This is a genomic window from Curtobacterium guangdongense (assembly GCF_049341845.1).
Classification (GTDB): Bacteria; Actinomycetota; Actinomycetes; order Actinomycetales; family Microbacteriaceae; genus Curtobacterium; species Curtobacterium guangdongense.
In genome coordinates this window covers 115344-173014 of record NZ_JBMPIT010000006.1, presented here as the reverse complement: position 1 = coordinate 173014, position 57671 = coordinate 115344, and the positions used below count along the sequence as shown (strand labels likewise).

The 57671-nt window shown below is 70.7% G+C and carries 46 protein-coding genes, 2 tRNA genes, 1 other RNA gene and 1 pseudogene (2 of these 50 cut by a window edge); 33 read left to right on the top strand and 17 right to left on the bottom strand.

All coding sequences use genetic code 11. The annotated features are described in order from the left end of the window. Both ACO0E1_RS11020 and ACO0E1_RS11015 read left to right on the top strand, forming a co-directional pair. Nucleotides 1-286: the 3' end of a carbohydrate ABC transporter permease gene (locus tag ACO0E1_RS11020; RefSeq protein WP_422874224.1), read on the top strand. It extends 554 nt beyond the left edge of the window; only the last 286 of its 840 coding nucleotides appear in the window; the start codon falls outside the window, past its left edge; its stop codon occupies nt 284-286. A 131-nt stretch (nt 287-417) separates the two neighbouring features. Next, the gene (locus ACO0E1_RS11015; RefSeq protein WP_422874223.1) at nt 418-1362 is read left to right on the top strand and encodes a TolB family protein; all 945 of its coding nucleotides are present in this window, start codon (nt 418-420) and stop codon (nt 1360-1362) included. A 97-nt stretch (nt 1363-1459) separates the two neighbouring features. Here the strand turns inward: ACO0E1_RS11015 and ACO0E1_RS11010 are convergent, their stop codons facing one another. From ACO0E1_RS11010 to ACO0E1_RS10990, 5 genes are all read right to left on the bottom strand, one after another. Continuing rightward, on the bottom strand, nt 1460-2134 hold the full coding sequence (locus ACO0E1_RS11010; RefSeq protein WP_422874399.1) for an ABC transporter ATP-binding protein: 675 nt from the start codon (nt 2132-2134) through the stop codon (nt 1460-1462). Nucleotides 2135-2268: 134 nt separating this feature from the next. Beyond that, nucleotides 2269-3801, bottom strand: a complete 1533-nt coding sequence (locus ACO0E1_RS11005) for an ABC transporter permease (RefSeq protein WP_422874222.1) — start codon at nt 3799-3801, stop codon at nt 2269-2271. 107 nt (nt 3802-3908) lie between these two features. Next, nucleotides 3909-4607 carry a glycosyltransferase family 2 protein gene (locus tag ACO0E1_RS11000; protein ID WP_422874221.1) on the bottom strand — a complete coding sequence of 233 codons (699 nt, stop codon included), beginning with the start codon at nt 4605-4607 and terminating at the stop codon, nt 3909-3911. Continuing rightward, a complete protein-coding gene (locus ACO0E1_RS10995) occupies nt 4604-5956 on the bottom strand; it encodes a PIG-L family deacetylase (protein WP_422874220.1) in 1353 nt (450 codons plus the stop codon). The genes ACO0E1_RS11000 and ACO0E1_RS10995 overlap by 4 nt, the downstream gene beginning before the upstream one ends. Then, complete coding sequence (locus ACO0E1_RS10990) at nt 5950-6960, bottom strand: acyl-CoA dehydrogenase (protein WP_422874219.1); 1011 nt, start codon at nt 6958-6960, stop codon at nt 5950-5952. The genes ACO0E1_RS10995 and ACO0E1_RS10990 overlap by 7 nt, the downstream gene beginning before the upstream one ends. Nucleotides 6961-7065: 105 nt before the next feature. Here ACO0E1_RS10990 and ACO0E1_RS10985 point away from each other — a divergent pair, with 105 nt between their 5' ends. From ACO0E1_RS10985 to rplL, 4 genes are all read left to right on the top strand, one after another. Further along, nucleotides 7066-7806: a response regulator transcription factor gene (locus ACO0E1_RS10985; protein WP_422874218.1), complete on the top strand. Its 741-nt coding sequence runs from the start codon at nt 7066-7068 to the stop codon at nt 7804-7806. A gap of 7 nt (nt 7807-7813) precedes the next feature. Further along, complete coding sequence (locus tag ACO0E1_RS10980; protein ID WP_422874217.1) at nt 7814-9316, top strand: sensor histidine kinase; 1503 nt, start codon at nt 7814-7816, stop codon at nt 9314-9316. A gap of 384 nt (nt 9317-9700) precedes the next feature. Then, nucleotides 9701-10216 (top strand): 50S ribosomal protein L10, encoded by a 516-nt coding sequence (rplJ, locus tag ACO0E1_RS10975; RefSeq protein WP_123655473.1) that lies wholly within the window; start codon nt 9701-9703, stop codon nt 10214-10216. Between the two features lie 54 nt (nt 10217-10270). Further along, on the top strand, nt 10271-10654 hold the full coding sequence (gene rplL / locus ACO0E1_RS10970) for a 50S ribosomal protein L7/L12 (RefSeq protein WP_281265111.1): 384 nt from the start codon (nt 10271-10273) through the stop codon (nt 10652-10654). Nucleotides 10655-10805: 151 nt separating this feature from the next. Here rplL and ACO0E1_RS10965 read toward each other — a convergent pair whose 3' ends face one another. Next, nucleotides 10806-11732, bottom strand: coding sequence for a hypothetical protein (locus tag ACO0E1_RS10965; protein WP_422874216.1), 927 nt, complete (start codon nt 11730-11732; stop codon nt 10806-10808). Nucleotides 11733-11918: 186 nt separating this feature from the next. Then, a complete protein-coding gene (locus tag ACO0E1_RS10960; RefSeq protein ID WP_422874215.1) occupies nt 11919-13346 on the bottom strand; it encodes an amino acid permease in 1428 nt (475 codons plus the stop codon). Nucleotides 13347-13515: 169 nt separating this feature from the next. Here ACO0E1_RS10960 and ACO0E1_RS10955 point away from each other — a divergent pair, with 169 nt between their 5' ends. The 7 genes from ACO0E1_RS10955 to ACO0E1_RS10925 all read left to right on the top strand — a co-directional run bounded on the left by ACO0E1_RS10955 (nt 13516) and on the right by ACO0E1_RS10925 (nt 23926). Further along, nucleotides 13516-15402 (top strand): ABC transporter ATP-binding protein, encoded by a 1887-nt coding sequence (locus ACO0E1_RS10955; RefSeq protein WP_422874398.1) that lies wholly within the window; start codon nt 13516-13518, stop codon nt 15400-15402. A 143-nt stretch (nt 15403-15545) separates the two neighbouring features. Then, a complete protein-coding gene (locus ACO0E1_RS10950) occupies nt 15546-17777 on the top strand; it encodes an adenylate/guanylate cyclase domain-containing protein (protein WP_422874214.1) in 2232 nt (743 codons plus the stop codon). Continuing rightward, nucleotides 17774-19201: a mechanosensitive ion channel domain-containing protein gene (locus tag ACO0E1_RS10945; RefSeq protein ID WP_422874213.1), complete on the top strand. Its 1428-nt coding sequence runs from the start codon at nt 17774-17776 to the stop codon at nt 19199-19201. The genes ACO0E1_RS10950 and ACO0E1_RS10945 overlap by 4 nt, the downstream gene beginning before the upstream one ends. Before the next feature lie 112 nt (nt 19202-19313). Next, nucleotides 19314-20678 carry a cystathionine beta-synthase gene (locus ACO0E1_RS10940; protein ID WP_422874212.1) on the top strand — a complete coding sequence of 455 codons (1365 nt, stop codon included), beginning with the start codon at nt 19314-19316 and terminating at the stop codon, nt 20676-20678. A 74-nt stretch (nt 20679-20752) separates the two neighbouring features. After that, nucleotides 20753-21898 (top strand): cystathionine gamma-synthase, encoded by a 1146-nt coding sequence (locus ACO0E1_RS10935; protein ID WP_422874211.1) that lies wholly within the window; start codon nt 20753-20755, stop codon nt 21896-21898. A gap of 47 nt (nt 21899-21945) precedes the next feature. Next, complete coding sequence (locus tag ACO0E1_RS10930; RefSeq protein ID WP_422874210.1) at nt 21946-23334, top strand: MFS transporter; 1389 nt, start codon at nt 21946-21948, stop codon at nt 23332-23334. A gap of 28 nt (nt 23335-23362) precedes the next feature. Then, a complete protein-coding gene (locus ACO0E1_RS10925) occupies nt 23363-23926 on the top strand; it encodes a substrate-binding domain-containing protein (RefSeq protein ID WP_422874209.1) in 564 nt (187 codons plus the stop codon). Between the two features lie 210 nt (nt 23927-24136). Here the strand turns inward: ACO0E1_RS10925 and ACO0E1_RS10920 are convergent, their stop codons facing one another. Continuing rightward, nucleotides 24137-24718 (bottom strand): TetR/AcrR family transcriptional regulator, encoded by a 582-nt coding sequence (locus tag ACO0E1_RS10920; protein ID WP_422874208.1) that lies wholly within the window; start codon nt 24716-24718, stop codon nt 24137-24139. Between the two features lie 230 nt (nt 24719-24948). Between ACO0E1_RS10920 and ACO0E1_RS10915 the strand changes: the two genes are divergently transcribed. Beyond that, nucleotides 24949-26205 carry a multidrug effflux MFS transporter gene (locus ACO0E1_RS10915; protein WP_422874207.1) on the top strand — a complete coding sequence of 419 codons (1257 nt, stop codon included), beginning with the start codon at nt 24949-24951 and terminating at the stop codon, nt 26203-26205. A gap of 59 nt (nt 26206-26264) precedes the next feature. Beyond that, nucleotides 26265-28256, top strand: a complete 1992-nt coding sequence (locus ACO0E1_RS10910) for a helicase HerA-like domain-containing protein (RefSeq protein WP_422874206.1) — start codon at nt 26265-26267, stop codon at nt 28254-28256. A 13-nt stretch (nt 28257-28269) separates the two neighbouring features. Here the strand turns inward: ACO0E1_RS10910 and ACO0E1_RS10905 are convergent, their stop codons facing one another. Together ACO0E1_RS10905 and ACO0E1_RS10900 are read right to left on the bottom strand one after the other, a co-directional pair. Then, nucleotides 28270-28824, bottom strand: a complete 555-nt coding sequence (locus ACO0E1_RS10905) for a hypothetical protein (RefSeq protein ID WP_422874205.1) — start codon at nt 28822-28824, stop codon at nt 28270-28272. A 269-nt stretch (nt 28825-29093) separates the two neighbouring features. Then, nucleotides 29094-29178: transfer RNA gene (locus ACO0E1_RS10900), tRNA-Ser, on the bottom strand. A gap of 122 nt (nt 29179-29300) precedes the next feature. Here ACO0E1_RS10900 and pta point away from each other — a divergent pair. Both pta and ACO0E1_RS10890 read left to right on the top strand, forming a co-directional pair. Next, complete coding sequence (gene pta / locus ACO0E1_RS10895; RefSeq protein WP_422874204.1) at nt 29301-31427, top strand: phosphate acetyltransferase; 2127 nt, start codon at nt 29301-29303, stop codon at nt 31425-31427. A gap of 64 nt (nt 31428-31491) precedes the next feature. Continuing rightward, the gene (locus ACO0E1_RS10890) at nt 31492-32688 is read left to right on the top strand and encodes an acetate/propionate family kinase (protein WP_422874203.1); all 1197 of its coding nucleotides are present in this window, start codon (nt 31492-31494) and stop codon (nt 32686-32688) included. Between the two features lie 13 nt (nt 32689-32701). Here the strand turns inward: ACO0E1_RS10890 and ACO0E1_RS10885 are convergent, their stop codons facing one another. Beyond that, the gene (locus ACO0E1_RS10885) at nt 32702-33376 is read right to left on the bottom strand and encodes an NAD(P)H-binding protein (RefSeq protein WP_422874202.1); all 675 of its coding nucleotides are present in this window, start codon (nt 33374-33376) and stop codon (nt 32702-32704) included. Nucleotides 33377-33412: 36 nt separating this feature from the next. Here ACO0E1_RS10885 and ffs point away from each other — a divergent pair. From ffs to ACO0E1_RS10825, 12 genes are all read left to right on the top strand, one after another. After that, nucleotides 33413-33509: signal recognition particle sRNA small type (ffs, locus tag ACO0E1_RS10880), an RNA gene on the top strand. Between the two features lie 143 nt (nt 33510-33652). Then, nucleotides 33653-36397, top strand: a complete 2745-nt coding sequence (locus ACO0E1_RS10875) for a DNA polymerase III subunit gamma and tau (RefSeq protein WP_422874201.1) — start codon at nt 33653-33655, stop codon at nt 36395-36397. Then, nucleotides 36397-36996, top strand: a complete 600-nt coding sequence (gene recR, locus ACO0E1_RS10870; RefSeq protein WP_422874200.1) for a recombination mediator RecR — start codon at nt 36397-36399, stop codon at nt 36994-36996. The genes ACO0E1_RS10875 and recR overlap by 1 nt, the downstream gene beginning before the upstream one ends. A 141-nt stretch (nt 36997-37137) precedes the next feature. Beyond that, entirely contained in the window at nt 37138-38400 is a 1263-nt protein-coding gene (locus tag ACO0E1_RS10865) for an aspartate kinase (RefSeq protein WP_422874199.1), read from the top strand. Between the two features lie 11 nt (nt 38401-38411). Beyond that, complete coding sequence (locus ACO0E1_RS10860) at nt 38412-39467, top strand: aspartate-semialdehyde dehydrogenase (RefSeq protein WP_422874198.1); 1056 nt, start codon at nt 38412-38414, stop codon at nt 39465-39467. 155 nt (nt 39468-39622) lie between these two features. Then, on the top strand, nt 39623-41110 hold the full coding sequence (locus ACO0E1_RS10855; RefSeq protein ID WP_422874197.1) for a malate:quinone oxidoreductase: 1488 nt from the start codon (nt 39623-39625) through the stop codon (nt 41108-41110). Between the two features lie 37 nt (nt 41111-41147). Beyond that, on the top strand, nt 41148-42284 hold the full coding sequence (locus ACO0E1_RS10850) for an Rv2578c family radical SAM protein (RefSeq protein ID WP_422874196.1): 1137 nt from the start codon (nt 41148-41150) through the stop codon (nt 42282-42284). 157 nt (nt 42285-42441) lie between these two features. Beyond that, nucleotides 42442-43671, top strand: a complete 1230-nt coding sequence (locus tag ACO0E1_RS10845; RefSeq protein WP_422874195.1) for a sensor histidine kinase — start codon at nt 42442-42444, stop codon at nt 43669-43671. Then, the gene (locus ACO0E1_RS10840) at nt 43668-44798 is read left to right on the top strand and encodes a hypothetical protein (RefSeq protein ID WP_422874194.1); all 1131 of its coding nucleotides are present in this window, start codon (nt 43668-43670) and stop codon (nt 44796-44798) included. Before ACO0E1_RS10845 ends, ACO0E1_RS10840 begins: the two co-directional genes overlap by 4 nt. After that, nucleotides 44785-45486, top strand: a complete 702-nt coding sequence (locus ACO0E1_RS10835) for a DNA-binding response regulator (protein WP_281265086.1) — start codon at nt 44785-44787, stop codon at nt 45484-45486. The genes ACO0E1_RS10840 and ACO0E1_RS10835 overlap by 14 nt, the downstream gene beginning before the upstream one ends. Beyond that, on the top strand, nt 45486-46112 hold the full coding sequence (locus tag ACO0E1_RS10830; RefSeq protein WP_422874193.1) for a thymidine kinase: 627 nt from the start codon (nt 45486-45488) through the stop codon (nt 46110-46112). The genes ACO0E1_RS10835 and ACO0E1_RS10830 overlap by 1 nt, the downstream gene beginning before the upstream one ends. Nucleotides 46113-46214: 102 nt before the next feature. Further along, the gene (locus tag ACO0E1_RS10825; protein ID WP_422874192.1) at nt 46215-47255 is read left to right on the top strand and encodes an LLM class flavin-dependent oxidoreductase; all 1041 of its coding nucleotides are present in this window, start codon (nt 46215-46217) and stop codon (nt 47253-47255) included. Between the two features lie 156 nt (nt 47256-47411). Here ACO0E1_RS10825 and ACO0E1_RS10820 read toward each other — a convergent pair whose 3' ends face one another. The 3 genes from ACO0E1_RS10820 to ACO0E1_RS10810 form a co-directional block, all read right to left on the bottom strand. After that, complete coding sequence (locus ACO0E1_RS10820; RefSeq protein WP_422874191.1) at nt 47412-48035, bottom strand: response regulator transcription factor; 624 nt, start codon at nt 48033-48035, stop codon at nt 47412-47414. Then, on the bottom strand, nt 48032-49057 hold the full coding sequence (locus ACO0E1_RS10815; RefSeq protein WP_422874190.1) for a sensor histidine kinase: 1026 nt from the start codon (nt 49055-49057) through the stop codon (nt 48032-48034). The genes ACO0E1_RS10820 and ACO0E1_RS10815 overlap by 4 nt, the downstream gene beginning before the upstream one ends. A 127-nt stretch (nt 49058-49184) precedes the next feature. Beyond that, nucleotides 49185-49258 (bottom strand) — tRNA-Pro (locus tag ACO0E1_RS10810). Nucleotides 49259-49386: 128 nt separating this feature from the next. Between ACO0E1_RS10810 and ACO0E1_RS10805 the strand changes: the two genes are divergently transcribed. After that, entirely contained in the window at nt 49387-49776 is a 390-nt protein-coding gene (locus tag ACO0E1_RS10805) for a peptidoglycan-binding domain-containing protein (protein ID WP_422874189.1), read from the top strand. Nucleotides 49777-49794: 18 nt separating this feature from the next. Here ACO0E1_RS10805 and ACO0E1_RS10800 read toward each other — a convergent pair whose 3' ends face one another. Both ACO0E1_RS10800 and ACO0E1_RS10795 read right to left on the bottom strand, forming a co-directional pair. Further along, nucleotides 49795-50748, bottom strand: coding sequence for a metallophosphoesterase (locus ACO0E1_RS10800; protein ID WP_422874188.1), 954 nt, complete (start codon nt 50746-50748; stop codon nt 49795-49797). Further along, nucleotides 50745-53384: a transglycosylase domain-containing protein gene (locus tag ACO0E1_RS10795; RefSeq protein WP_422874187.1), complete on the bottom strand. Its 2640-nt coding sequence runs from the start codon at nt 53382-53384 to the stop codon at nt 50745-50747. Before ACO0E1_RS10795 ends, ACO0E1_RS10800 begins: the two co-directional genes overlap by 4 nt. A 50-nt stretch (nt 53385-53434) precedes the next feature. Between ACO0E1_RS10795 and sp36 the strand changes: the two are divergent. Together sp36 and ACO0E1_RS10785 are read left to right on the top strand one after the other, a co-directional pair. Continuing rightward, a pseudogene (sp36, locus tag ACO0E1_RS10790) lies at nt 53435-53578 on the top strand (Sp36 family protein); the annotation flags it as partial. Between the two features lie 11 nt (nt 53579-53589). Further along, the gene (locus tag ACO0E1_RS10785; RefSeq protein ID WP_422874186.1) at nt 53590-54051 is read left to right on the top strand and encodes a RidA family protein; all 462 of its coding nucleotides are present in this window, start codon (nt 53590-53592) and stop codon (nt 54049-54051) included. A gap of 77 nt (nt 54052-54128) precedes the next feature. Here the strand turns inward: ACO0E1_RS10785 and acs are convergent, their stop codons facing one another. Next, entirely contained in the window at nt 54129-56096 is a 1968-nt protein-coding gene (gene acs, locus ACO0E1_RS10780; RefSeq protein WP_422874185.1) for an acetate--CoA ligase, read from the bottom strand. Nucleotides 56097-56722: 626 nt separating this feature from the next. On the opposite strand from acs, the gene ACO0E1_RS10775 reads away from it, so the two are divergent. Continuing rightward, on the top strand, nt 56723-57671 hold the 5' portion of the coding sequence (locus ACO0E1_RS10775; protein ID WP_422874184.1) for a TadA family conjugal transfer-associated ATPase. The gene runs 77 nt beyond the window's last position; only the first 949 of its 1026 coding nucleotides appear in the window; its start codon is at nt 56723-56725; its stop codon lies beyond the right edge, outside the window.

Genomic DNA, 57671 nt, shown 5'->3' with positions numbered 1-57671 from the left:
GGGTGCGCTCTTCCGGATCATCCTGCCGTCGGCCCGCCCGGGTCTCGTCGCGGTCGGCATCTACTCGTTCATGACGGCATGGGGTGAGGTCCTCTTCGCCTCCGTCATGACGAACGGCAACGGGCAGACGCTCGCGGTCGGTCTGCAGCAGTACTCGACGCAGACCAACGTCTACTGGAACCAGATCATGGCGGCGAGCCTCGTCGTGAGCATCCCGGTCGTGATCGCGTTCCTCATCGTCCAGCGCCAGTTCGTCGCCGGCCTGACCGCCGGTGCGGTGAAGTAGGCGGACCAGCAGGTCCCTTCCGCGAAAGCGACAGATCCCGGGCAGGAGTTGCCCGGGATCTGTCGCTTTCGCGTGCAGCACAGGCCGGGACGAGTCCGGCCCCGGGCGGGGCAGACGGGCAGGATGGACGCATGACAGACGCACGCGGGCGGCAGCTGCTGCCCGGACAGACCAGCCGGGTGCACGTGTACGACGTCGACCGGCGCGAACCGAGACTCGTGTTCGAGAGCTCCACCGTCCTCGTCGAGGCACCGAACGTCCTCGACGACCGGACCCTGGTGTTGAACGGCAACGGGGACCTCTGGCTGCTGCGGCTCCCGGACGCCGACACCGTCCTCGACGAGAGCGCCCTCGAGCGGGTCCCGATGCCCGGTGTCCCCGAGATCAACAACGACCACGTCCTCGACCCCTCGGGGAAGTCCGTCGTGGTGAGCGGTCGCGACGGGGACCTCTACCGCATCCCGTTGCCGGCCGGGGGAGCCTCGGCGCCGCTCACCCACGCGGCCGACGCCCTGCCCGTCGTCCGGAAGTACTACCTGCACGGCATCGCACCCGATGGTGGGGCGCTCGCGGCGATCGTGGGGGAGCTCAGCGAGGACGACGTCTGGACGACCGACGTCGCGCTCGTCGACGTCGCGTCGGGGGAGCCGACCTTCCTGACCCGGGACGAACACCCGGACGACGGCGTCTCCTACGCGGGGGAGATGCTCGTCTGGAACTCGGAGCGCTTCAGCCCGGGCACCGCGCAGCTCGTCGCGCTCTGGCCCGGTGCGACCGAGCCCGTGCGGATCACGAACGACGACCGGGTGAACTGGTTCCCGCACGTGTCGCCGGACGGCGCGCACCTGCTGTACCTGTCGTACGAGCCCGGCGTGCAGGGCCACCCGGCCGACCACCGCGTCGAGCTCCGGCTCCTGCCCGGTGTGCTCGTGCGCGGTGCCCGCATGATGCCGGTGCCCGAGACCCTGGTGACGCTCGACGGCGGGCAGGGAACGGTCAACGTCCCGCCGTGGTCGCCGGACTCGCGGTGGTTCGTGTACTGCGACTACCCCGTCGACCACGCCGGCAACGCGTAGCCGGACGAACCGCGCACAACGGAGAGCACGCAGCGCCACGGTATCCCGTGGTGCTGCGTGCTCTCCGTTGTGCGGCGCGCTGTCAGCGCTCGGGCACCTACGCCTCGCGGACCTGCCCCTGCTTGATGTGCAGGCGGCGCTCGGCACGCTTGGCGACCCACGAGTCGTGCGTGACGATCACGACCGTCAGCCCGCGGTCCTTCCACTGCCGCTCGATGAGCCCCATGATCTCGTCGCGGGTGCCCTCGTCGAGCGCGCCCGTCGGCTCGTCCGCCAGCAGGACGCTCGGGTTCTTCACCAGGGCCCTGGCGATCGCCACGCGCTGCTGCTGCCCGCCCGAGAGCTCGGCCGGCAGGTGGTCGAGACGCTCGCCGAGGCCGACCTCCTGGAGCGCGGCCGTCGCACGCGACCGGATCTCCGATCGTGCCCGGTTCGCGAGCGACCCCGCGAACGCGGTCTCCACGTTCTCGAGTGCCGTCAGCGTCGGGATGAGGTTGAAGCTCTGGAACACGAACCCGATCTCCGTCGCACGGACGTCCGTCAGCGCGCCGTCTCCGAGCTTCGCCACGTCACGCTCGCCGAGGAGCACCGACCCGGCACTCGGTCGGTCGAGCGCACCGAGCATCTGCAGCAGCGTCGACTTGCCGCCGCCCGTCGGCCCCTGGATCGCGACGAGCTGCCCCTGCGGGATGGTCAGGTCGACGTTCGTCAGTGCGGTGACGGTGCGGTTCTTCTGCTTGTACGTCTTGCTCACGTTGGTGAGCCGGTACATCGGACTGGAGGCACGGGTCGCGTCCGCCGTGGGGGCTGCGGTCTCGGTGGTGGTCACGGTTGCTCCTGTCGTCGGTTCGGTCGTGTCGGTCGTGTCGGTCGTGTCGGTGCGGGTGGTGGCGGGGTCGTCGGTCATCACGCCACGCTCCGCAGGGCCTCTGCCGGACGGAGCCGGCTCGCACGCCAGCCACCGAGGGCGCCAGCGATGAGGCCGCCGAGGATCGCCAGCCCGATCGCGAGCAGGATCACCTCGACCGTCACGGGAGCGTGCAGGACGACGTCGGTCGTCGAGGCGGTGCTCGCTCCACCGCCGCCGAACCCGCCGGCAGGGGCTCCGCCGGTGGTACCGCTGCCCGCTGCCGCGGTCGCCGCGCCGCCGGGCATCCCGCCGCCTCCGCCTGCGCCGCGGGCGCTCGTCGAGGCGCTCGCCGAGATCGTCGGCGAGATGACGTTGACCACGAGGATCCCGATCAGGCCGGCCGCCGCACCGATGACGCCGCCGATGAGGCCCTGCACGAGGGACTCGCCGGCGACCTGCCGGGTGATGCGGCCGTTCGACCAGCCGATGGCCTTCAGGGTGCCGAACTCACGGGTGCGTCGGGTGACGCCGGAGATCGTGAAGAGGACGGCGATGAGGAACGCCGCCGCCAGCACCAGGATCGACAGCCAGGTGCCGAGGTTGGAGACCAGGCTCGACGCGGTGGCGAGCGAACCGGAGACGCTGGATGCCAGGTCGGACTCGGTCGAGACGGTCGCGCTCGTCAGCTGCTTCTGCAGTGCCGTCTTGATGGTGCTGACGTCGGAGGACGACTCGGCCGAGACGTAGATCGAGGTGACCTTGCCGTCGAGGTCGGCCAGGGACTGCGCGGTGTCGAGCGGGATGTACGTGTTCGACCCGGTGGTGCTCGCGGAGCCCGTGGACGAGACGATGCCGATGACGGTGAACGTCGTCCCGCCGATGTCGAGCGTGTCCCCGACGGCCTTCGACTCGCTCTTCGCGTAGCTCGCGTCGAGGACGACGACGTCCTTGCCGGCGTCCTTCGCCGCGAAGGTGCGACCCTTCGTGATCTCGGTGCTCGTCAGCGGGCCGACCGCGTCGCCGGACACCGGGATGCCGGTGACGCTGAACGAGTCGACGCTGAAGGAGCCGCCGCCGAAGCCGCCACCGCTGGTTCCACCGCTCGGCGGGCCCTGCTGCGTGCTGGTGCCGCTGTCACCGGAGCTGCTGTCGCTGGAGCCGCTGTCGCCCTGCTGCTGCACGGATCCGGAGAACGTGCTGTTCTGCAGGGTCAGGACACCGGTCGCGGCCTTCACGCCGTCGGTCGCCGTCACGGTCTTGAGGTTCGCCGTCGTGAGCGTGCTCGTGCCGGGGGAGACCGAGAGCCGCGACTGGGAGAGGTTCGTGCTCCCGCTGCCGGAGGAGTCCTGTCCGCCGAAGTCGAAGCTCGGTCGGCCGCCGCTCGACGACGGCGTCGCGGTCTTCGACACGGTGATGTCGGTGCCGACGCCGTAGACCGACTGCAGGACGCTCGACTGCGCGGTCTTCACGCCGCTCGAGATCGAGGAGACGATGACCACGAGCGCGATGGCGAGCGCCATGCCGATCGCGATGATGACGGTCTGTTTCTTGCGGTTCGTGAGCTCGCGCCTGAGGTAGGTCAGGAACATGGTTCTCCTCGGGGGTGTGACCGGGGGGCCGGTGCGGGAATGAGGAGAACGTACGGACGGGGGTTATGGCGGTGCCATCGCGTCCCTATGAGGTGTCTAAGGAGTGCTCACGATGCGTCGCCGTAGGTCTGGCGGAGGTGTTCGGCGTACCCGCCCGGCGTCCGACCGGCGAACCGTCCGCTCGTCACGACCGGCGCCTCGATCGTGGCGTCGACGCGGAGTCCGAGGGCACGGGCACGCTCGACGAGGCGGACGTCCTCGTGCTCGGGGACCGGGTCGAAGCCGCCGAGCGCGCGGTACGCGGCCGCGAGCACCCCGAGGTTGGCACCGTGGACGTGCCCGAGGGCGGCACCGGGCGGGTGTGCCGTGGTCCAGCGGGCGAGGACGACCGGGTCCAGGTCGTCCGGGTCCGGGACGACGGCACCGATGAGCACGTGCGCCCCGCGGGCGAGCGCGTCGGCCTGTTGGACGAGCCACGAGGCGTCGACCCGGGAGTCGGCGTCGGTGTGGGCGAGCCAGTGGGTGACGGCATCGGGGTCGCCGGCAGCTCGCACGGCGTGCGCGACGCCGAGGGACCGGGCTCGCCCGACACCGACGTGCGGCGTCTCGACGACCGCGACGCCGTACGACCGTGCGATCGCTGTGCTGTCGTCCGTGCACCCGTCCAGCACGACGGTCACACCGACCGAGACGTCCGGCCGTTCTGCTGCGAGCCGGCTCGTCGCGGTACGGAGCGCGTCGAGGCAGGCGGCGAGGCGGTCCTGCTCGTCGTGGGCGGGCACGACGACGTCGATGCGGCCGGTCACCGCACGAGTCCTTCGGCTCGTGCGACCGAGCGGACGTCGGCACCGGGCATCACCGTCAGCACGAAGTCGTCCTCGACGTGCCGGACGAGCGCGGGACGTGGCCATCGTGCGCGGAGTCGTTCGTCCACGAGGTCGCCGCTCGAGACCGCTTCGTCGTCCGGGTGTCGCCAGTGGCAGGCGACGAGGACGCCGTCGTCCGCGAGTGAGTCGAGCACGAGGTCGATCGTCCGGTCGAGGTCCGCCGCGGAGAGGTAGTAGCCGACCTCGGACATGACCACGAGATCCCAGGTCCCCACCGGCCACTCGTCCGGCAGTGCCGCCTGCAGGAACCGTGCACGTGGAGCCCGTGCTCGTGCGCGTTCCAGGGGTGCCGCGGCGATGTCGGTGCCGAGGACGTCGTCGGCCCGGTCGGTCAGCGCCGCGGTGAGCACCCCGGTCGCGCAGCCGATCTCGAGCGCGGACCGGAAGTGTTCGCGGGGCAACGCCGCCAGGGTCACGGCGCGCTTGCGTCGCTCGTACCAGGAGCCGTCGAAGTCCCAACCCTCCGGCTTCCGTTCGTAGTGGGCGTCGAAGGACTCGCGCGATCGCGACCGCGCCACTCCGAAGGACCACTCCGTCGGTGTCAGGTGGTGCGCTGCGTGCCGGTCGTCCACGATCGCCTCGTCGCCGGGCGCCGGCGAGAGCGGCTCCACCTGCGACCGGTACGCGGCGAGGGCACGGCGCTTCCGGTCGAGCACGGCGGCGGACAAGGCGAGCGCCCGGGCATCGCCCCACGGCGCCGCCGACGCGGTCGGGTCGTCCCAGTGCCACGTCCAGATCGGGTACGCGAGCAGGTCGACGTCGTGCCGGTGGCGCGCGGCGGCCTCGGCGATCTCCCCGGCGACCCGGTGGTCACGGTGCCCGTCCCCGCGCCACGGTGCGACGAGGAGCGTCCGTGCCGGTGCGGCGTCGAGCCGGGCGGCGAGTGCGTCGCGCAGCGTGTCGGGCTGCTCGCGGAGACCGACGTCCGGGACCCCGAGGAACTCCGACGTGACGGACGGGTGGAGGGTCCCGAGCGCGGTCCGGAACTCCGACGAACGGGTGTCGGCGAGCCCGGCGGCCGTCGTGGTGGGGGAGTCCGGGTGCGACCCCTCGCCGAGCGACACCAGGACGACGTGCACGGGGACACCGGCGTCCGCTGCGGTCGCGATGAGCCCGCCGGCACCGAGCGTCTCGTCGTCGGGATGCGGCGCGACGACCACGACGGACGCGTACGCGGCGACGTCGACCGGTCCGGCGGGGACGGTGGCGAGGAACGCCGACCAGGCTGCCGGATCGGTGCCGGGCTGCCGGTGGTCGAAGCTCACCATGCGACACCGCCACGCTCGACGACCATCCGGCCGATGCGCGCGAGGTCCCGGTCGCCGTGGTCCTGCAGGACGTAGAGTTCGAGGTCGGCCACGCGAGCGGCGATCGCCGGGTCGGACGTCAGCGGTCCGGGGCCGAGCGCCGCGACGACCCGCGTGCGCACGTCGTCCACGGCACGACGGACACGTGACCGGACGGTCTGCGCCACCAGGGCCCAGTCCGCATCCGCGTCCGTGTCGACGAGGGCCGCGGCGCCGGCGACGGCGTCCTCGGCGTCGGCGAGGTCCGCCACGACGGCGCCGAGCGCAACCCGCAGCAGTTCGGCGTCCCGGCGCGATGCCGCGTGTGACCGGAGCACCCGGGCGAGCCCGACGGCACCACCCCACCAGCAGGCCGCGACGCCGATCCCGCCCCACGCGAAGCCCGGACGGTCGAGGTACCACCCGGGACCACCGACCGCTTCGGACGGCACCCCGTCGAAGTCCACAGGCCCGCTCGGCACGTCGGGCATCCCGCGGGCAACCCAGGCCTCGTCGTGCGTGGTGATGCCCTCCTGGCGCAGATCGACGGCGAACAACTGCCGCTCGTCGCCGCGGTGTGCCGTGACCAGCGCGTGCGAGAGCACCGACGCGAGCGAGCACCACGGCTTCGTCCCCGTCAGGACACCGGCGTCGTCCACCTCGAGCCGCAGCCCCGGTGCCTCGGCGGCGAACACGCCCCATGCGGAACCCTCGGGGACGTCGACCCCGGCCTGCGCGAGGATCCCGAGCGCGTCGAGGTGCGGCTCGACCGTGCGGGCGAGCGCCACGTCCGCGGCCGCGACGGCGGCGAGCGTGGCGAACACCGGACCGGCCGTGCCCGCGGTCAGGGGTGCGGTGGTGGTGGCGACCCACCGCGCGAACGCGAGCCGGTCCGCCGGGGACGAGCCGAGCCTCCCGGCCGCCTCCTCGAGACGCGCGAAGTCGACGCCGGACGCGTCAGTCGGCCATGCCGTGGAACGGATCATGCCTCGACGCTACGGACGGCACCCGTGGAACCCTGCCGGATCATCCACAGACGGCACTTCGGCCCGTCTCAGACGGCTCATAGGAAACTCTCGATACTCGAAGACGTGACCATCTCCCAGCCCTCCGCAGCCCCGCGCCTCACCCGTGCCGACGGTTCGCCGTTGCGCATCCTCGTCGTCGACGACGAGGCCAGCCTCACCGACCTCCTGTCGATGGCCCTCCGCTACGAGGGGTGGGACGTCACGAGCGCGAACGGCGGCCAGGACGCCCTCGCCAAGGCGCGCGAGTTCAAGCCGGACGCGATGGTGCTCGACGTGATGATGCCGGACCTCGACGGCCTGCAGGTGCTGAGCCGGCTCCGCCAGAACAACGACGACACCCCCGTGCTGTTCCTCACCGCGAAGGACTCCGTCGAGGACCGGGTCACCGGCCTCACCGCGGGCGGCGACGACTACGTCACGAAGCCGTTCTCGCTGGAGGAAGTCGTCGCCAGGCTCCGCGGACTCATCCGCCGCTCGCAGATCTCCATCTCCGAGGCCGGTGACTCGCGGATCGTCGTCGGCGACCTGGTCCTCGACGAGGAGTCGTACGAGGTCTCGCGTGCCGGCCGGCCCATCGAGCTGACCGCCACCGAGTTCGAGCTCCTCCGCTTCCTCATGCGCAACCCGCGTCGTGTGCTCTCGAAGGCGCAGATCCTCGACCGAGTGTGGTCGTACGACTTCGGTGGCAAGTCCTCCGTCGTCGAGATCTACATCTCCTACCTGCGCAAGAAGATCGACGCCGGCGAGCAGCCGATGATCCACACGGTGCGTGGCGTGGGCTACGTCATCAAGCCCGTCTCCTGAGACTCCCGTGACCCTCCGCCGTCGACTCGTCCTGAGCATCGTCGCCCTGGTCGTCGCCGTCAGCGCGGTGATCGGCGCCGGGAGCATCATCGCGCTCGCCTCGATCCAGACCGGCGCGATCGACCAGCAGCTGCAGACCGCGACGAAGCGTGCCACGAACAAGTTCGGGCAGGGCCAGAACGACCAGCCGCCCGGCGACGACGTCCTGCGTCCGGCCGGGCAGGCAGCGGGGACCCTGACCGCCTACTACTTCGCCAGCGGTCGTGCCGGCGGCATCGTCATCCAGGACGACGGGTCGCCGACGTCCCTGTCGACGGACCAGTTGCAGCGACTCGGTCAGGTGAAGGTCGGTGTGGCACCGGCGACGATCGGCCTCGGCAGCACCGGGAGCTACCGGGTCGCAGCCGTCCGCGTCGACACCGGCTACCTCGACGACGCCGTGCTCGTGGTCGGGCTGCCGATGTCGCCCGTCTACCAGAGCGTGTGGTCACTGCTCTGGGTCGTGATCGTCGTCGTCGGAGGCGCGCTGATCGCGGCGTCGATCGTCGCCGCGGTGGTCGTCCGGCGATCGCTGCGCCCGCTCGAACGGGTTGCCGAGACCGCGTCCGCCGTCGCCAGGATGCCCCTCGAGCGGAGTGACGCCCTCGACGGCGTCCGTGTCCCGGACACCGATCCCCGGACCGAGGTCGGCCGCGTCGGCAGCGCGTTCAACCGCATGCTCGGGCACATCGGCGGTGCGATGCAGGCCCGCGAGCGCTCCGAGCAGAAGGTGCGACAGTTCGTCGCGGACGCCTCGCACGAGCTGCGCACCCCGCTGGCATCGGTCCGCGGGTACGCCGAACTCACCCGGCGGATGGGCGGGGACCTGCCGCCGGACGTCGTCTACGCCATGAGCCGGATCGAGTCCGAGTCGGTCCGCATGACCTCGATGGTCGAGGACCTGCTCCTCCTCGCTCGACTCGACGAAGGGCGCGAGATCCAGTTCGACGACGTCGACCTGACCGGGCTGGTCTTCGACGCCGTGAACGACGCCCACGCCGCGTCCCCGGAGCACCCGATCGACGTGGACGTGCCGTCGTCGCCCGTCGTGGTGCTCGGTGACGCCGCGAGGCTCCACCAGGTCATCGTGAACCTCGTCACGAACGCCAGGACGCACACGCCGGACGGCACCCGCATCACCGTGGGGATCGCGCCGGTCCAGGGCGGCGTCGACCTGACCGTGCGGGACACCGGGCAGGGGATCGACCCCGAGTTCCTGCCGAAGCTGTTCGAGCGCTTCGCCCGTGCGGACAGCTCGCGGTCCCGGACCGCAGGGTCGACCGGCCTCGGGCTCGCGATCGTGGATGCGGTCGTGCAGGCGCACGGCGGATCCGTGGACGTGGCCAGCGAGCCGGGGAACACTGTGTTCACGGTGCACCTGCCCGCGGAGCCCGTGGCTGCTTCCGCTGCTGATGCTGCCGCTGCTGCTGATGCTGCCGACGCCTGGTCCGACGTGCCGAATCGCGCGTAGGAGGTCGAATCGCGCGTAGGAGGTCGGATTTTCCGGGCACCTACGCGCGATTCGGCTTTCTACTGCGGGCGTTGTGGGTCGGAACGTCACCACGCGGCGGACGGGAGGACCGGTGCCAGGCCGCACCGAGCCTGCCGTCCGGTGTTTGGTGGCGACCACCGCATCTGGTACAGTTCTCGAAGCCAAAGACCGCCGGTTCTTGCTGCGCTCGCGTAGCAAGCGAAGGTCCTCATCCATGAGGCAACCCGCGCAGGTGTTCAGAACCTCTCCATCCGTTCGCGGGGGAGCAGCTCCGAGCCTCTGCGCCGGAGCTTTTTTCATGTGGTGGCTGTGTTCGTCACAGTTCGGGACCTGGGGCTGCCGGCAAGAACCCCAAGGAGAACCATGGCGAACAAGGAAGCTGCGGTCGCCGAGCTCACGGAGTCATTCCGTAGCTCGAACGCCGTTCTGCTCACCGAGTACCGCGGTCTCACGGTCGCGCAGCTCAAGGAGCTCCGCAACTCGATCCGTGAGCACGCCACGTACGCCGTGGTGAAGAACACGCTGACCAAGATCGCGGCGAACAACGCCGGCATCTCGTCGTTCGACGACGAGCTCGCCGGTCCGTCCGCTCTCGCCTTCGTCCACGGTGACACCGTCGCCGTCGCGAAGTCGCTGCGTGCATTCGCCAAGGCGAACCCCGAGCTCGTGGTGAAGGGCGGTTACTTCGACGGTAACCCGCTCACCGCGACCGAGGTGGACAAGCTCGCCGACCTCGAGTCCCGTGAAGTCCTGCTCGGCAAGCTCGCCGGCGCCTTCAAGGCCTCGCTGTTCGGTGCTGCGTACCTGTTCAACGCACCCCTCTCGCAGGCCGTCCGCACGGTGGACGCCCTCCGCGAGAAGCAGGAGTCCGCGGCCTGATCAGGCTCGCGTTCCACAACCACACCACGCATCAGTAAGTAGTAGGAGAAAATCATGGCGAAGCTTTCGCAGGACGAGCTCATCGAGGCCTTCAAGGAGCTCACGCTCATCGAGCTCTCGGACTTCGTGAAGAAGTTCGAAGAGGTCTTCGAGGTCACCGCGGCCGCCCCGGTCGCCGCTGCCGCTCCGGCCGGCGCTGCCGCTCCGGCCGAGGCCGCTGAGGAGAAGACCGAGTTCGACGTCATCCTCAAGTCCGCCGGTGACAAGAAGATCCAGGTCATCAAGGAGGTCCGTGGCCTCACGTCGCTCGGCCTGGGCGAGGCCAAGGCGCTCGTCGAGACCGCCGACGCGAAGATCCTCGAGGGTGCGAACAAGGAGACGGCCGACAAGGCGAAGGAGGCCCTCGAGGCCGCCGGCGCCACGATCGAGCTCGCGTAGTCTCGACCGTTCGGTTCACGAAGGCCGCTGCCCCTCGGGGTGGCGGCCTTCGTCGTGTGCGGGGGGTGGGGGCGTGCCGGGTTTCGCGCTGAGCGACAGCTCACGGGCCGTGAAAGCCGTGAACTGTCGCTGAACGCGTGAACTCATCTCGTCAGAACCACACACGGTGAGCGCGGAAGACTGCTCGGAGTCGGTCGGGTTCAACGAGGTGCCACCACGTCACACGGACGACGGCCCGGACCCCTGGGACCGCTCGGAGTCGGTCCTCGCGCCGCTTCTCGGCCCAGAGCACGTCGCCGGGGTCGCGTCCGCCGAGCATGTCGGGATCGACGTACTTCTGCTTGCCGTCGAACTCGACGATGACGCCGAGTGTCGGGAACCAGAAGTCGGCGCGATCGACGGTGCCGTCGGGGTGTCGGAACTCCGCCTGGGGTTCACACGGCGGCAGCCCGAGCTGCGCGAAGCGGATCGCGGCGAAGGACTCGCCGGCAGACTCGTGCCGGCGATCCAGTGCCGTCAGCACCAGACCGGCTCGGACCGATCCTCGTGCAGGGCGCACCGGGACCGCCCGGATCAGGTCGGGCAGGTGAAGGGTTCTCGTTCGGATCGCTGCATCGACGGCGACCGCGGCCACGTGAGGCGCTTCGGTGGCGATCACGGCCGTGGCGGTGTCGAGCGCGTTCGTGACCGGTACGCCATCGAACGCGATCGAGGAGGTCGCAGGTGCCCGAACACCGGGGTGTCGGATGAACCCAGCGCGGTGCTGGATCACCGCGACCGCCTGGTCGACGACGTGCACGCGGTCGGGAGCAGGCCCGACGAGGGGCCAGCCGTGGACGAGCGCCGCGGTGAGGTGTGAGAAGACCGATCCATCGGGGAGCATCGGTGCGATCGCCCGGGCCCGCGCGAGGTGCTTCCCGACCGCGCTGAGCGTTGCCCAGTCATCCGAGGCGATGTACACGCCGGCGAGCAGTCGAACCAGGGTGCCAGCGGCGTGCCCGCGTTGGAGTGCTCGAGCCGTGCTCTTGTCAGCCGCGGTGGCACGGAGGAGGCGTGGTCGGTGTCCGCTCTCGTTCACAGGAGCGATGCTGGCCACGGATCAGCCGAAACGGGAGACTCAGGGTCCATCTGTGGACGGATCACACGACCCGCGAGACCTGTGCACGACTCTGCTCACGGACCGAGCGACAGTTCACGCGCCGTTCGTCGCGAGAAGTGTCGCTCAGCCCGTGAGATGCCAGCGGGCGCGGCGCCCGCGCCGCGGTCAGCGGAGCGTACTGTGGCGGCGGCCGTAGAGCAGGTAGAGCGCGGCGCCGGCGACCATCCAGATGCCGAAGGCGATCCACGTGCCGATGCCGAGGAACACGGCCAGCAGGATGCAGCAGAGCGCACCGAGGATCGGGACGACCGGGAACAGCGGGACCCGGTAGGACCGCTCGAGCTCCGGCTGCGACCGCCGCAGGATGATCACCGAGACGTTCACGAGCGCGAACGCCACGAGGGTGCCGATGCTCGTCGCGTCGGCGAGTTCGCCTAGGGGCACCAGGGCGGCGACGATCGTCACGACGATGCCGACGATCAGCGTGTTCGCGATCGGGGTGCCCGTGCGGCGCGAGACCCGGCCGAACACCCGGGGGACCAGTCCGTCGCGCGCCATGGTCAGCAGGATGCGGGTCTGTCCGTAGAGCACCGTCAACACGACGCTCGCGATCGCGATCACGGCGCCGATCGAGAACACGAGTGCGACGAGCGGCTGGCCGGTCACGTCGACGACGATGCGGACGAGGGACGCCTCGGTCGCCGAGAACGACGTCCACGGCCGGGCACCGATCGCGGCGATGGCCACGAGGATGTAGAGCGCGGTGATGAGCGCGATCGACCCGATGATCGCGCGGGGGAGGTCGCGGCGGGGGTTCTTCGCCTCGTCGCCGGCGGTGGACGCGGCGTCGAAGCCGATGTAGGAGAAGAACAGTCGTGACGCAGCAGCGGTCACCCCTGCGGCGCCCATCGGGGCCAGCGGCTCGAAGTTCTGGGTCCGGAACGCCGTGAAGGCCACGGCGACGAAGAACACCAGCAGCGCGATCTTCACGACGACCATCAGCGTGTTCACCCAGGCGCTCTCGCGGGCACCGGGGATCAGGATCGCGGTGGCGATGAGCACGAGCGCCGCCGCCGGGAGGTTGACCAGTCCGCCCTCGCCGGGAGGCGCGGACAGCACGGCCGGCAGGTGCAGCCCGAACACCTTGAGGGTCTCGTCGACGTACTCGCTCGCGCCGACCGCGACGGCCGCCACCGAGACGGCGTACTCGAGCACCAGACACCACCCGCAGACCCAGGCGATCCCCTCGCCCATGGTGGCGTAGGTGTACGAGTAGCTGGAGCCGGAGGTCGGGACGGCGCCGGCCATCTCCGCGTAGGACAGCGCGGACAGCAGCGCAGCGACACCGGCGAGTACGAAGGAGATCCACACCGCGGGGCCGGCGAGCGGCACCGCGGTGCCGAGGACGACGAGGATGCCGGTGCCGAGCGTCGCCCCGACGCTGATCATCGTCAGGTGCCAGACGCCGAGCGTCCGGCGGAGCGGCTCCCCGTTCACGCCCGTCGCGGACTCGGACTGCAGCTGGTCGATCGGCTTCCGTCGCGCGAGCTGGTGACGCAGGGACGTTGCGGGGCGGGACGGCGCGGACGACATGGGACCTCGTGGTGCGGGGAACGGGACGGATCATGCTCGCACGGCCCCGGATGGGGGTCAATTCCACAGATCCGTGCAGGTGGCGTCCCGGCGTCGGAGCCCGGGGATACATTTGCTCGAGTGAGCGCACCGTCCGGTGGGCGCCGGGCGGAAGGACCTCGCGATGAGCATGCCGGGGATGCGCGGCGGTGGTGGTGGCGGTCGCGGCGGCCGGATCTCGAGTGGCGACTACGACGCCCAGAAGGCCGCCAACGCCGAGGCGCCACGGATCCCGCACCTGCTGCAGCGCATCGCCGGCCTCTTCGTCCCGCACCGGCGGTCGATCGTCTTCACCGTCGTCCTCGTGCTCATCGGGGCGGCGCTCTCGGTGATCCCGCCGCTCCTGACGCAGAAGGCGTTCGACCTCGGGCTGTTCCCGAAGTCGGGGACGCCGGACCTCCCGGTGCTGTTCTGGCTGGTGACCGCGATGGTCGTCCTCTGGATCGCCAGCGCCGGCGTCGGCGTGTGGCAGACGTACCTCACGGCGACGGTGGGCAACAAGGTGATGGGTGCGATGCGCATGCGCCTGTTCGCGCACCTGCAGCGGATGGAGCTCGCCTTCTTCACCCGGACCAAGACCGGGGTGATCCAGTCGCGCCTGCAGAACGACGTCGGCGGCGTCGCGAGCGTGCTGAACAACACGATCTCGTCGGTGCTCGGCAACACCGTCACGGTGATCGCCGCGGTGGTCGCGATGCTCCTGCTGAGCTGGCAGATGACCCTCGTCGCGGTCATCCTGCTGCCGTTCCTGGTCATCGCCCAGCGCAAGGTCGGGCAGGTCCGCGCGAAGATCGCCGGGCAGACGCAGGAGTCGCTCTCCGACATGACCGCCATCACGCAGGAAGCCCTGAGCGTCTCGGGCATCCTGCTCGCCAAGAGCTTCAACCAGCAGCGCAGTGAGACCCACCGCTACGGCGACGAGAACCGGAACCAGATCGCGTTGCAGGTCCGGCAGCAGATGTCCGGCCAGTGGTTCTTCGCGATCGTGCAGATCTTCCTGTCGATCATCCCGGCGATCATCTACCTCGTCGCCGCCTACCTGATCCTCGGCGGCGTCCCGATCACGGCCGGCACGATCGTCGCGTTCACGACCGTGCAGTCGCGACTCCTGTTCCCGACCGTGGGGCTGCTGCGTGTCGTCCTCGACCTGCAGACCTCCGGCGCGCTGTTCGCCCGCATCTTCGAGTACCTCGACCTGAAGCCCGCGATCACGGACTCGCCGACGGCCGGCAAGGTCGACGAGACCCGCGTGGGCCACGTCGCCTTCGACGACGTCACGTTCACGTACCCGGATGGCGAAGCCGACAAGCCGACGCTCCGCGGGGTGTCGTTCGAGCTCGAACCCGGGCAGTTCGCCGCGTTCGTGGGGCCGTCCGGTGCCGGCAAGACCACGGTCTCGTACCTCGTCCCGCGGCTCTACGAGGCGACGAAGGGATCGGTGCGGTTCGCCGGCGCCGACGTCCGTGACCTCGAGCACGAGGACCTGATGCGGCACGTCGGGATCGTCAGCCAGGAGACCTACCTGTTCCACGCCACGATCGGCGACAATCTCCGGTACGCCAAACCCGACGCCACGGACGAGGAACTCGAGCGAGCGGCTCGCGCGGCGAACATCCACGAGACCATCGCCTCGTTCCCCGACGGGTACGACACCGTGGTCGGGGAGCGCGGCTACCGACTGTCGGGCGGCGAGAAGCAGCGCATCGCGATCGCGCGGGTGATGCTCAAAGACCCGCCGGTCCTGGTGCTCGACGAAGCGACGAGTGCGCTCGACTCCATCTCCGAACGCGTCGTGCAGACGGCACTCGACGCCGCTGCCCAGGGGCGGACCACGATCTCGATCGCGCACCGGCTCTCCACCGTGCGGGACGCCGACGTGATCTTCGTGCTCGATCACGGTCGGATCGTTGAGCAGGGCACGCACGACGAACTGTTGGCGCTCGACGGCATCTACGCGATGCTGCACCTCCAGCAGAACACCCCGATCGAGGCGGCAACCGGCACGCTTGGCGCGTGACACGTGTGCAATCGGATGCATCCCGGAGCAACCGCTGACACGCGTGTTGCACACGTGGTACTTGTGAATGAACGCCGATCCTGCGGCGCTGCACCACCGGTTCCCTGCGCACGCCACCGCCGTGCCTCCTGATCGGAGTTCCCGTGACAGCAGTCCCTCCAGCAGCCCCTGACGCGGACCCGATCCCGCCGGCAGAACCCGGGACCGGGACCGGTTCGATCCGCGTGATCGACCAGCCGGCACGCCGGAAGGGGCGCTGGCGACGGTTCTTCACCACCGGCTCGCTCGACATCCAGTCGAAGCTGCTCGTGATGCTCCTCGGTGTCAGCGTGCTGGCGGCCCTGGTGATCGGCGCCGTCGGGTACGTGAACGGCCGGAACGCCCTGCAGACCGCGGCGCTCAACCAGGTGACGTCGCTGCGGGAGTCGCGCATCACCGAACTGAAGCGCTCGTTCAACCAGTTCACCCAGACGGTGGTGTCGCAGAGCCGCAACGCGAGCGTGATCGGCGCCACGAAGGCGTTCACGTCCGGATGGGACGACCTGCAGGACACCCCGGTGTCGGCGAGCGACCGGAGCAAGGTCGACGGCTGGTACCAGGACACCTTCGTCCCGCAGCTCGACGCCCGCACCGGCGGCACGGCGAACCCGGAGCAGTTCGCACCGACCCAGGACCCGCAGGCGTACCTGCAAGCGAAGTACACGGCGCCGTTCGACGACTACGACAAGGCCATCAAGCAGGACGACGCGGGCGACGGCAGCTCCTGGTCCGCCGCGCACGCCGAGTACCAGCCGTACTTCCGGCAGATCGTCGAGGCACAGGGCTACGAGGACCTCGCCCTGATGGACACGAACGGCACCGTGGTCTACTCCGCCTACGCGGGTGCCGACCTCGGTACGAACGTCGAGGACGGGCCCTACCGCGACTCGAACCTGGCGACCGGGTACCAGGACGCGCTCCAGCTGACGAGCTCGGACGACATCGTGGTGACGGACTTCGCCCGGTACGTCCCGAGCCTGAACGTCCCGACGCTCTGGGTGATGTCGCCGGTCGGCGAGGACGGCAAGATCATCGGCGTCATGGCGGTCCAGGTGCCGGTCGACCTGATCAACCAGGTGATGACCGGCGACCAGCACTGGGCGAAGGACGGCCTCGGGGACACCGGGGAGTCGTACCTGGTCGGCGACGACAACCTCATGCGCTCCTACCCCCGTCAGCTCCTCGAGCACCCGAAGCAGTACGAGCGTGACGTGGTCTCGGCAGGCACCGCTCCGGCGACGGCGAAACGCGAGGTGCAGGTCAAGGGGTCGGTCCTCCTCCAGCAGGTGAACACCACCCCGGTGACGCGGGCACTCCAGGGCAAGACCGGCACGGTGATCGCGGACGACTACCGCGGCAAGGAGACCCTGGCGGCCTACGCCCCGCTCGAGGTGGACGGCCTGCGCTGGGTGGTGGTCGCGCAGATGGACACGTCAGAGGCGTTCGCGCCGGTCAACGAGCTCACCAGGAACATCGGACTCGCGCTCGTCGGGATCATCGTCCTGGTCAGCCTGCTCTCGCTGCTGCTCGCGCAGGTGTTCGTCCGGCCGATCAGACGCCTGCAGACCGCGGTCAACCGCGTGAGCGCCGGCGAGATCGGCGTCGAGGTCCGCGCGAAGCAGGGCGACGAGATCGGCGACCTCGGGCTCGCGTTCAACGACATGAGCCGGAGCCTCAAGGTCAAGCAGGACCTGCTCGACGACCAGCGACGGCAGAACGACTCGCTGCTGCGGACGATGATGCCGGACGAGGTCGCCAAGCGGTACAAGCAGGGCGACCAGACGATCGCCGCCGACCACCAGGACGTCGCGGTCGTCTACGCCGACATCATCGGGTTCGACGACTTCGCGAGGGGCCTGTCGGCCGAGGAGTCCCTCGCACTCGTGAACGACGTCTGGCGGTCCTTCGACGACGCGGCGCAGCGCCACGGCGTCGAACGGGTGCGGTCGACGAGGAGCGGGTACCTGGCGAGCTGCGGTCTGTCGGTGCCCCGCGTGGACAACGTCCGCAGGGTCGTCGACTTCACCGCGGACGCGCAGGCCGTGATCGACCGGTTCAACGCGCAGAACGGCGCATCGATCGGCTTGCGGGCCGGCATCGACACCGGTGAGGTCACGAGCGGCCTCGTCGGCAAGTCGAGCCTCATCTACGACATGTGGGGCGACGCCGTCAGCCTGGCCTTCCGGGTGCAGGGCATCGCGCCGACACCAGGGGTCTTCGCGACGCAGCGGGTGGTCGACAAGCTCGGCGACCGGAACGACCTGGAAGAGGCCGGGCTCGTCGAGACGCAGGGCGGCCCGCAGCGGGTGTGGAAGTTCGTCAGGAGCGCGCGATGACCCCGTTCTGGCAGCAGGACTGGTTCTGGCCGGCGATCGTCGTGATCATCGGGCTGCCCGTCGTGTTGCTCGTGCTCACCGAGTGGCAGTCGAACCTGCAGCGGCGCGGCAACGACCTCCACAAGATCATCGGCCTACTCCGGAACGCGGTCGTCCCGCTCATCGCGATCTTCATCCTGTCGACGCAGGTCACCGAGGCGGTCGACCCGAAGGAGGTGACGGCGAACCGGATCATCGGGACCGTCCTCGGGTTCCTCGTGATCATCTTCGTGCTCAACGGCCTGAACATCCTGCTGTTCACGAACGCCAGGAAGGGCACGTGGCGCGAGAAGATCCCGTCGATCTTCGTCGACATCGCCAGGATCGTGCTCATCGCCCTCGGGCTCGCGCTGGTGTTCAAGCTCGTCTGGAACGCGGACGTCGGCGGCATCTTCACGGCGCTCGGCGTCGGATCGCTGGTCATCGGCCTCGCGCTGCAGTCAGCGGTCGGCCCGGTCATCGCCGGACTCTTCCTGCTGTTCGAGCAGCCGTTCCGCCTGGGCGACTGGCTCGACGCCGGCGGCACCCGCGGCCGGGTGGTCGAGGTGAACTGGCGCTCGGTGCACATCGACACCGGCAACGGCATCCTCATCATGCCGAACTCGTCGCTCGCGGGGGCGTCGTTCACGAACCTGTCGCGCACGGGCGGCACGTTCCCGGTCTCGACCGAGGTCACCTTCACCACCGACGACCCACCGGCGGCCGTCGTGGCGCTCCTCCAGCGCGTCGCGGCCGAACTCCCGCAGAAGTACCCGGGCACGACACCGTCGGCGGTCCCGCTCGGCGGAGCGGCGTACTCGGTGTCGTTCGAGGTGCGCGGGCCATCGCAAGAGGGCGACGCGCTCGCCGTGTTCCGGCTGTGGCTCTGGTACGCCGCACGCCGTGCAGGGCTCGGGCTCGACGGCGACACCACGGACGACTTCGTCACCGACGAGCGCCGCGACGCCGCCGTCGACACGATCGCGCCGACGCTCTACCTCGGGGCCGACGACGCGATCGCCCTGCGGCCCGTCGTCCGGCTCGAGCGGTACGCGGCGGGGGAGACGATCATGCGTCCCGGGGTCGTCCCGCGGGAGGTGCGGTTCGTCCTGTCCGGCAGCGTCGAGCTCCGCGTCCCGTTCGAGGACGAGCAGCTCCCGGCGTCCCGGGTCGAAGCAGGCGACTACGTCGGGCAGACCGCGCTGACACGGGAGGTCGTGCAGACCAACCAGGTCGCCCTGACCGAGGTGACGGTGCTCGTCGTCCCGGTCGAGGCGATCGACACCATCGTGCGGTCGTCGCCGCAGCTCGCGAAGGACATCGGTGCGGTCATCGACCGGCGGCACCAGGACGTCGCCGACGCGCTCGAGGCGCGGATCGCGCAGCTCCGCGCCGTGGCGAGCTGACCCGGCGACCTGCGGTAGCGGCTCTGGTCGCGTCACGTTCCGGACTGGAGGCTCGGTGCCAGCTGGCACCGACCCTCCAGACCGTGACAGCGGCAGTCCGTAGACTCGTGTCGTGCGTTATGCGAACTCCGTCGTCGACCTCGTCGGCGACACCCCCCTGGTCCGGCTCAACCGCGTCACCGAGGGCATCCGCGCCACCGTGCTGGTGAAGGTGGAGTACCTGAACCCGGGTGGGTCGTCGAAGGACCGCATCGCGACGCGGATCCTCGACGCGGCCGAGGCCTCGGGCGACCTGCAGCCGGGCGGCACCATCGTCGAGCCCACGTCGGGCAACACCGGTGTCGGGCTGGCCCTCGTCGCCCAGCAGCGCGGCTACCGGTGCGTGTTCGTGCTGCCCGACAAGGTCGGCGAGGACAAGCGCAACGTGCTCACCGCGTACGGCGCCGAGATCGTGGTCACGCCGACCGCCGTGCCGCCGGAGCACCCGGAGTCGTACTACTCGGTGTCCGACCGGCTGGTGCAGGAGATCCCCGGCGCCTACAAGCCGAACCAGTACGCGAACCCGAACGGGCCGCGCAGCCACTACGAGACCACCGGTCCGGAGATCTGGCGCGACACCGACGAGCGCATCACCCACTTCGTCGCCGGCGTCGGCACCGGCGGCACCATCACGGGCACCGGGCGCTTCCTGAAGGAGGCGTCGGACGGCCGCGTGCGGATCGTCGGCGCCGACCCCGAGGGCTCCGTGTACTCCGGCGGCACCGGTCGGCCGTACCTCGTCGAGGGCGTCGGCGAGGACTTCTGGCCGTCGGCGTACGACCCCGATGTCCCCGACGAGATCATCGCGGTGTCGGACGCCGACTCGTTCGCGATGACCCGTCGCCTGGCGCGGGAGGAGGGGCTGCTCGTCGGTGGCTCGAGCGGCATGGCCGTCGTCGCGGCGCTCCGGGCGGCGCGGGACCTCACCGAGGACGACGTCGTCGTGGTGCTCCTGCCGGACGGCGGGCGCGGCTACCTCGGCAAGATCTTCAACGACCGCTGGATGCGTTCCTACGGCTTCGCGGAGACCGACGACGCACGGACCGTCGGGTCGCTCATCGCCGGCAAGGACGGTCGTCTGCCGGACCTCGTCCACGCGCACCCGTCGGACACCGTGCGCGAGGTCGTCGACATCATGACCAAGTACGGCGTCTCGCAGATGCCCGTGCTGAGCGCCGAGCCACCCGTCGTCATCGGCGAGGTCGTCGGCGCGGTGGAGGAGAAGGCGCTCCTCGAGCAGGTGTTCACCGGGTCCGCGAAGATGGCCGACGCGCTCACCGCCTTCGTGGGGGAGCCGTTGCCGCTCATCGGCGTCGGCGAGTCCGTGTCGGCGGCCCGGCGCGCGCTGGAGTCCGCCGACGCACTCCTCGTCGTCGAGGACGGCAAGCCCGTCACCGTGCTCACCCGGCACGACCTGCTCACCTACCTGTCCGAGTGAGCGCGGCAGCGCACCCACCGTGCGGTGCGCGACCGACGCGATCCGAGCCTCCCGTTGCGACCTGGAGAAAGCACATGACCGAGTTCAGCACCCGCGCCATCCACGCCGGCCAGGAGCCCGACGGCCCCACCGGCGCCGTCATCCCGCCGCTCCACCTGACGTCGACCTACGTGCAGGACGGCATCGGGCAGATGCGGAACGGCTACGAGTACTCCCGGTCGGGCAACCCGACGCGCGACTCCCTGCAGACGCTGCTCGCCGACCTCGACGGTGGCGTCGCCGCGTACTCGTTCTCGTCCGGCCTGGCCGCCGAGGACGCCCTGCTCCGCGCCACGCTGTCGCCGGGGTCGCGCGTCGTCATGGGCAACGACGTCTACGGCGGCACGCACCGGCTCGTGAACCGGCTGCACGTGCCGTGGGGTGTCGAGCTCGTCGTCGTCGACATGAGCGACCTCGACCGGGTCCGTGCCGCACTGCAGGACGCGCCGGCGTCGACCGTGCTCTGGGTCGAGACCCCGACGAACCCGCTCATGAAGATCGCCGACATCGAGGCGCTCGCCGCCCTCGGGCACGACGCCGGTGCGCTCGTGGTCGTCGACAACACCTTCGCGTCGCCGTACCTCCAGCAGCCGCTCGCCCTCGGTGCGGACGTCGTCGCGTACTCCACGACGAAGTACCTCGGCGGGCACTCCGACGTCGTCGGCGGGGCGATCGTGCTGCGCGACCAGGAGCTCGCCGACAAGGTCCAGTTCCTGCAGTTCGGCGCCGGTGCGATCTCGTCGCCGTTCGACGCCTGGCTGACAATCCGCGGCATCAAGACCCTCGCGGTCCGGATGGAGCGGCACTCGCAGAACGCGCAGGCCGTCGCCGAGGCACTCGTCGGCGACCCTGCGGTGGAGCACGTCTACTACCCGGGACTCACCGACCACCCCGGGCACGACGTCGCCGCCCGGCAGATGCGCGGGTTCGGCGGGATGCTCTCGGTCGCGCTCGCGGGTGGGCCGGAGGCGGCGAAGCGGTTCGCCGAGTCGACGGAGGTGTTCGCGCTCGCCGAGTCGCTCGGCGGGGTGGAGTCGCTCATCGGCTACCCGAGCGAGATGACCCACGCGTCCGTGAAGGGCACCGAGCTCGAGGTCCCGGAGAACATCGTGCGCCTGTCGGTCGGCATCGAGGACGCCGGTGACCTGGTCGCGGATGTCCAGCAGGCACTGCGCCGCTGACCCGGCCGCTGCCCTGCGGTCCGTCCGGTCGCCGATAGCCTGGGCGGGTGACCGCCACGACGCCGACGAGGACGACCCTGTTCAGCAGGGGGTACGCCCTCCCGACGATCGGGATGGTCGCGATCGTGGCCGTCGCGGCGTTCCAGAACCTGGCGATGACGACGATCATGCCGGAGATCAGCCGCGACCTGCACGGGGAGACGCTGTACTCGCTGAGCTTCGCGGCACCGCTCGCCGCCGGCGTCCCGGGGATGGTGCTCGCCGGCAACTGGACGGACCGGGCTGGCGGCCGCGTGGTGGCCTGGGTGTCCGCGGCGCTCTTCGCCGTCGGGACCGCGATCGTGATGCTCGCCCCGACCATGCCGGTGTTCCTCGCCGGTCGTCTGGTCGAGGGCTTCGGCGCCGGTGCCATCGACGTGGTGCTCTACGTCCTGGTCGCCCGGATCTTCCCCGCTGAGCTGCACGGACCCGTGTTCGCCGGGTTCGCCGCCGCCTGGGTGGTCCCGGCACTCGTCGGTCCGGCGCTCGCCGGGTTCGTCACCGAGCTCTCCAGCTGGCACTGGGTGTTCGCCGGGGCGCTCGTGATCGCCGTCGTCGCGTTCAGCCTGCTCGTCCCGACCCTCGCACGGTTGCACCCGCCGGCCGCAGCGCTCCGCCCGCCGTGGCAGCGTGGGCGGATCGCCTGGTCCGTCGCGGCCGCCGTCGCCGTCCTCCTGCTCAACGTCGCCCCTGACCTGCCGATCATCCCACGCATCGCCGCGGTGGTCGTCGGGCTCGTCGGCGCCTGGGTCGCCCTGCGCCCACTGCTGCCGCGCCGCACCCTGACCGCCGCCCCCGGCCTGCCGTCGGTGGTGCTGCTCCGCGGGGTCCTCGCTGCGGGGTTCTTCGGAGCCGAGGCGTACGTGCCCTTCCTCCTGCAGGCGCAGCACGGGCTCTCGCCGTCCGCGGCCGGGCTCGCGCTGACGGTCGCTGCGCTCAGCTGGGCCGGCGCGAGCTGGGTGCACGGACGGCTGGGGGAGCGTCGGTTCACCGCTGCCCGGGCGTTCGGCGTCGGGCTCGGCCTCGTCGTCGTCAGTCTGGTCGCGGCCTTCGCGGTGGCGGCGTGGGACCTGCCGGTCTGGGTGCTCGTGGCCGGCTGGTTCGTCGGTGGCGCCGGGATGGGCGTCGCGTACCCGCGCACCTCGATGCTGACGCTCCGGTTCTCGAGCGAGGGGGACGACGGCTTCGCGAGCTCCGCCCTGACGATCGCGGACGCGGCCGGCAGCGTGGTGGGGCTCGCCGTCGCCGGGTTGCTGTTCACCGCCTCGGGCGGACGGCACGACGCGACGGCGTTCTCCCTCGTGTTCGCCGCGATGACCGTGATCGCCTTCGTCGGGTGGTCCGCCGTCCGCCGACTCGGTCCGGTGCCACCCCCGTCGTCTGCCGAGAACGGGTAGCGTGGCAGACCCACGTCGAGGAGGAACCGTGCGTCGCATCCTGGCCGCCGCCGCCCTGGTGAGCGCGGTGTTCGTCCTCGCCGGGTGCAGCGGGACGACCTCGGTCGCGCCGACGCCGGTCAAGAGCACGGACCTCACCAGCTCGGACGGCGGGTTCGACCAGCACGCCGTCGTCGGGGTCGTGCTGCTCCCGGAAGGGTCGACGCCGGCCGGTGGTGGAGCGTCGCTGCCGGATCGGTTCCGCACCTCGCTGACCGAGGCGGGCTTCCGTCCCGACGTGCGGGTCGCCGACGCGGCCGACCCGGCGGGATCGCAGCGGACCGCGGTGCGGGACCTGGTGCGCACGGGAGCGAAGGCGCTGCTCGTGCAGGCGGACGATCCGTCCGCGCTGACCGGGGCGCTGCAGACGGCGCACGACGCGGGCGTGGTCGTGGTCGGTCTCGACGGCGCGGTCCCCGCCAGCGGCACCGGTGGCGACGGGGTCTCGTCCGACTACAGCGTCACCGGGACGGACTCCGACGCCGAGCTCGTCGAGCAGTCGGTCGACGCCGTGACGTCGCTCCAGCGGGGCGAGAAGCCGGCCACCGACTGACGCGGGTCGGTCGCTCTGGTCGCGACCGCGGGCCGGACGGGAGGCTCGTGGCGGGGCCGCCACGAGCCTCCCGTCCGGGCGCGCGCACGTTCCGACCCATCCCGCGCGCAGTAGGAAGCCGAATCGCGCGTAGGAGGCGGGAAAAAGCGGCTTCCTACGTGCGGAACTGCTTCCTACGCGCGAAAGGGCCCCCGACCGGAAGGGCTGCGGTCAGCTCCACCACGTCGGGAAGGACGCGGTGATGGTGTCGACGAGGGCCTTGCGGGCACGTCGGGGGCCGGCGAGCCAGGCCTCGATCGCGCCGACGAACCCCTGGGCGACGAAGCCCGCCGCGACGTCGTCGAGGAGCTCCGGGCGCGTGGCCGGGTCGAGCTCCCGGATGTGCAGCGCGCTCGAGACCGTGAAGTGCTCGACGAGCAACCGGTGCAGCGAGCCGTCGTTCGGGTCGGGGAGTGCCTTGCCGTAGATGTCCCGGTGCGTCACGACGTGCTCGACGACGGCGTTGATGCCCTTGCGGGTGATCGCGGCGAGTTCGTCGCGGCTCGCACCCCGGTCGGAGGCGGTCCGGCGCGCTTCGGCGTCGTCGTCGCGGATGCGGTCGAGTTCGGGGGTGAGCACGTCGGCCAGCAGCGAGCCGGGGGAGACGGCGTGCGAGTAGAACGTGGCGCGGTTGATCCCGGCGGCGCGGGTGACGTCGGCCACCGTGATCTCGGAGACGGGGCGGTCGGCGGCGAGCCGGAGGATCGCCTCGCGCAGCGCGGCCGTGGTGTGCAGGATCCGAGCGTCCACCATGACGCCCACCCCCTCTTCCGGTACGAGTCCGCCCGGAGGCTCCCGAGCCCTCCGACGGTACCGCAGGTCAGGGGAGCGGCACCGTGTCGACCACGACGACACGCGGCAACGAACGGCGACGGGGTGCGGCGCATGCGGACCCGCCCCTAGGATGGTTCCGCGGACGAATCGATTCGATCGATCCCGCGATCACCTCCCCCCACCGCCCCTCATCGTCGAAGGACCCTGCCGTGACCGCGCCCGCGACCACTGGTTCGCTCACCGTCATCCTCCATCCGGGGGACTCGCTCTCCCGCGCCCAGCGGCTCGTGTACGTGTTCGTGCTCGGTGCGCTGACCGCGCTCGGGCCGTTCACGATCGACCTGTACCTGCCGGCGTTCCCGTCCCTGAAGGACCAGTTCGGGGTCACCGACGGCGCCGTGCAGCTCACCCTGACCGCGACCACGATCGGGTTCGCGTTCGGCCAGCTGCTCGTCGGCCCGTGGAGCGACAAGGTCGGTCGCCGCCTGCCGCTCATCATCGCCACGACCGTGCACATCGTGGCGTCGATCTGTGCGTCGATGGCGCCGAACATCGAGGTGCTCGCCGTCTTCCGCGTGCTGCAGGGCATGGGTGCCGCGGCCGGCGGTGTGGTCGCGATGGCCACGGTGCGCGACCTGTTCGGCGGCAGGCCCCTCGTCCGGATGCTGTCGAGGCTCGCGATGGTGAACGGCCTCGCGCCGATCCTCGCGCCGCTCATCGGCTCCCAGATGCTGCGGTTCGTCAGCTGGCGCGGGATCTTCGTGTTCCTCGCCTGCTACGGCCTGGCCGTCGTGATCGCGTCGATCCTGCTCATCGTGGAGACCCTGCCGCCCGCGCGTCGGCACGAGGCCGGCCACTCGACGATGGGGCAGCGCTACCGCGCCCTGTTCTCCGACCGGATCTTCGTCGGGGTCGCACTCATCGGGGCGATGGTCTTCAGCGGGCTGTTCTCCTACCTCAGCGCGTCGCCGTTCCTGTTCCAGGACGTCTTCGGGTTGGACGCCCAGCAGTACGGGCTGCTCTTCGCGGTGAACTCCGTCGGTGTCGTCGTCGGGGTGCAGATCTCGTCGCGGATCGCGCAGCGCGTCGGACCGCAGTGGATCCTGGCGTGCTCGACAGCGACGCTCTTCCTGGCGGCGGTCTCGATCATCGTGCTCGACCTGCTCGGTGCCGGGCTCGTCGGTGTGCTCGTCCCGCTGTGGTTCTTCATCGCGGCCTGCGGGTTCTCGTTCCCGCTCGTGCAGGTGATCGGCCTGGCCGCCCACGGCAAGGAGGCGGGGACCGCTGCGTCCGTGCTGGGCGCGCTGAACTTCGGGGTCGCCGGGCTCATCTCGCCGATCGTCGGGTGGCTCGGCATCTCGCAGGCGGCGCCGATGGCCGCCGTGATGGCGTGTACCTCGGCGGTCGCGATCGTGCTGCTGTGGGCCGTCGTGCGGCCGCGGACGGTGCCGGCCCTCACCCACTGAGTGCCGCCGGCCGACCCGGGGGCGTACCGCGGCGGCGTACGCGTCCATAGGCTGTGTCCATGAGCGACGTGGTGGAGCAGGCACGGGCCGCGGCCGAGGCAGCGCGGGCCGCAGCGGACGAGGCACGACGCCTCGCGGACGAAGCAGCGGCGCGTGCCGAAGCGCTCGCGAAGGCGCTGGAGCAGACGGCGCGCACGCCCGACGCGGAACCGACGGTGGCGGCCGAGCCGGCTCCGGAGCCGGTCGACGTGGCACCGCAGGCCGCCCCGGCGACCGGTACCGTGCCTCCCGTCGAGCCGACCGTCGAGGCTACTGCCGGGGCGGAACCGGGTGGCGGACCGAGCGGGCCGCTCGACGAGGCGTCCGTCGCGGCGATCCGCGACGGCTACACGGTCGACGGCAGCGCCCTCGAACTCGGCGCCCTGGTCAACGGCGATCCCCTGCCCGACGTGCAGGTGCGCATCCCGCTCGGCATGCTCAACCGCCACGGCCTGGTGGCCGGCGCGACCGGGACGGGCAAGACCAGGACCCTGCAGGTGCTCGCCGAGCAGATCGCCGCGAACGGCGTGCCGGTGTTCGCCGCCGACATCAAGGGCGACCTGTCCGGGCTCGCGGTGGTCGGTACCGGCAACGAGAAGCTGCTGGCACGGACCGCGGGCATCGGCCAGGACTGGACCCCGGCGGCGAGCCAGGCGGAGTTCTACTCGCTCGGCGGGCAGGGCACCGGCGTGCCGATCCGGGCGACCGTCTCGGGCTTCGGGCCGCTGCTGCTGTCGAAGGTCCTCGGGCTGAACGACACGCAGGAGTCGTCGCTCGGGCTGGTCTTCCACTACGCCGAGCAGGCCGGGCTGCCGCTCGTCGACCTGTCCGACCTGCGGGCGGTCCTGACGTTCCTGGTCAGTGACGAGGGCAAACCGGAGCTCGCCGAACTCGGTGGGCTGTCGAAGCAGACGACCGGCGTGATCCTCCGCGAACTCATCACCTTCGCGGACAAGGGGGCCGACCAGTTCTTCGGGGAGCCCGAGATCGACACGCAGGTCTTCCTGCGGACCGCCACCGACGGACGCGGCATCGTGAGCCTGCTCGAGGTGCCAGGGGTGCAGGACCAGCCGGAGGTCTTCTCGACGTTCCTGATGTGGCTCCTCGCCGACCTGTTCAACGAGCTCCCGGAGGTCGGCGACCAGGACAAGCCGAAGCTCGTGTTCTTCTTCGACGAGGCACACCTGCTGTTCAGCGGTGCGTCGAAGGACTTCACCGACCAGATCATCCGCACGGTCCGGCTGATCCGGTCGAAGGGCGTCGGGATCTTCTTCGTCACGCAGACCCCGAAGGACGTCCCCAACGACGTGCTCGCCCAGCTCGGCTCCCGCATCCAGCACCAGCTCCGGGCGCACACCCCCGACGACGCCAAGGCACTCCGCGCCACCGTGTCGACGTACCCGACGAGCGAGTACGACCTGGGGGAGGTCCTGACGTCGCTGGCCACCGGCGAGGCGATCGTCACCGTGATGAACGAGAAGGGCGCGCCGACACCGGTGGCGTGGACGCGCCTCCGTGCGCCGCAGGGGTCGATGGACCCGATGCCGTCGGCCGAGATGGAGGCGCGGGTCGCCTCGTCCCCGCTCCTCGCCACCTACGGCACCCGCGTCGACCCCGATTCGGCGCACGAGATGCTGGCTCGTCGGATGGAGGCGGCTGCCGCGCAGGCTGCTGCCGCGGACGCACAGGAGGCCGCGGCCGCCGCTGCCGCTGAGGCGGAGAAGGAAGCCGCGCGTGCCGCGGCCACCGCCGCGAAGGAGGCCGCGGCGCAGGCGAAGCAGGAAGCACGCGACCGGGCAGCGGCGCAGAAGGAGTACGAGCGGACGCAGCGCGAGTTCGAGAAGGCCGAGCGGGCGGCGCAGACCCGACGGTCACGGAGCACGTCGTCGCGGACGTCGACCTCGCGGAAGGCGGACGACCCGCTGTCCGAACTGCTCGGTGGCGGGCTCGGCGGCTCGATCGCGAAAGAGGTGGTGCAGGGGATCTTCTCGACCCTGCGTCGTCGGCGCTAGGCCGTTCGGCCCGTCAGCGACGGCGGGTCCGGACGGCGGGGTAGCGCCGGCTGAACTCGCGCGAGGACAGCGGTCGACCGAGCTCGGTCACCTGCACACCGAGGCCGTCGACGATCTGCTCGAGACCCTCGTCGCCCCACACCTCCGCCCGCATCCGGAACAGCCGGGTGCCGTCGGCATCGAGCGCGATGAGCTCCCGCGCGGTGCGGTCCACGGAGCTGCCGAACGTCGTCGCGAGCACCACGCCCGCGACGGCGTCGCGCGCGACCGTCCAGCGCGGGGCCAGCACGCCGCGCACGGTGACGCCGTCGGGCCCGAGGCCGACGAACGCCGACCGCAGGCGGATGAACAGGAGACCGACCAGGCCGCCGAGGACGACGACCACGCTGGCGACGACGGCCCAGAGCTGCAGGGGGAACGACACCCACACCAGAGCGACGGCCAGGGGGACCGCCGAGAAGACGATGCTCAGGGCGGTGGAGCGGACGAGCGCAGCCCGCGGCCGGACCACGACGTCGTACGTCACCCGGTCCGTCATCGCCGTCGCCGGCACCGTCGTTTCCCCCACCACTGCTCTCCTCGTCCCCGCGGCCCGTCCGTCCCGGGGGTGCCGCGGGGTCAGCCTAGAGGACTCGCGGGTATCGGCGACAGGTCTGTCCACCCCTTCGGTGGCAGTCCTTGGCGAACGGGGTGCACGGAGGTCCCCATCGTGGGGGACCGGTGACGTGTCACCCCGTCGGATCCCCTCAGGAACGCCGAAACGCGCCGCCCAGACGGACGACGCGTTCCTGACGATGTCACTCCGGCCCGATGGTGAGGGTCGTGTGGCAAGCACTGCGGAGAATGGGGGATTCGAACCCCCGAGGGCTTGCACCCAACACGCTTTCCAAGCGTGCGCCATAGGCCACTAGGCGAATTCTCCTGGCGCCATCTCGCGATGACGACACCCCATGGTACAGGTCTTGCGGGGTGTGCATGACCACCCGCTCCACAGGTCCGTCGCTCCCAGATGTCGTGACATGTCCGGCGGCTACCCTGGGAAGCGTGTCGACCCGCATCTACATCACGTCAGCAGAAGGACACACGGGCAAGAGCACGGTGGCGCTCGGTGTCCTCGAGACCCTCGCACGCACGGTCGGACGCGTCGGCGTGTTCCGGCCGGTCGCCCGCTCCGTGGACGAACCCGACTACGTGCTCGAGCTCCTCCTCCAGCACAGCGGGGCGAACCAGTCCTACGAAGACGCCGTCGGTGTGACCTACGACGACGTGCACGCGGACCCGGACGCCGCGCTCGGCACGATCGTCAGTCGGTTCGCCCAGGTCGAGCGCCAGTGCGACGCGGTCGTGGTCCTCGGGTCGGACTACACCGACGTGGGGAGCCCGACCGAGCTCTCGTTCAACGCGAAGGTCGCCACGAACCTCGGCGCTCCGGTACTCCTGGTGCTCGGTGGACGGGACTCCGCCGAACGCGGGACCCGCACCCCTGCGGACATGGCACAGGTCGCGGACGTGACGACGAGCGAACTCCGCGCGGCGCACGCGCAGCTGCTCGGCGTCGTCGTGAACCGTGCCGATCCCGATGCCCTCGCCGCGATCTGCGACAGCGTCGCCGGTGCCGTGCACGACGACCACCCGGACGTCCCGGTGTGGGCCATCCCCGAGGACGCCGTGCTCGTCGCGCCGACCGTGCGGGCGTTGCTCGCCGCCACCGGGGCGACGCTCGTCCGCGGGGACGACGCACTCCTCGACCGCGAAGCACTCGGCACGGTCGTCGCGGGCATGAGCATGGAGAACGTGCTCCCGCGCCTCATCGAGGGCGGCATCGTCGTCGTCCCCGGCGACCGCAGCGACGTCCTCATCGCCACGCTCCTGGCGAACCAGTCCGACACCTTCCCGAGCCTCGCCGGCGTGATCCTCAACGGCGGGTTCGAGACCGCGCCGCAGATCACGCGGCTGCTCGAAGGGCTCTCGAGCTCGCTGCCGATCGCCACGAACGACCTCGGCACGTACGACACCGCGCTCCGCATCACCCAGACGCGCGGTCGGCTCGCCGCGGACTCCCCGCGGAAGGCCGACCTCGCGCTGTCGTCGTTCGAGCGGCACGTGCAGGCCGACGAACTGCTCGCACGTCTCCAGGTCACGCCGTCCGGTGTCGTCACGCCGCTGATGTTCGAGCACGGCCTGCTCGACCGGGCGCGGGAGCACCGCAAGCGCATCGTCCTGCCGGAAGGTGACGACGACCGGATCCTCCGTGCCGCGTCGACCCTCCTGCAGCGGCAGGTGTGCGAGCTGACGATCCTCGGCGACCCCGCGGCGATCCGGGCACGCGCGACGGAGCTCGGCCTCGACCTCGACGCGGCGCAGCTCGTGTCGCCGTTCGACCCGGAGCTCCGCGAACGCTTCGCCGAGGAGTACGCGAAGCTCCGTGCGCACAAGGGCATGAGCGTCGAACTCGCCCGCGACACCGTGACGGACGTCTCCTACTTCGGCACGATGATGGTGCAGCTCGGCCTCGCCGACGGCATGGTCTCCGGTGCGAAGCACACGACGGCGCACACCATCCGTCCGTCGTTCGAGATCATCAAGACCCGTCCGGACACGTCGATCGTGTCGAGCGTCTTCCTGATGGCGCTCGCCGACCGGGTGCTCGTCTACGGCGACTGCGCGGTGATCCCGGACCCGTCGAGCGAGCAGCTCGCGGACATCGCGATCTCGTCGGCCGAGACCGCGACGCAGTTCGGCATCGACCCGCGGGTGGCGATGCTCAGCTACTCCACCGGCGACAGCGGCTCGGGCGCGGACGTCGACAAGGTCCGCGCGGGGACGGCCTTCGTGCGTGAGCGCCGACCCGACCTGCTGGTCGAGGGGCCGATCCAGTACGACGCCGCCGCCGACCCGACCGTGGCGAGCACGAAGATGCCGGACTCGCCGGTCGCCGGCCGTGCGACGGTGTTCATCTTCCCGGACCTCAACACCGGCAACAACACCTACAAGGCCGTGCAGCGCTCCGCCGGTGCCGTCGCGATCGGACCGGTCCTGCAGGGGCTGCGGAAGCCGATCAACGACCTCTCCCGCGGTGCGCTTGTCAGCGACATCGTGAACACGGTCGCGATCACGGCCATCCAGGCCGGCACCGCTGCCCAGGCCGACCCGGCGCCGACCGCCGCCTGACCACCAGACCCAGCCACCGCCTCCCGTCCGGCCGCACCCGGCCACCCCTGAAAGTGAGCGCCCAGTGACCGCTGCCCTCGTCGTGAACTCCGGATCGAGTTCCTTCAAGTACCAGCTCATCGAACTCGACGGGGAGCGCACGCTCGCCTCCGGACTCGTCGAGCGCATCGGCGAGGCGACCGGCGCGTGGAAGCACACGAACGCGCTGACGGGGGAGTCCTCCTCGAACGACGCCGCTCGCGTCCCGGACCACGCCGCGGGGTTCCAGGCGATGATCGACGCGTTCGCGAAGGTCGGACCGTCGTTCGACGAGCACCCGCCGTCGGTCGTCGGACACCGCGTCGTGCACGGCGGGACGACCTTCGACAGCGCGACGGTCGTCACCGACGATGTCGAGCGCCAGATCGAGGAGCTCTCGAGCCTGGCGCCGCTGCACAACCCGGCGAACCTCCAGGGGATCCGTGCGGCGAAGCAGGTCTTCTCGGACGTGCCGCACGTGGCCGTCTTCGACACCGCGTTCCACCAGACGATGCCGCCGCACGCGTACACCTACGCGATCCCCGCCGACCTCGCGGCCGAGTACGGGATCCGCCGGTACGGCATGCACGGCACCAGCCACAAGTACGTCTCCGAGCAGGCCGCGGTGTTCCTCGACCGGCCGCTGTCCGAGCTCAAGACGATCGTGCTGCACCTCGGCAACGGAGCCTCGGCCGCAGCGATCGACGGGGGCCGGTCGATCGAGACGTCGATGGGGCTGACCCCGCTCGAGGGCCTCGTGATGGGCACCCGGTCCGGCGACCTCGACCCCGCGGTGCTCATCCAGCTGCACCGCGAGGCCGGTCTGTCCTTCGACGAGCTCGACGACATGCTCAACAAGCGGTCCGGGTTGCTCGGGCTCACGGGCAACGGCGACATGCGCGACGTGCAGGCCGCTGCGATCGACGGCGACGAGACCGCGGAGGCGGCGCTCGCCGTCTACCGGCACCGGATCCGTCGCTACGTCGGCGCGTACACCGCCCAGCTCGGCGGGCTCGACGCCGTCGTGTTCACCGCGGGCGTCGGCGAGAACAACGCGCTGCTCCGTCGTCGCGTGCTCGCGGGACTGGAGCACCTCGGGATCGAGGTCGACAACGACCGCAACGAACTGCACTCGAAGGAGGCGCGACTCATTTCCACCGACGCCTCCCGTGTCGCGGTGCTCGTGATCCCCACGAACGAGGAGCTCGAGATCGCCCGGCAGTCCGCCGCGGTCGCGCTGTAGGGCGTGCTGCTCGTCAGCTGATCGCCGCCAGGGCCGCCGGGATCGGGGTGTTGCCGCTCGTGACCTCGAACTGCACGCCGACCGCGGTGTCGTCGAGGAGCGCGTGCAGCACGACGGCGGCCACGTCGGCGCGGGGGATCGACCCCCTCGGGACCGTGCTGCCCACCGCGATCGTGCCCTGCGGCGGGGTGTCGAGCAGCCCACCCGGTCGGACGATCGTCCACCGCATGCTCCGCGCCCGCAGGTCGGCGTCCGCCTCGGCCTTCGCGCGGAGGTACACCTGGAACACCGCGTCGTCGTCCTTCGCCGGGACGACCGCGAGCTCGGCGTCGTACGTGTCCGCGGCCATCGCCGACACCATCACGTAGCGGTCGATCCCCGCCCGTTCGGCAGCGTCCGCGAGGAGGACGGCGGCGTCGCGATCGACCGAGAGCTTCCGTTCCGCGCCGCTGCCCGGCCCGGCGCCTGCGGCGAAGACGACCGCGTCCACACCGCGGAGGCGGAGAGCGAGCTGGTCGTCGTCGAGCTGCTCGAGGTCGGCCACCATCGCGGCCGCACCCGTCTGCTCGACGTCCGACACGTGGGCGGGGTTGCGGACGATGCCGATGGCCTCGTGTCCGGCTTCGGTGATCAGGCGGGCGAGGAGCAGGGCGATCTGGCCGTGTCCTCCGGCGATGGCGATCTTCATGGTTCGATCGTGCTCCTCGTGTCCGGTAGACTGCTTGGCGGCTCCTCACGTGACGCCATCCAGGCCAACTCCCCCAGGGCGGAAACGCAGCAAGGGTAACCGGGCTCTGGCGGGTGCGTGAGGAGTCTTTTTCGTTCTGGGACGGTCTTCCGTTCCGGACTGGAGGCTCTGTGCCGTCCACGCACGCACCCTGCCTCTCGACGTGGCCGGGCCCACCCCGCGCGGCGGCTCTCCACACCGGCCCCGGCTGTCGGTCGTCCCGGCTACCCTTGTCGCGTGGTCACCGCCCTGTATCGCCGTTACCGGCCTGAGAACTTTGCCGAGCTCATCGGGCAGTCGCAGGTCACCGACCCGCTGCGCACCGCGCTCCGGACCAACCGGGTCAACCACGCGTACCTGTTCAGCGGCCCACGCGGCTGCGGCAAGACGACGTCGGCCCGCATCCTGGCGCGGTGCCTCAACTGTGCGGAAGGCCCCACCGACACCCCGTGCGGCGTCTGCCCGAGCTGCGTCGAGCTGGCGCGCGGCGGCAGTGGATCGCTCGACGTCATCGAGATCGACGCCGCCAGCCACAACGGTGTCGACGACGCCCGTGACCTCCGTGACCGGGCCGTGTTCGCGCCCGCTCGTGACCGCTACAAGATCTTCATCCTCGACGAAGCGCACATGGTCACGCCGCAGGGCTTCAACGCGCTGCTCAAGCTCGTCGAGGAACCGCCGGAGCACGTCAAGTTCATCTTCGCGACGACCGAGCCGGAGAAGGTGATCGGGACGATCCGGTCCCGAACGCACCACTACCCGTTCCGTCTGGTCCCACCGGCGGCGATGCTCGAGTACGTCGAGCAGCTCTGCACACAGGAGTCCGTGTCGGTTGCACCGGGCGTGCTGCCGCTGGTCGTCCGTGCCGGCGGCGGGTCCGTCCGCGACACGCTCTCCCTGCTCGACCAGCTGATCGCCGGCAGCGAAGACGGCGCGATCGCGTACGAACGTGCCGTCGCCCTGCTCGGGTACACCGACAGCGCGCTCCTCGACGACGTGGTCGACGCCCTCTCGGTCGCCGACCCCGGTTCCGCCTTCGCCGCGATCGACCGGGTGATCCAGACCGGGCAGGACCCCAGGCGGTTCGTCGAGGACCTCCTCGAGCGGCTCCGCGACCTCATCGTGGTCGCCGCCACCAACGAGAGCGCCGGGGCGGTGCTCCGTGGTGTCTCGCCGGAAGAACTCGACACGATGAGCCGTCAGGCGGGTGTGTTCGGCGCGAACGGGCTGTCCCGTGGGGCCGACATCGCGAACCGCGCCCTCACCGAGATGACCGGGGCGACCTCGCCGCGCCTGCACCTCGAGCTGATGATCGCGCGGATGCTCGTCCCGGAAGCGGACGACACGCAGCGCGGTGCGCTCGCACGGGTCGAGCGGCTCGAGCGCCGGGTCGGTGTCGGCGACGCCGGTGGACACCAGGGGGGCCCGGAAGCGGTGCCGTCGGGGTCCGCAGCAACGCGCCCGGCCCAGGCTGCACCGTCTGCCCAGGCTGCACCGGCGGCGCAGGCCGCTCCGGAGCAGCGCCGTCCCGAACCCTCGGCCACGCCGGCTGCTGAACCACGTCGCGCCGAACCCGCGCCGGTCGAGGCCACCCCGCCGACCAACGCCGCGCAGGACGCGGCTGCGTCCTGGGCAGCTGTCGCACCGGGGACCCCCGAGCCCGAGGCCGCGGCTGCACCTGCACCTGCACCGAGCGCTCCGGAACCGGACGGACACGCGTCGGCGTCGTCGACGGGCATGGGCTCCGTCATCGGCACCGAGCCCGCGATCCAGCCGATCGCCGCCGTCGGATTGCAGCAGATGCGGGACGCCTGGTCGCAGGTGCTCGAGCACGTCCAACGCGCGAAGCGGTCGGCGTGGACCGTCGTCCAGCCGGCGCAGGTGACCGCACTGCGGGACGACGTCCTCACGCTGACGTTCCCGAGCCAGCAGGACGTCGCCTCGTTCAAGGAGATGTCCGACCCGGCGACCAGCGTCAGCGAACTCGTCCGGGCCGCGATCATCGACGTGCTCGGGTTCCGCGTGAAGTTCGTCGCGCGCGGTCCCGGAGGCGCCGGCGGCCCCGGGGGAGGCCCACAGCGTCCGGCCCCGCGCCAGGACACGCCCGCTCCGCGCCAGGACACGCCCGCAGCGTCCGAGCCCGCCTCTGCACCTGCTGCATCCGCCCCCGCGCCGGCCCCGGCCCCCGCCGCTCCTGCGCCGTCGGCCGCTGCGCCGTCCGCGCCGACGTCGTCCGACACGCACCGGGTGCCGACGGCCGCGGCATCGGCGGCGCCGTCTCCGGCACCGCAGTCACCGGCGCAGACCACGAACGCCGACAGCGACACCCCGGCCCCGAGTCCTGCCCCGGCACCGGCTCCCGCCGCGGACCCCGCCGCCGCGCGCGCCCCCGAGACACCGGCGCCGTCGGGCCCGGTCACCGAGTGGGCCGTCGCGACCATCCCGGCGACCGACCCCACCGTGGGTGCCGTCCCGGACGACGTCGAACCGACCTGGGCCGCGCCGATGGGCTCGATCGGTCCGGACGACACCGTCGCTCCCGCGTCGACCCCCACATCGGGACCGGTTGCCGAGACCCAGGCGGCCCTCGACGCCCTGAAGGCCGGCGGCCGTGGGCCCGTCGCGCAGCCGGAACCGGCAGCGCCGGACGTCCCGGTCGACGACTACCCGCTGGACGACGAGCCGTTCGACGACGGCGCTCCGTTCCCCGATCCGGGGCCAGGAGGGGCACGACCACGCAGCACGCAGGCTGCGCCCGCGGCACCCACACCGGCACAGACACAGACACAGGCACAGGCACAGCCACCGGCAGCACCCGCGGCCCAGGCACCCGCCGCACCTGCCGCACCTGCGGCAACCGCGCAGCAGGCGGCCCCGCAGGTCCGTCGCCCGCCCGTCCCCGGCCGGTACGGCGAGGCCGTCGTGCGTGAGATCCTCGGCGCGCAGTTCATCGAGGAGACCTCCCTGAGCGAGGGCATCTGATGTACGACGGCATCGTGCAGGACCTCATCGACGAGTTCGGTCGTCTACCCGGCATCGGTCCGAAGTCGGCGCAGCGGATCGCCTTCCACATCCTCCAGAGCGAGTCGTTCGACCCCTCGCGGCTGTCCGAGCTCCTCGCCGACGTCAAGGAGCGGGTCCGCTTCTGCGAGGTCTGCGGCAACGTGACCGAGTCGGACCGCTGCAGCATCTGCCGCGACCCGCGACGCCAGCCCGCCGTGATCTGCGTCGTGGAGGAAGCCAAGGACGTCGCCGCGATCGAACGCACCCGCGAGTTCCGCGGGCTGTACCACGTGCTCGGCGGCGCGATCAGCCCGATCGACGGCGTCGGTCCCGACGACCTCCGGATCCAGCAGCTCATGACGCGGCTCGCGGACGGCACCGTGGAAGAGGTGATCATCGCGACCGACCCGAACCTCGAGGGCGAAGCGACGGCCACCTACCTCAGCCGCCTGCTCGTGCCGATGGGCATCCGTACGACCAGGCTCGCGTCCGGCCTCCCCGTCGGCGGCGACCTGGAGTACGCGGACGAGGTCACCCTCGGGCGTGCCTTCGAGGGGCGCCGGCTCGTCGGGGGCTGACCCGCAGCGGTCACCACTGCCCCGATCCCACGCACGATCGTTGCGTGCACACCCGCTCACACGCAACATCCCCGAAACACCCCCTACCATTGTGGAAGCCGCGCATCGTCGCGGAACCGTCGTCCCCAGGAGTACCCACCCGTGGCCTTGATCGTGCAGAAGTTCGGTGGATCGTCCGTCGCGAACGCCGAGAGCATCAAGCGCGTGGCCAAGCGGATCGTCGAGACGAAGAAGGCGGGCAACGACGTCGTCGTGGCCGTCTCCGCCATGGGCGACACCACCGACGAACTGGTGGACCTCGCGCACCAGGTCACCCCGATCCCGGCCGGCCGTGAGCTCGACATGCTCCTCACCGCGGGGGAGCGCATCTCGATGGCGCTCCTGGCGATGGCGATCAAGAGCCTCGGGGTCGAGGCGTCGTCGTACACCGGCAGCCAGGCCGGCATGCTGACCGACGCCCAGCACGGCAAGGCCCGCATCGTGGACGTCACCCCGAAGCGTGTCCGCGAGGCGCTCGACTCCGGCCACGTCGCGATCGTCGCCGGCTTCCAGGGCTTCAACCGCACCACGGGGGAGATCACCACCCTCGGCCGCGGCGGCTCGGACACGACGGCCGTCGCCCTCGCGGCCGCACTCGACGCGGACATCTGCGAGATCTACACCGACGTCGACGGCATCTTCTCCGCCGACCCCCGCGTCGTGCCGAAGGCCCGCAAGATCGACCGCATCACCAGCGAGGAGATGCTCGAACTCGCAGCCTCCGGTGCCAAGGTCCTGTACATCCGTGCCGTCGAGTACGCCCGTCGGCACGGCGTCACCCTCCATGTCCGCTCGTCGTTCAGCAACGCCGAGGGAACCATCGTCTACAACCCTGCAGAGGGGGAAACCGTGGAAGAACCGATCATCACCGGCATCGCCGGAGACCTCTCCGAGGGCAAGATCACCGTGGTCGGCGTGCCCGACCAGCCGGGCAAGGCGGCCGAGATCTTCACGATCGTCGCCCGCGCCGGCGCGAACATCGACATGATCGTGCAGAACGTGTCGGCCTCGAACGGGCGCACCGACATCTCGTTCACCCTGCCGAAGGACCAGGGCCAGAGCGTCCTGACCGCGCTCGGTGTCGCGAAGTCGGAGATCGGCTTCGAGGGGATCCAGTACGACGACCAGATCGGCAAGCTCGCCCTGGTCGGCGCCGGGATGCGCACGAACGCGGGCGTCTCCGCCGAGCTCTTCCGTGCGCTGCACCAGGCGTCGATCAACATCGAGATGATCTCCACGTCGGAGATCCGCATCTCGGTCGTCACCCGCGCCGACACCCTGAACGACGCGATGCGCGTCGTCCACCAGGCGTTCGGCCTCGATGCCGACAACGAGGCCGTCGTCTACGCCGGCACCGGCCGCTGAGAGGAGCAGCCATGTCCCAGGAGCTCACCGTCGCCGTCGTCGGCGCCACCGGCCAGGTCGGCGCCGTGATGCGCCGCCTGCTCGAGGAGCGCGACTTCCCCGCCACCTCGGTCCGCTTCTTCGCGAGCGCCCGCTCCGCCGGTACGACGCTGTCGTTCCGCGGGCAGGACGTCGTCGTCGAGGACTCCGAGACCGCCGACCCGTCGGGCATCGACATCGCGCTCTTCTCGGCGGGTGCCACGGCGTCCCGTGCCCTCGCACCGAAGTTCGCGGCAGCGGGCGCGCTCGTGATCGACAACTCGAGCGCCTGGCGGATGGACCCCGAGGTGCCGCTCGTCGTGAGCGAGGTCAACCCGCACGCGATCGAGACGGCGCAGAAGGGCATCGTCGCGAACCCGAACTGCACCACCATGGCGATCATGCCGGTGCTCAAGGTCCTCGACGCCGAGGCAGGGCTCCGTCGCCTCGTCGCGACGACCTACCAGGCGGTGTCGGGCAGCGGGCTCGCCGGTGTGGACGAACTCCTCGGGCAGGCCAAGGCCGCGCTCGAGCAGGACACCGCTCGTCTCACCCACGACGGCAGTGCCGTCACCTTCCCCGAGCCGGTGAAGTACGTCCGCCCGATCGCCTTCGACGTCGTCCCGCTCGCCGGCAGCATCGTCGACGACGGCCTGGGGGAGACCGACGAGGAGAAGAAGCTCCGAAACGAGAGCCGCAAGATCCTCGAGCTGCCCGACCTGCTCGTCGCCGGGACCTGTGTCCGCGTGCCGGTCTTCACGGGCCACTCGATCTCGGTGAACGCGGAGTTCGAGCGGACCCTGACGCCCGAGCGCGCCACCGAGATCCTCGCGAAGGCACCCGGTGTGGAGCTCTCCGAGGTCCCGACGCCGCTGCAGGCAGCCGGGCAGGACCCGACGTTCGTCGGCCGCATCCGCGCCGACCAGTCCGCGCCAGCGGGCCACGGTCTCGCGCTCTTCGTGAGCAACGACAACCTGCGGAAGGGCGCGGCCCTGAACGCGGTGCAGATCGCGGAGGTCGTGGTCGCGCGTCGCGCGGTCGCCGCGTAACCAACAAGCCGGAGTGGGCCCACGCCGCCGGTTCCGGTGCGACGCGCCAGCGGCGCGCCGGCCGTGTCGGTGGGGAGAGGCTCGTGGCGGATCCGCCACGAGCCTCCCGTCCGTTGTTGGGTGAGTCCACAACGCGACGCCGGTAGGATCGTCGGGTGGCAGTGAAGCAGGTGGAACCGATCGACGTCGTCCTCATCGGGGGTGGCATCATGAGCGCCACGCTCGGCGCACTGATCCACCGGCTGGAGCCGAGCTGGAAGATCCGCGTGTACGAGCGCCTCGGCAACGTCGCGCAGGAATCGTCGAACCCGTGGAACAACGCGGGGACCGGCCACTCCGCACTCTGCGAGCTGAACTACACGCCGGAGCTGCCGGACGGCCGGGTCGAGATCGCCAAGGCCGTCACCGTGAACGAGCAGTTCCAGGTCTCGCGCCAGTTCTGGTCGTTCCTCGTCGAGACCGGCGCCCTGCCGGACCCGAAGAACTTCATCAACCCGACGCCGCACATCTCCTTCGTCTGGGGTGCCGACAACGTCGAGTACATGCGTGCCCGCTACGAGGCCATGAAGGACCACCCGCTCTTCGCCGGACTCGAGTTCAGCGACGACGCCGAGCAGATCCGGAAGTGGGCACCGGCGCTCATCCCCGGTCGCAAGAAGGACCAGCCGATCGCGGCGACGTACTCGGCGGCCGGGTCCGACGTCGACTTCGGGTCGCTAACGCGGCAGCTGTTCGACCAGCTCGAGGTGGACGGCGTCGAGTTCGAGGCGAACCACCAGGTCACGAACATCAGCCGCGGCAAGGTGTTCGACGGCTGGGCGCTCGACGTCCTCAACGAGGTCGGTCGCTCGAAGCAGTCGATCGCGGCGAAGTTCGTCTTCGTCGGCGCCGGTGGCGGTGCGCTGCACCTGCTGCAGAAGTCCGGCATCCCGGAGATCCGCGGGTACGGAGGGTTCCCGGTGTCGGGGGAGTTCCTGCGCACCGACGACCCCGAGGTCGTCCAGAAACACTCGGCGAAGGTCTACGGCAAGGCGAGCGTCGGCGCGCCCCCGATGTCCGTGCCGCACCTCGACACCCGCATCGTCGACGGCAGTGCATCGCTGATGTTCGGCCCGTACGCGGGGTTCAGCCCGAAGTTCCTCAAGCAGGGGTCGCTGTTCGACCTGGTCCGGTCGATCCGGCCGCACAACCTCCGCCCGATGCTCAGCGTCGCGTTCTCGAACTTCGACCTGGTGCGCTACCTGATCGGGCAGCTGCTGGCGTCGAAGTCGACCAAGTTCGACGCGCTGCGCGACTTCATGCCGGCGGCGCAGCCGGAGAACTGGCACAAGATCATCGCCGGGCAGCGCGTTCAGGTCATCAAGCCCGACAAGGACAAGGGCGGGGTGCTGCAGTTCGGGACCGAGGTCATCACGGCTGCCGACGGCTCGATCGCCGGGCTGCTCGGTGCGTCGCCGGGTGCGTCCACCGCCGTGCCGATCATGCTCGGACTGCTCCGCAAGTGCTTCCCGGACCGCTGGGACCGCTGGGAGGACGCGGTCCGCGTGATGGTCCCGACCTACGGCAAGGACCTCGGCGACGACGCGGCGCTCGCGGACGAGACGCTCGCGCGCACGGCGAAGGTGCTCGGCCTGCACCACTGACCTTGCCATCCGTTCGAACGTGTGTTCGAATGGCTGCATGCGGTGGGATGGACAGGCGATCGACGCGTCGGGCAGCGACATGCTCCCGGGGCTCGAGTCGAACAGCGGGTTCGTGCGGAGTGTCACCACGCCCGAGTTCGCCGGCGTGACCTTCCACGAAGTCCTCGCGAAGTCGGCGCTGAACCGTGTCGGCGCGATCGACGGCGGCACGTGGGGGATGACCATCAACCCGTACCGCGGGTGTTCGCACGCGTGCGTCTACTGCTTCGCGCGTCCGACCCACACGTACCTCGAGTTCGACGGCGGTTCGGACTTCGACCAGCAGATCGTCGTGAAGACCAACGTCGCCGACGTCCTGCGGCGCGAGCTGGCGAAGCCCACCTGGGACCGCCACCCCGTCGCGCTCGGCACCAACACCGACCCGTACCAGCGAGCAGAGGGCAAGTACCGGCTCATGCCCGGCATCATCGCCGCCCTCGCCGACTCGGGGACGCCGTTCAGCATCCTGACGAAGGGCACGCTCCTGCGGCGGGACATCCCGGCGCTCGTCGCGGCGTCGGAGAAGGTCCCGGTCGACCTCGCCATGTCCATCGCGGTGTACGACGACGACCTGCAACAGTCCGTCGAGCCGGGCACCCCGACGACGACGGCACGGCTCGCCACGGTGCGGGCGGTCCGTGACGCCGGGCTCTCGTGCTCGGTGTTCCTGATGCCCGTGCTGCCGTTCATCACCGACACGAAGGCGCACCTCGACGACGCGATCGGCCGCGCGGCGGCTGCCGGTGCCACCAGCGTCATGTACTCCGCGCTCCACCTGAAGCCGGGCGTCAAGCCCTGGTACATGGACTGGCTCGCGCGCACGCACCCGGACCTCGTCCCCAGGTACCGGTCGATGTACCTCGACAACACCTACCCGCCGAAGGACTACCGCCGCTGGCTCGGCGAGCGGATCCGCCCGATCATGCGGGCGCACGGGATCGGTCTCGGGCGTGTGGACCCGGCGACGGGCTCGATGGGCTTCTCGGTGGACGGCCCGGGGAGCGACCGGGCGGCAGGGGTCTCGCCACTCAAGCGCGTCGATCCGGGCTGGGAGCACGGGCTCCGCCAGCAGGCTCTGGCACCCACCACGGCTCGGGTGCAGGGCATCTCGAACGGGGTGCCGACGCTCTTCTGACGACCGATCGGTACGCGTTCGGGGGACAGCAGGGGTGCAGCCAGGCCCGGTATCATCGACGCAGTCGTCGCCCGGTGCCCGATCCGGGGTACACGGCCGGACCATCGGTGGTTGGATCGTGGGCGGCGCTCCCTGGCTCCCGGAAGGACGATGCACCGTGCTCGGCATCCCCACACACCTCGCTCCGCGCGTGAACGCGTGGTCGACCGTGCGGGCCTTCCACGCGGCGGCCATCGGCTCCCTCGTCGCGGCGGCGATCACGCTGCTGCTGTTCCGTCTCAGCGACCCTGATGTCCGCGTGATCCCCGCCGTGCTCGCGCTGGTGCCGATGCTCGGCATGATCGGCGTGCACGTGCAGTTCGGCACGTGGCGGTCGGCGATCGCCTTCCTGGCCGTCGGCGGGGCGTGCGCCTGGTGGTTCACGCACGTCGTCCAGGGTGAGATCGCGGTCCCGTGGGTTGGCTCGTACCTGTTGTCGCTCGTCGTGATCCCGCTCGTGCTCGTCGGCGGTGCCGGCGCGGTGCCGGGCAGGGTCGTCCTCTGGTCGATCGCCGGTCTCGTCGTCGGCCGCGTCGCCACCACCATCGCGATCGTCCAGGTCGGCGGCGCCGGCCATCCGCTGGTCCTGGCGTGGGTGACCCTCGCGTTCGTCGTGGCGATCGTGCTGGTCGCCGGCCGCAGCACCGCGAGGTCGCAGCGCGTCCAGCCGGAGCTCCTCCGCTCGGCGCGGGAGGAGCACGTGTCGGCGTACCGGTTCGGCGTCGAGGCAGAGGCCTCCGCGATCCTGCACGACACCGTCCTCAACCACCTCGGAGCGATCGCGCTGGCACCGGACGGCCCGATGGACGAGCACCTCGCGCGGACCGTCGAGTCCGACGTGGCGATGCTCACCGGTCGCGAGTGGCTCGCTCCGGAGCCGCGCGCTGACGGGGGAGCAGCGGTCGAGGCCTTCGAGCACGTCGTCGAGGAGCACCGCGCCCACGGACTCGAGGTCGTCGTGACCGGGGACCCGTCCGCCATCGCGCGACTCGAACCGGCCGCGGTGACGGCCCTCGTCCGTGCGGTCGGACAGTGCCTGGCGAACGTGCGGAAGCACGCCGGCACCGACACCGCCGAGGTGAGCGTGTTCGACGACGGCGTCGCGTGCACGGTCATGGTCGTCGACGACGGCCGCGGCTTCGACGAGCAGCAGACCGGCGCCGACCGGATGGGGCTGCGGAACTCGGTCCGGGAGCGCGTCGGCCGTGTCGGCGGCGACGTACAGGTGTGGTCGTCACCCGAAACCGGCACGAGCGTGATGATGACGGTGCCGTACGGCGCGCTGACCGGGTCCGTCCGGTCGATCGGGCGAGCCGACGGCGACGACCAACTCGGGGCTGCCTCATGAGCGCCAGGACCGCACAGCAGTACGACCCGCTCGGCGCGATGGGATCGCGGCCGCTCGCCGTGGTCCTCGGTGCGGTCGGCGTGGTGTGGGCGATCGTCGTCTCGGTGTTCGACCGTGACGTCGTCGGCAGCCCGACGCTCAGCGCCCTGACCGTCCTGCTCCTCGCGGCGTCCACAGCGGTGGTGATCACGGCGTCGAGCCCGTTCCGCGCGCCCTTCCCGCGCTGGGCGTTCGTCCTCCACGTCGGGCTGCTCGCGCTGGCCGCGGTGACGAGCGTCGCCGCGCAGTGGGGGCCGGACGAGAGCGCACTGAACGACTTCATGTCCCTGCTCACGGCGACGGGCATCGTCATGGTGGCCCCGTACCGCCCGTGGCGTGACCTCGTGGTCGGCGGCGTGGCGCTCGCGGTGGTCGACGGTGTCGCCTGGGGCGTCGCTGCGTCGCAGTTCCCGAACGGCGTGCCGGTGGCCGTCGCGGCCTTCCTCGCGGCCGCTCCGACCCTGGTCCTCACGGCGGCCGCCGGGGTGTTCGCGTGGACGTTCGGCGGGCTCGCGGAGCGTGTGCAGATCCGTGCGGGCTCGTACTCGGTGGCGCGGGCCGAGCGCGACGGCATCGCCGCGAGCGTGCAGCAGGACCGCTCGATCATCCTCGCGCGGGACGTCGCACCGTTCTTCGCCGAGCTCCGCACCCGCGAGACGATCACGGACGCGGACCGGGCCCGCGCCAGGTCGATCGCCGACGGCATCCGCCGGGCGATGGTCGCCGACGCCGACCGGACGTGGTTCGAGCAGGCCGTCCGTGCCGAGGGCGGTGCGGGAGCGGCGATCGACGATCCCGACGGGCTCATCAGCACGCTCGACGCCGACCAACGCACGGTCGTCCGCACGTTCGTCCGGGCAGCGCTCCGCGCCTCCACCGTCGATCCGGCGGGCTTCCGCGCCGCCGTGCAGCGGATCGCGGACGGCCGCGTCGAGATCGCCCTCGACGTCGCGGTCGCCGACTCGGACGTCGGCATCCACCGCACGTTCGACCCCTACTTCGCCGTCCTCCGCGTCACCTTCCCCGACCTCGACGTCGCGGTCCGTCCCTCGTCCCTCGCACTAAGGTTCTCGTATGACCAGCACTGACCCGAACAGGCTGACGGAAGGGATGCCTGCCCTGCCGAACCCCGGATCCCGCCGGGTGCGACTGGCCATCCTCGACGACCACGAAGTCCTCCTCGACAGCCTGTCGAGCTGGATCGCCGTGAACGCCTTCGACTTCGACCTGGCCCTCACCGCGCACACCTGGCTCGAGATGGTGCACAGCGACAGCTTCCCGACGGACCTGGTGTTCCTGGACTTCCAGCTGAAGGAGCCCGTCTCGATCGAGGCCCGCGTCCGCACCTGCCGTGCCGCCGGCGCGAAGGTCATCGTCCTGTCGAGCGTCGACACCCGGGAGTCCCGCGACCGTGCGCTCGCCGCCGGTGCCGCTGCCTTCCTGTCGAAGTCGCTCCCGATGCGCGAGGTGATGGACGTCGCCCGCGACGTGATGGGCGTCGAGCGGGAGACCCCGACCCAGCGTGAATGGCGTCCGCTCCCGACCGGCGCGACGGCCCACCAGCGACCGAAGCTCAGCCACGGTGAGGAAGAGGCGCTCCGGCTGTACGTGTCCGGCTACTCCACCAACGAGGTCGCGTCGCAGATGAACGTGCAGTACGAGACCGCGAAGACGTACCTGCGCCGGGTCCGCGAGAAGTACGCCAAGGTCGGTCGTCCCGCGTCGAAGAAGTCCGACCTGATCCGTCGCGCGGCGGAGGACGGCTTCCTCTCCTAGTGGCGAAGCTGTACTTCCGCTACGGGGCGATGAACAGCGGTAAGAGCACGGGGCTCCTGCAGGCCGCGTACAACTACGAGGAGCGCGGACACCGCGTGCTCCTCGCGAAGCCGTCCGTCGACACGAGGGGGGACCGCGAGATCGTCTCCCGTCTCGGCGTGACGCGGGAGGTCGACATCGTGCTGCCGGCCGACGTCGACGTGCGCGGTGCCGTCACCGACGCCGGTGCCACCGACCCCGAGTCCGACCGGCTCGACGGCATGGTCCGTCCGGTCAGCTGCGTGCTCGTCGACGAGGCGCAGTTCCTCACCCCGACGCAGGTCGACGACCTGCTGCGGATCGCGGTCCTCGACGAGATCCCGGTGATCGCGTACGGCATCCGCACCGACTTCCGCACAGAGGCCTTCCCCGGCAGCCGACGTCTGCTCGAGGTCGCGCACTCGCTCGAAGAGCTCAAGACCATCTGCCGCTGCGGCCGCAAGGCGGTGTTCAACGCCCGCAAGGTCGACGGGCGCTTCGTGTTCGACGGGTCACAGGTCGCGATCGACGGCGTCGACGTCGAGTACGAGTCCCTCTGCGCGAACTGCTACCTGACGGAGTCGGGCGGCCGCCTCGACGGCAACTGACGGGCCGCGCACCGGACAGGAGGCCCGTGGCGGGGCCGCCCCGAGCCTCCCGTCCGCCGTCCGGTGCGGAATGCACGCGACCCGGCATGCGTTGCCGCCCACATGAGCGACGCATCCGTGCACCTGTCCGTCCTCGACCTGGCGACCCGCGAGTACGGCCAGTCCAACACCGAGGCGCTGCAGGGCTCCATCGACATGGCCGTGCACGCCGAGAAGCTCGGCTACGAGCGGTTCTGGGTCGCCGAGCACCACGGGATGCCCGGGATCACGTCGTCGGCTCCAGCGGTGCTCCTGAGCGCCGTCGGGGCCGCGACCAGCACCATCCGCATCGGGTCCGGCGGGGTGATGCTGCCGAACCACGCGCCGCTCGTCGTCGCCGAGCAGTTCGGGACCCTCCGGGCGCTCTACGGCGACCGCGTCGACCTCGGTCTCGGGCGCGCCCCCGGGACCGACGGGGCGACCGCGATGGCGCTGCGCCGCACGGACCGTCTCGACGTCGACGACTTCCCCGAGCGGCTCGCCGACCTGATCGGCTTCTTCACCGGCATGGACGAGTCCAACCCGCTCGCGCGCATCCGCGCCGTCCCCGGGTACGGCGACGTGCCCGAGTTCTGGCTGCTGGGGTCGTCCGGCTACAGCGCGCAGGTCGCCGGTGCGCTCGGCATCTCGTTCGCGTTCGCGCACCACTTCGCGTCCGACAACACCGAGGCGGCGCTCGCGCTCTACCGCGACTCGTTCCGTCCCTCGCGCTTCCGGTCGGAGCCGAACGCACTCATCGGCGTGCAGGTCGTCACCGACGAGGACCCCGCCGTCATCGAGGAGCAGAGCGCTCCCGGCATGATCTCGTTCATCCGGATGCGCCAGGGCGCGAAGCCCGAGCCGGTGTCCATGGACGAGGCCCGCGCCTACGAGTTCAGCGACCTCGAGCGCCGGTTCATCGCGGCGCGTACCGAGCGCCAGGCCTACGGCTCGGCGGACGAGGTCGCGTCGAAGATCAACTCGTTGCTCGAGTCGACCGGTGCGAACGGCGTGATCGTCGCGCCGGGTGCTGCGCAGGCGCGGTACCGGCACCAGGCGCTCGACGTCGTCGCGTCGCTGCACGGGGCCGGGCGCTTGGTGCGTCCGTCCGTCGCCGTCGGCTGACGGGCGCTGCGCATCGCCGATGCAACGCGCGTCGTGCGTCCTGCGTCGTGCGTCGCGCGTCGTGCGTCGGTCGAGGGAACAGAAATGGTCGAGTCCGGCGCTCGGACTCGACCATTTCTGTTCCCTCGGCACGGGCAGTCAGCCGGGAGGCTCGGGTCAGGTGAGCAGGCCCAGTCGCGTGGCCGTCGCCACGGCTCCCACCCGGCTGGTCACGTCGAGCTTCCGGAAGACGTTGTAGACGTGGCGCTTCACCGTCCCGATCGCGAGACCGAGGTCGGTGGCGATCTCGGCGTTCGAGCGCGCAGCGGCGACGAGCCGGAGCACCTCGACCTCGCGGTCGCTCAGCGGGGAGCCGGCGCGGGCGTCGGTGACGACGTCCACCGGGAACGTCACCGGTGCGGCAGGTCCGGTGCTCGCGCGGACGATCCGCTCGACGAGCTCGCGGCTCGGGGTGTCCTTCGTCACGAAGTCCACCGCGCCGGCGTCCAGCAGCGCGCGGCGGAGGACGGCGTCCCGGTGCATCGTCAGGACGACGACGGCGATGCCCGGGTGGTTCCGTCGCACGGTGGCGATGGTCCTGCGGGCGGGGGGACCGTCGAGCTCGACGTCGAGGAGCAGGACGTCGATCGCGGCGGCCTCGGGCCCGTCGAGGACGTCGGACGGGCGCTCACCGTGTGCGACGACGCGGATTGTCGGGACCGACGCCAGGATCGTTGCGAGGCCCTCGCGGAAGAGCCGGTGGTCGTCGACGATCGCGACGTGCGTCACCGCCGACGTCACAGTGCGCCCTTCGGCACGACGAGCGTGACGGTCGTGCCGGCGCCGGGTGCACTCGTGACGTCGATCCGAGCGCCGATCAGCGCGGCGCGCTCCCGCATCGTGGACTGACCCAGTCGGCCCTCGGCGCTTCCGTCGGTGTCGAACCCGGGACCATGGTCTCGCACGGTCACGGTGAGGGCATCAGCACCCCAGTCGAACCGGACGTGGACGGCGGCGTCGCGCGCGTGCTTCCACCAGTTGGTGAGTGCTTCGAGGAGGATCGTCAGCGACTCCTCCGCCCGCCAGTTCACGAGCGGTACCGCTGTGCCGTGCGACGCGATCGTCACCCGTTCGGTGTCCGGGAACAGGTCCTTGACGTGTCGGGCGAGCGCGGCGTCCAGGACGTCGTCCCCGACGCGGGCGTGCAGGGCGACGGCGAGGTTCTGGACGTCGCCGAGCGCTCGGCGCAGCTGCGTCGCGGCGGCCTCGAGCTGTGCGGTGCGCTCCGGTGCCGGGGGATCGGTGAGGAGCGCGAGGTCGATGCGCTGGAGGCCGGCGAGGATCCCGTGCGCGACCCGGTCGTGCAGGTCGCGGGCGATGTGGGCCCTGGAGTCCAGGTTCGCCGTCGTGACGCGTTGGCGGAGCGCCTCGGTGTACGCGACCGCTCCGGCGGGGAACCGACTCCAGATGCCCGCGTGCAGGGCCCTGGACGCACGCATGAGCTCCGTGGGGGTGCTGGCATCGACCTCGTCGACGAAGACCGGCAGGTACTCGTCGAAGAGCACCTCAGCCGCGAGCATCGCCCCTGCCGGGTGCTGCATGTGTTCGGCGTGCAGGGCGCCCGTCGCCAGGTGCTCGTCGGCGAGGAGGAGGTCGCTCGTGATCGAGCCTTCCTCGCCCTCGGCGTAGCGACGGTGTGCGTCCTCGAGCATCGACGTGACGTTCTCGAACAGGCTGGCGGCCATCACGGGGTCGTCACGGAGTTCGGGGAACATCGTGCCGATGCGGGCGACGACTGGGGCGAGGCGGTCGGGGGTCTCCATGTCGCAAGTCAGGCTAGCGTCGGCCGGCGGGGACACGTCCTGGCACACCGGCCGGTGTGTCCTCGGGCACACGTGTCCCCAGGACACGGAGAAGGCCCGGATCCGTACGGATCCGGGCCTTCATCTGTCGGGGTGACAGGATTTGAACCTGCGACCTCCTCGTCCCGAACGAGGCGCGCTACCAAGCTGCGCCACACCCCGAGGTGTGCTGGTCACTTCGTGAAGCGACCTGCAGAAGTCTAGCGGATGATCCGGGGTGCTCACGACCACGACGGCAAAACCCGTGCATCTGGTTGCATGTCACATTCCACACCGGCCAGGATGAGCCCGTGACCCAGAACCGACGCGCACGACTGTTCGCCGTCCTCGTGGTGACCGCCATCGCCACGGTGACACCCCTCATCACCGCCCCGTCCTCAGCCTCCGCGGCACCGGCCGGGTGCGTGTCGAAGGTCCTGCGCGCGGGGATCGACGACGAGTTCTGCGTCGTGCGCCTGCAGTCGCTGCTCAACTACGACCGCTTCCGCTACGGGCAAGCACCGATCGCCGTCGACCGGCGCTTCGGGCCGCTCACCGACGGTCGGGTCCGTGTCGTGCAGAGTCGCTCGTGGATCACGATCGACGGGATCGTCGGGCGCGGGACCTGGCGCGTGCTCTGCGCTCCGGGCAGCGGCGGACACACCGCGATGCAGGTCTCCGTGGGCTGCGCGACGCTCTGATCGAGCAGGAGCGGCGGGTCAGACGCGGGCGGTCAGGGTGACGACGACCGCCTCCGGGCGGCACGCGAACCGCACCGGCGCGTAGATCGACGTCCCGAGGCCGGCCGAGACCTGCAGCCAGGCCCAGTGCGTCCGGTTCTGCCAGCGGTGGAGGCCGCTGGCGTACTTGCGGGGCAGGTCGCAGTTCGTGACGAGGGCACCGACGCCGGGGACAGCGACCTGCCCGCCGTGCGTGTGCCCGGCGAAGATCGCGTCGGCACCCTGCCGGACGAACGCGTCGAGGACGCGACGGTACGGCGCGTGCGTCACGCCGATCGACACCGGTGCCGGACCGTCTTCGTCCTCGGACCAGGGCACGTCGCCGCGCATCTCGTCCACGTTCGTCGGGAGGAGGTCGAGGCGGTCCCAGTCGCGGTGTGCGTCGGACGTGCCGAAGAGCTCGAAGCGGGAGCCACGGACCTCGATGGCGTGTGCCTTGTCGTTGAGGTCGAGCCAGCCGAGCGACTCGAAGAACGCGGTCTGCCGTTCGATGTCGAGGTCGACCGGTTTCGCGGACGCGTGCATCCGGCTCGGACCGCCGAAGTACTTCAACGGGTTCCGGGGGGAGGGGCCGTAGAAGTCGTTCGAGCCGTACACGAAGGCACCTGGGATGCCGCGGAACGGCTCGAGCGCGTACTCGACCGCTGCGTTCGCCGTCGGGTGCCCGAGGTTGTCGCCGGTGTTCACGACGAAGTCCGGCTCGACCAGGCTCAGGTCGCGGAGCCACTGCTGCTTGTCCGCCTGCCACGGCGCCATGTGGATGTCGGACAGGTGCAGGACGACGACGTCACGCGATCCCGGCGGCAGGATCGGCATCGTCTCCCAGCGGATCGCGAACCGCCGCCGCTCGACGAGCGTGCCCCACGCCGCCGCGCCGGCGCCGACCGCAGCGCCCGCTGCGAGGACGCCGAGCGCTGCCCGGCCGCGACTCACTGGCAGTCCTTGGGGGCCTTGCCGTCCTTGTTGCCGAACAGGGTGAGGTTGATCGTGGTGTCCTTCGACGCGGCGGTGTTCGCGCCCGGGTCCACCGCGGCGACCTTGCACTGGTTCTTGCCGTCTCCCGGCTGGTACTGGTCGGAGACGTTCACGTTGCCGAACCCGGCGCCGTTCAGCGCCGAGCGGGCGTCACCGACGGACTTGCCCGCCACCTCCGGCACCGTCGACTGTGAACCGTCCGTCGTGTAGACCGTGACGCTCGAGCCCTTCGACAGCGCTGAGCCGGCGGCCGGAGACGTCGACTGCACCGTTCCAGCGGTTCCCGGGCCCGGCTGCGTGCCGCCGTCGACATAGGTGAAGCCGGCACCGCTGAGCGTGGCGCGGGCTTCATCGGTGGTCTTGCCCGCCACGTCCGGGACGGTGATGCTGTTCCCGCGGATCGACGACGAAGTCGGCGCCTGGAACGGGGTCCCTGCGTACTGGGTGTTCACAATGCTCTGCGCCTGACGCCACAGCGACGTTCGAGACAGCGAGTAGAGACCGTGCGGGCCGGCGGCCTTGCGCAGACTCTGCTTGCCCTCGATGTTGCCGAGCCACGTGGCGGTCGCGACCTTCGAGGTGGAGCCGACGAGCCAGATCTGGTCCGCTTCGTCGGTGGTGCCGGTCTTGCCGAACTCGTCGTAGCCGTCCGGCGTCCGTCCGCCACCGGCGGTACCGACCGTGAGGACCTTCTTCATCGCGTAGATCGCGGTCTGAGCGACCGAGGGGTCGATTGCCTGCGTGCACTCCTTCTGCTGTCCGCCGAGCGCCTTGCCCTCGGCGTTCGTGACGTTGTCGATCACGATCGGCCGGCAGAACGTGCCGTTGTTGGCGATGCCGGCGTACGCGGCGGCCATCGTGAGCGGCGCGATGTAGTTCGTGCCGAGGACGGCCGAAGGGTTGAGCATGATGTCCGAGGTCGTCTTCTGCGACATGTCGTCGCCGTAGCCCTGCTCGCTGGGTCGCGGGTTGGCGAGGTGGACGCCGAGGCTGTCGGCGGTCTTCCGGATGTCGCAGTAGTCGAGCTTCTGCGCCATGTTCACGAATGCGACGTTGACCGAGCGGTAGGTCGCACTCTCGACGGACATGTTGCCGCCCTCACCGGCGGAGTCGTTCTTCGGCGTGTACACCGGACTGATCCCGCTCCGGCTCCCGCACACCTCGTAGCTCGTGAACGCTCGCGTCGTCCCGCTCACGGTCTCGTTGAGCCCGTGCCCGTTCTGCAGCCAGTTCAGGAGCGTGAAGACCTTGAACGTCGAACCGGTCTGGAAACCCTCACCGCCGCCGTACTTCGAGTCGACGTTGAAGTTGATGCCGGAGTCCGTCGCCGGCGCGCACGCGTTGGGGTCGGCCCCCTCGACGCCGCAGCCCACCAGCTGGTTGTAGTTCTTGTTCTGGACCATCGTGAGCACGCGCCCGGTGTCGGCCTCGACCGAGTCGATCGTGCCACCGAGCTGGAACCGCGCCTCGGTGTTGGGCGCGTAGCTGTTGATGAGGTCCTTCTGCTGGTTGTTGAGGTCGAGGTTCAACGAGGTCTGGACCGTGTACCCGCCGTTGCGCCACGCGGCGTTGCGCTCCTTCTGCGTGGAGCCCAACTGCGACATCTCCTTGACGACCTGCACCGCGTAGTCGCAGAAGAACTGCGAACCGTTGCCGGCGGCGGCCTTGCAGCCCTGGGTCGGCGCGGTGAGGTGCACGTAGTCGGCGGGCTTCGATGCGATCGCCGAGTCGAACTGCTCCTTCGTGAGGTGCTTCTGCGCGTACATCGACTTGAGGATGACGTCGCGGCGGGCGACGTTGGCGTCGTAGTACTTCGGGTCGGACAGGTTCCTGGTGTTCGGCGACTGGACGATCGCCAGGATGGACGCGGCTTCCTGCGGGGTGAGGTCGGTGGCGTCCTTGTTGAAGTAGTGCTGCGCAGCGGCCTGCACGCCGTAGGTCTGGTCGCCGAAGTACGCGATGTTCAGGTACCCGGTGAGGATCTGCTTGTGGGTGTACTTCTTCGCGAGCCCGATCGCGAGCTTCATCTCCTCGAGCTTGCGGGGGATGGTCTGCTCGACGGCGTCGTTGTACGCCTTCTGCTGCTCTTCCAGCGTCGGGAGCTCGAGGGCCTGCTGCATCTTGATGTTGCGGACGAGCTGCATCGTCAGGGTGGAGCCACCGCCCGACTCGCCCAGGCCGCCGGCGAGTGAGCCGACACCGGCACGCACGAGCGAGGTCATGTCGACGCCGCCGTGGTCGTAGAAGCGCTTGTCCTCGCCGTCGATCGCGGCGTTCTTCAGCTGGTCGCTGATCTGGTCGAACTTCAGTTCCTGACGGTTCTGGTCGTAGACCGTCGCCAGGTGGACCGGCTGGCCGCCCTGGTACGCGAGGACCTCGTTGCGCTGCGGCAGGTCGCCGATCTCGATGTACTCGGGCAGCGACTCGAACACGCCGATGGTCGAGGTCGTCGTGACACCGGCGACGGCGATGGCCGGGGTGACACCGATGGTGACCAGGAGTCCGGCGAGCACACTGAAGCCGACGAATCCGATGAAGGCGCCGACTGCAGAGACGGGCTTGGTCCGCGAGGCAGACGTCTTCTGGGCAGACATAGGATGCAGCCTAAACGACACCTCCGACTCGAAGGCTGGCAAGGAACCGCATGACTCGCTGGGAATACCTCACGACGCCGTTGATCATCCACAACACCACCGCCATCCTCAACAACTTCGGCGACGAGGGCTGGGAGCTGGTCCAGGTCGTCACCGGCCCCGAAGGCGGGCTCGTCGCGTACCTGAAGCGCCCGAAGGCCGACGCATGACCGTCGCGGCACGTCTCGCCGAACTCGGCCTGGAGATCCCGACCGTCGCGGCTCCCGTCGCCGCGTACGTCCCGGCGGTCGTGACCGGGCAGTACGTCTACACCGCAGGGCAGTTGCCGTTCGTCGACGGCGCGCTGCCGGTGACCGGCAAGGTCGGCTCGGACGTCGACGCGGAGACCGCGACGGCCCAGGCACGGCAGGCGGCACTCAACGCGCTCGCGGCCGTGCAGTCCGTCGCCGGATCGCTCGAGCACGTCGCCCGCGTCGTCAAGGTCACCGTGTTCGTCGCGTCCGACCCGTCGTTCACGGGCCAGCCCGGCGTCGCCAACGGCGCGTCGACGCTCGTCGGCGAGGTCTTCGGCGACGCCGGCGTCCACGCGCGGAGCGCGGTGGGCGTCGCGGTGCTGCCGCTGGACGCACCGGTCGAGGTCGAGCTGGTGGTGGAGCTGACCGCCTGACGGCAGCAACCGACGCAGGGAACGCGAGCAGGGCCTCCAGTCAGGACGGACTGGAGGCCCTGCTCGCGTGGACGGGACTACATGAGTTCCGCGATGGTCGCCATGATCGTCGGGTCGGCCAACGTCGTCGTGTCGCCGATGCGGCGGCCCTCCGCCGCGTCGCGGAGCAGCCGGCGCATGATCTTGCCCGACCGGGTCTTCGGCAGTTCCGGCACGATCGTGATCTGCCGCGGCTTCGCGATCGCACCGATGCGCGTGCCGACCCAGGCGCGGAGCTCGGCGGTGACGGCGTCGCGGTCGACGCCGTCGGCCGCTTCGGACGTCAGGATCACGAACGCGACGATCGCCTGACCCGTGGTCTCGTCGGCCGCCCCGACGACGGCCGCCTCGGCCACCCCTTCGTGCCCGACCAGTGCCGACTCGATCTCCGCGGTGGAGAGCCGGTGTCCGGAGACGTTCATGACGTCGTCGACCCGGCCTTGCACCCAGATGTCGCCCTGCCCGTCGAGCCGCGCACCGTCGCCGGCGAAGTACCGGCCGGGGAAGCGGTCCCAGTACGTCTCGACGAACCGGTCCGGGTCACCCCAGATGCCGCGCGCCATCGACGGCCACGGCTCTGTGATGGTGAGGTAGCCGCTCTCACCAGGGTCGGCGCGGTGCCCGTCCTCGTCGACGATCTCGGCGACGATCCCGGGCAGCGGGGTCTGTGCTGCGCCCGGCTTGAGCTTCGTCACACCGGGCAGCGCGGAGATCATGATCGCGCCGGTCTCGGTCTGCCACCACGTGTCCACGATCGGCGTGCGGTCGTGCCCGATCACCTGGCGGAACCAGTGCCACGCCTCGGGGTTGATCGGTTCGCCGACGCTGCCGAGGAGTCGCAGGGTGTCGAGACTGCGGGCGTCCGGGACCTGGCGCCCGCCCTTCATGGCGGCGCGGACGGCGGTCGGCGCCGTGTAGAGGACCGTCACGCCGTACGCGTCGACGAGGTCCCACCAGCGGCCGGGCTTCGGCTCGTCCGGGGTTCCCTCGTAGAGGACCTGCGTCACGCCGTTCGCGAGCGGGCCGTAGACGACGTACGTGTGCCCGGTGATCCAGCCGATGTCGGCGGTGCACCAGTAGACGTCCTTGCCCGGGTGCATGTCGAACACGTTCTTGTGCGTGTACGCGGCCTGCGTGAGGTAGCCGCCCGAGGTGTGCACGATGCCCTTCGGCTTCCCGGTCGTGCCCGACGTGTAGAGGATGAAGAGCGGGTTCTCCGCGGGGAAGGCCTGCGGCTCGTGGGTCGGGGCCGCCTTGGCGAACTCGTCGTGCCACCAGAGATCGCGGTCGTTCCACGCGATGTCGTTGCCGCCGCGCTTGACGACGACGACGTGCTCGACGCTGTCGGTGCCCTCGCCCTGCAGGGCTTCGTCGACCGCCGGCTTCAGCGGGGCGACGGCCCCGCGGCGCCAGCCACCGTCCGCGGTGACGACGAGCTTCGCGCCGGCGTCCTCGATGCGGGCGCGGAGGCTCTCGGCGCTGAACCCGCCGAACACGACGGAGTGCACGGCGCCGATGCGGGCGACCGCGAGCATCGTGACGACGGCCTCGGGGATGAGCGGCATGTAGACGACGACGCGATCGCCCTGCTCGACACCGAGGTCCGTCAGCATGTTCGCCGCGCGCTGCACGTCGGCGGTCAGCTCGGCGTAGGTGATGCGCCGGGTGTCGCCGGGAGCGCCCTCGAAGTGGATCGCCACCCGGTCCCCGTTGCCGGCGCGGACGTGTCGGTCGAGGCAGTTCTCGGCGACGTTCAGCGTGCCGTCGTCGAACCACTTCGCGAACGGCGCCCCGGACCAGTCGAGGGTCCGCGTGAACGGTGTGCGCCAGTCCAGGAGGCTCGTGGACTGCTCGGCCCAGAACGCTTCGCGGTCGGCCGCGGCGGCGTCGTGCAGACCCTGGTCCGCGACGGCGTCCGCGACGAACTCCGGGGGCGGCGGGAAGGTGCTGCTGTCGTCGTGGTGGCCGTCGTCGTGTCGTTCGTCGACGTTGGTCGGAGTGGACATCGATGTCCTTTCGCGTCGTTGCGTCCGGGGGTGCAAACGGAGACTACCCCTCGGCGTGGGGCCGTCGTGCGTGGGGCTGTCGGGGCGTTCCGGGCCGTGGAACCCGTGATCCGTCGGTGGGTTCTCCTTCCGGTCGGAGGGATTCGGTGAGGACGCGGCGCGTCGGGGTTGCCCGCAGGGGCTCGTCGTGGGGTACAGTAGATCCCGCCGGACTCGTTTCCGGCGGCATCGGATCGGATTCCCCCCAATCCTCCGTTGTCCTGGCGGCACCTGTTCCCCCCAACCGGTGCCGCCTCTTCTTTTCCCCGGACCGGTCCGCCGTGCAGCGTCGCACGACGGACCGGATTCGTCGGGGGCGATCCGCGTCCGTCCGCGGAACGGTGGACAGACCGGTCCATGCTGCTGCATGTACCTCGGTCGGCGGCGGGCGAGCACCGCGGTGCCTCCGGTGGTGCGTGTTCGCGTCGTGCGCGTCCTTCCGCGGTGTCGACCGGCCGCCGGGTGCTCCGGGGTACGTGCATTGTGATCGGGGGACAAAACTGTCCACTGGTGTGGATGACGAGCCCGGCCTCCCCGATTCGTGGCGAGCGGCGAGCGCGGCGTCACGGGGACCTAGCGTTCCGCAGATGCACCGCCACCGCGCCGTCCCCTCGCCGTTCCTCCCGGGTGCCGCCGTGCCTCGACGCGCCCGACCGGGGATCGACCCGGTCGAGTTCGAGGAACTCGCTCCGCTCGTGGCGGACGACACAGTGACCGACGTGCTGGTCTCCGGCGGTCTGGGCGTGTGGCTCGACCAGGGCGACGGGCTGGTCGACTCCGGGATCGTGCTGGACGAGGGACGGACACGCGAACTCGCGACACGCCTGGTCGCGCTCGGGGGTCGGCACGTCGACGAGAGCACGCCGGTGGCGGACGTCCGGCACGGTGACGGGATCCGGGTGCACGTCGTCCTGGCGCCGATCTCCGTGCGGGGCACGACGCTGTCCCTCCGCCTGCCCCGTGGTGCACCGCCGACGCTCGACGCGCTCGAGCGGAGCGGGACGTTCGAGCGTGTGCCCCGCGGGTTCGTGGAGGACGCCGTCCACCGCCGCCGCAACGTGCTCGTGTCCGGGGCGACCGGCAGCGGGAAGACGACGCTCCTCGCCGCGATGCTGGCCACCGTGCCGCGCGACGAGCGCATCGTGACGGTGGAGGAGGTCGCGGAACTCCGGATCGCCCACCCGCACGTGGTGTCGCTCGAATCGCGGCAGGCCAACGCCGAGGGTGCCGGAGCCCTCGGTCTCGACCGGCTCGTCCGCGAGTCCCTCCGGATGCGTCCGGACCGGATCGTGGTGGGGGAGTGCCGTGGGGCAGAGGTCCGCGAGCTCATGTCCGCACTGAACACCGGACACGACGGTGGCGCCGGCACGGTCCACGCGAACGGTCTCGACGACGTCCCCGCCCGCCTGGAGGCGCTCGGGGCGCTCGCCGGGCTCGGGCCGACCGTGCTGTCCCGGCAGGCGGTCAGTGCGTTCGACCTGGTCCTCCACGTGGAGCGTCGGCGGGGCGTGCGTCGGCTCGCAGCGGCCGGGAGGC

Excerpts from the sequence above, each read along its gene's own strand:
- ACO0E1_RS11015 (WP_422874223.1), top strand. The coding sequence starts at position 418 with ATGACAGACGCACGCGGGCGGCAGCTGCTGCCCGGACAGACCAGCCGG.
- ACO0E1_RS11010 (WP_422874399.1), bottom strand. The coding sequence starts at position 2,134 with ATGTACCGGCTCACCAACGTGAGCAAGACGTACAAGCAGAAGAACCGC.
- ACO0E1_RS11005 (WP_422874222.1), bottom strand. The coding sequence starts at position 3,801 with ATGTTCCTGACCTACCTCAGGCGCGAGCTCACGAACCGCAAGAAACAG.
- ACO0E1_RS10995 (WP_422874220.1), bottom strand. The coding sequence starts at position 5,956 with ATGGTGAGCTTCGACCACCGGCAGCCCGGCACCGATCCGGCAGCCTGG.
- ACO0E1_RS10990 (WP_422874219.1), bottom strand. The coding sequence starts at position 6,960 with ATGATCCGTTCCACGGCATGGCCGACTGACGCGTCCGGCGTCGACTTC.
- rplJ (WP_123655473.1), top strand. The coding sequence starts at position 9,701 with ATGGCGAACAAGGAAGCTGCGGTCGCCGAGCTCACGGAGTCATTCCGT.
- rplL (WP_281265111.1), top strand. The coding sequence starts at position 10,271 with ATGGCGAAGCTTTCGCAGGACGAGCTCATCGAGGCCTTCAAGGAGCTC.
- ACO0E1_RS10960 (WP_422874215.1), bottom strand. The coding sequence starts at position 13,346 with ATGTCGTCCGCGCCGTCCCGCCCCGCAACGTCCCTGCGTCACCAGCTC.
- ACO0E1_RS10955 (WP_422874398.1), top strand. The coding sequence starts at position 13,516 with ATGCCGGGGATGCGCGGCGGTGGTGGTGGCGGTCGCGGCGGCCGGATC.
- ACO0E1_RS10945 (WP_422874213.1), top strand. The coding sequence starts at position 17,774 with ATGACCCCGTTCTGGCAGCAGGACTGGTTCTGGCCGGCGATCGTCGTG.
- ACO0E1_RS10935 (WP_422874211.1), top strand. The coding sequence starts at position 20,753 with ATGACCGAGTTCAGCACCCGCGCCATCCACGCCGGCCAGGAGCCCGAC.
- ACO0E1_RS10920 (WP_422874208.1), bottom strand. The coding sequence starts at position 24,718 with ATGGTGGACGCTCGGATCCTGCACACCACGGCCGCGCTGCGCGAGGCG.
- ACO0E1_RS10910 (WP_422874206.1), top strand. The coding sequence starts at position 26,265 with ATGAGCGACGTGGTGGAGCAGGCACGGGCCGCGGCCGAGGCAGCGCGG.
- ACO0E1_RS10885 (WP_422874202.1), bottom strand. The coding sequence starts at position 33,376 with ATGAAGATCGCCATCGCCGGAGGACACGGCCAGATCGCCCTGCTCCTC.
- recR (WP_422874200.1), top strand. The coding sequence starts at position 36,397 with ATGTACGACGGCATCGTGCAGGACCTCATCGACGAGTTCGGTCGTCTA.
- ACO0E1_RS10860 (WP_422874198.1), top strand. The coding sequence starts at position 38,412 with ATGTCCCAGGAGCTCACCGTCGCCGTCGTCGGCGCCACCGGCCAGGTC.
- ACO0E1_RS10850 (WP_422874196.1), top strand. The coding sequence starts at position 41,148 with ATGCGGTGGGATGGACAGGCGATCGACGCGTCGGGCAGCGACATGCTC.
- ACO0E1_RS10840 (WP_422874194.1), top strand. The coding sequence starts at position 43,668 with ATGAGCGCCAGGACCGCACAGCAGTACGACCCGCTCGGCGCGATGGGA.
- ACO0E1_RS10835 (WP_281265086.1), top strand. The coding sequence starts at position 44,785 with ATGACCAGCACTGACCCGAACAGGCTGACGGAAGGGATGCCTGCCCTG.
- ACO0E1_RS10825 (WP_422874192.1), top strand. The coding sequence starts at position 46,215 with ATGAGCGACGCATCCGTGCACCTGTCCGTCCTCGACCTGGCGACCCGC.
- ACO0E1_RS10815 (WP_422874190.1), bottom strand. The coding sequence starts at position 49,057 with ATGGAGACCCCCGACCGCCTCGCCCCAGTCGTCGCCCGCATCGGCACG.
- ACO0E1_RS10795 (WP_422874187.1), bottom strand. The coding sequence starts at position 53,384 with ATGTCTGCCCAGAAGACGTCTGCCTCGCGGACCAAGCCCGTCTCTGCA.
- ACO0E1_RS10785 (WP_422874186.1), top strand. The coding sequence starts at position 53,590 with ATGACCGTCGCGGCACGTCTCGCCGAACTCGGCCTGGAGATCCCGACC.
- acs (WP_422874185.1), bottom strand. The coding sequence starts at position 56,096 with ATGTCCACTCCGACCAACGTCGACGAACGACACGACGACGGCCACCAC.